We start from the raw sequence: 56812 nt of genomic DNA, 5'->3' as shown, positions 1-56812 counted from the left end.
GCCCATGGCGTCGATGGCCGAGGCGGGCGGGCCGAGGAAGATCAGGCCTGCCGCCTCGATGGCACGGGCGAAGCCGGCGTTTTCTGAAAGGAAGCCGTAGCCGGGGTGAATCGCCTGGGCGCCGCTGGCGTGGGCGGCGGCAATCAGCTTGTCGATTTGCAGGTAACTGTCGGTGGCTTTGCTGCCGCCCAGGTCGACGCGGATATCGGCTTCACGGCTATGGCGGGCATCGCGGTCGATGGCGCTGTGCACAGCCACGGTGGTCAACCCCATGGCCTTGGCGGTGCGCATGACCCGGCAGGCGATCTCGCCACGGTTGGCCACCAGAACGGTGGTGAGTGTGCTCATGAGCGTGGCTCCTGATTTTGCCAACTTGGCGCACGCTTTTGCAGAAACGCGCGCAAACCTTCCTGGCCCTCGGCGCTCACCCGAATACGCGCTATGGCATTTTCGCAATAGCGTCGCAATGCGGGGGTGAGGGCACCGTTGCCCACTTCGCGCAGCAAATCCTTACTGGCACGCATGGCCGCCGGGCTGTTTTGCAGCAGGTTGGTGACCCACAGGTCCACCTGTTGATCCAGGCTCTCGGCCGGATAACTGTCCGCCAGCAAGCCGATCTCCCGTGCGCGCTGGCCGCCGAACCGCTCGGCTGTCAGTGCATAACGACGGGCAGCGCGTTCGCCGATGGCCTGCACCACGAACGGGCTGATCACCGCCGGCGCCAGGCCGATACGCACTTCCGACAGGCAGAACTGCGCATCATCGGCACCGATGGCCATGTCACAGCAGCTGATCAGGCCCAGCGCGCCCCCGTAGGCCGCACCTTGCACCACCGCCAGCGTGGGGATTTTCAGCTTGGACAGGTTGTACATCAGCTCTGCCAGTTCCCGGGCGTCGTCCAGGTTGGTGTGGTAGTCCAACTCGGCCGATTGCTGCATCCAGGCCAGGTCGGCACCGGCGCTGAAGTGCTTGCCACGCCCGCGCAGTACCAGGAAGCGCAGGGACGGGTCGCCTTGTACGCGGTCAAGGGCCAGGATCAGCTCGCGGATCATCTGCGCGTTGAACGCGTTGTTCTTGGCTTCGCGGCTGAGCCACAGCGTGGCAAAGCCACGGCGGTCAGTGATCAGTTCGAGGGTGTTGAAGTCGCTCATGCAAGGAGCTCCGAAATAATGAGAGGCCTGCTGTAGGAGCGAGCTTGCTCGCGAAGATCGTCAACGATAACGCGGGGCTTCAGAATGACCGCGTTGCCCTGAGGTTCTTCGCGAGCAAGCTCGCTCCTACAGGCTACATGCGGAACACGCCGAAGCGGCTCGGCTCGATGGGGGCGTTCAGTGCGGCGGACAAGGCCAGGGCCAGCACGTCACGGGTCTGCAGCGGGTCGATCACGCCGTCATCCCACAAGCGCGCGCTGGAGTAGTAGGGGTGGCCCTGGGTTTCATACTGGTCGAGGATCGGCTGCTTGATCGCGTCTTCCTCCTCGGCACTGAAACCGTTGCCGGCGCGCTCAGCCTGTTCGCGCTTGACCTGCACCAACACCCCGGCGGCCTGTTCGGCCCCCATCACGCCAATGCGTGCGTTGGGCCACATCCACAAAAAGCGCGGGTCATAGGCGCGGCCACACATCCCATAGTTACCCGCACCAAAGCTGCCGCCGATGATCACGGTGAATTTCGGCACCTTGGCGCACGCCACGGCGGTGACCAGCTTGGCGCCGTGCTTGGCAATGCCGCCGGCTTCGTACTTCTGGCCGACCATAAAGCCGGTGATGTTTTGCAGGAACAGCAGCGGAATCCCGCGCTGGCAGGCCAGTTCGATAAAGTGCGCGCCTTTTTGCGCGGCTTCGGCGAAGAGGATGCCGTTGTTGGCCAGGATCGCTATCGGGTAGCCATGCAAGTGCGCAAAGCCGCACACCAGGGTCGTGCCGAACAGGGCCTTGAACTCATCGAACACCGAGCCGTCCACCAGTCGTGCGATGACTTCGCGCACATCAAAGGGATGCTTGGCATCCGCCGGGATCACGCCGTACAACTCTTCGCTGCTGTACAGCGGCGCCACCGGCGGGCGTTGCAGCAGCTCACCCTGCTTGCGCCAATTGAGGTTGGCCACGCTGCGCCGTGCCAGTGCCAGGGCGTGTTCATCGCTGTCGGCATAGTGGTCGGCTACGCCCGAGACCTTGCAGTGCACATCGGCACCGCCCAGGTCTTCGGCGCTCACCACTTCACCGGTGGCGGCCTTCACCAGCGGCGGGCCGGCGAGGAAGATGGTGGCTTGCTGGCGCACCATGATCGCTTCGTCGGCCATGGCCGGCACGTAGGCGCCGCCGGCGGTGCACGAGCCCATCACCACGGCAATCTGGGGAATGCCCTGGGCGCTCATATTGGCCTGGTTGAAGAAGATCCGCCCGAAGTGCTCGCGGTCGGGGAACACCTCGTCCTGGCGCGGCAGGTTGGCGCCGCCGGAGTCCACCAGGTAGATGCACGGCAGGCGGTTCTGCTCGGCGATGGTCTGGGCGCGCAGGTGCTTTTTGACGGTCAGCGGGTAATAGGAGCCGCCTTTGACCGTGGCATCGTTGGCCACGATCATGCATTCGACACCTTCCACCCGGCCGATGCCGGCAATCACCCCGGCAGCCGGGACGTCTTCGCCATACACCTGGTGGGCGGCCAGTTGGCTCAGCTCGAGAAACGGTGAGCCCGGGTCGAGCAGACGGTTGATACGCTCGCGGGGTAACAGTTTGCCGCGTGAGGTGTGGCGTTCCTGGGCCTTGGCGCCGCCACCTTGATGGACATGGGCGAGCAGGCTGTGCAGGGCGTCGACCTGTTCAAGCATCGCCGCGCGGTTGGCGGAAAATTCCGCAGAACGCGGGTTGAGCTGGGTGTGCAGGGTGGCCATGGGCGTGCTCCTTCAGCGGGTTTCGTTGAACAGTTCGCGACCGATCAACATCCGCCGAATCTCACTGGTGCCCGCACCAATTTCGTAGAGCTTGGCGTCACGCAACAGGCGCCCGGCGGGGAATTCGTTGATATAGCCATTGCCGCCCAGAATCTGGATCGCATCCAGGGCCATTTGCGTGGCGCGCTCGGCGCTGTAGAGGATCACGCCCGCGGCGTCCTTGCGCGTGGTCTCGCCACGCTCGCACGCCTGGGCCACCGCGTAGAGGTAGGCGCGGCTGGCGTTGAGTTGGGTGTACATGTCGGCGACCTTGCCCTGGATCAACTGGAATTCGCCGATGCTCTGGCCGAACTGCTTGCGGTCGTGGATGTAGGGCACGATCAAGTCCATGCATGCCTGCATGATCCCGGTAGGCCCTCCGGAGAGCACCACGCGCTCGTAGTCCAGGCCGCTCATCAACACTTTCACGCCGCCATTGAGCACGCCGAGGATGTTTTCTTCGGGTACCTCGACGTCGTCGAAAAACAGCTCGCAGGTGTTGGAGCCGCGCATGCCCAGCTTGTCGAATTTATTGCTGCGGCTGAAGCCTTTCCAGTCGCGCTCGACGATGAAGGCGGTGATGCCGTGGGGGCCTTTTTCCAGGTCGGTCTTGGCGTAGATCACATAGGTATGGGCGTCCGGGCCGTTGGTGATCCAGGTCTTGCTGCCATTGAGTACGTAATGGTCGCCGCGCTTGTCGGCGCGCAGTTTCATCGACACCACGTCGGAACCGGCATTCGGCTCGCTCATGGCCAGGGCGCCGATGTGCTCGCCGCTGATCAGCTTGGGCAGGTACTTGAGTTTTTGTGCGTGGTTGCCGTTGCGGTTGATCTGGTTGACGCACAGGTTGGAGTGCGCCCCGTAGGACAACGCCACCGAGGCCGAGCCACGGCTGATTTCTTCCATGCTCACCACATGGGCCAGGTAACCCAGGCCGGCACCGCCGTATTCCTCGGGCACGGTGATGCCCAGCAGGCCCATGTCGCCGAACTTGCGCCACAGGTCGGCGGGGAACAGGTTGTCGATGTCGATCTGGGCCGCGCGCGTTGCGATCTCCTTGGCCACGAAGGACTGCACCTGGTCGCGCAGCATGTCGATGGTCTCGCCGAGGGCGAAGTTCAGGGACGGGTAACTCATGGACAGGCACCTTAATGTGAGCTTTGTTGTTGTGTGGGCGGGGCGCGGGAGGAGGGCGCTCACCTTTACGTTAACGTAAGCTTGCGTTACGGCGCTGTCAATCGTAGTTTACGTATACGTCAACCTACAAAAAAGATAACAGGGGTCGTTATGGATCAACTGCACCCGAGCTACAGCCGTGGCTCCCAGGACAAGACCTTGCTGGCCATGACCATTGGCCAGGCATTCGATCACACCGTTGCGCAGTATCCAGATGGCGAAGCCTTGGTGGTGCGCCACCAGCAGCGGCGCTACACCTGGCGGCAGCTGGCCGAGACGGTTGAGCTGCACGCCCGCGCGTTCCTCGCCCTGGGTATGCAAACCGGTGACCGCCTGGGTATCTGGGCGCCTAACTGTGCCGAGTGGCTGATCTGCCAAGTGGCAAGCGCCAAGCTCGGGGTGATCCTGGTCAATATCAACCCGGCCTATCGCAGCAGCGAATTGGACTACGTGCTCAAACAATCCGGCTGCCAATGGCTGGTATGCGCCGGCTCGTTCAAAAGCTCCGATTACCACGCCATGCTCCAGGCGCTGAAGCCCGAGCTTCGCGGCCTTCTCAGCCTGGACCCCAGCCCGCCGCCTGAATTCATGCCCTGGTCGCAGTTGGCGGCCCTTGGCGCAGGCGTGCCGCCCGAGCAACTGCAAAGCCGTCAGGCCAGCCTGCATTTCGATCAACCTGTGAATATCCAGTACACCTCCGGCACCACCGGCTTCCCCAAGGGCGCCACCCTCAGTCACCACAACATCCTCAATAACGGTTACATGGTCGGTGAAAGCCTGGGCCTGACGGCAGGGGACCGCCTGGTGATCCCAGTGCCGCTGTACCACTGCTTCGGCATGGTCATGGGCAACCTCGGTTGTATCACCCACGGCACCACCATGATCTACCCCAATGACGGCTTCGACCCGTTGCTGACGCTGAGCGCCGTCGCCGAAGAACAAGCCACCGGCTTATATGGCGTGCCGACTATGTTTATCGCGCTGCTCGATCACCCACGCCGGGCCGAGTTCGAGGTGTCCAGCCTGCGCACCGGGATCATGGCCGGGGCGACATGCCCGATCGAGGTGATGCGTCGGGTCATCCATGAGCTGCACATGGCAGAGGTGCAGATTGCCTATGGCATGACTGAAACCAGCCCGGTGTCGCTGCAGACCGGCGCAGATGACGATATCGAACGGCGTGTCACCACGGTGGGCCGCACCCAACCGCAACTGGAAACCAAGATTGTCGACGAGGCCGGTAACACCGTGGCCCGTGGCGTGATCGGTGAACTGTGCACCCGGGGCTACAGCGTGATGCTGGGTTACTGGAACAACCCTGAAGGCACCCGTGAGGCCATCGACGATGCCGGCTGGATGCATACCGGTGACCTGGCGACCATGGATGAGGAGGGTTACGTGTGCATTGCCGGGCGTAACAAGGACATGATCATTCGTGGGGGGGAGAACGTTTACCCGCGGGAGCTGGAAGAGTTTTTCTTTACTCACCCGGCGGTGGCGGACGTGCAGATCGTTGGCATCCAGGATGAGCGTTATGGCGAAGAGATTGTTGCCTGGATCAAGTTCCATCCCGGTCAGGTGGCCAATGAGTTGGAGTTGTTGAGCTGGTGCAAGGACCGCATCGCCCATTTCAAGACGCCCAGGTATTTCAAGATCGTGGATGAGTTTCCGATGACGGTGACGGGCAAGATTCAGAAATTTCGGATGCGCGAGATTTCCATCCAGGAGCTGCAAGCGCGCTGACAACGTCAAACCCTGGGAGCTGGCTTGCCTGCGATGGCGGCCTGACTGCCGGCCCACATTTACCTGATAGCCCGCGAACCTGCTGTGCCACCCAAATAGTGAAACCCAGAAAGCACAAAGGGGACCCGAAGGTCCCCTTTAATTTGTCGTTGCGTGCTCTTTTCTTATTATTGAGGGGCGGCCTGTTGTTGTTTTTGGTAGCCGTGGCCCGTACCGCTTTTTTTGGCGACCCCCATCCGGGGTCAAGAGCAAACGTATTTTTTTGAACGCTGACCTGCTTCTTCGTAAACGATCCAACCAGTGGGTAGCTACCTGAGGTAGTTTTATTTTTCTCTATCCGGTTGCGGGTTGCGGCATGCCGTACCCTGGGAAGCACATCTTCTCCAAAAAAATCTGTTAGCTGCGTCTCTGCCGTGTTGTTTTTGTTATGTCAGAGTCGTTTCGTCTTATTTTTATTAGGTTTGGCGCTTTTTATTCTTGTTATGCCATAGAGATAGCAGAAGGCGTGCCAACTTTTTAAAAGCCTTTAAAATCAACGAGTTGGTTTTTTGTCAGTATTTTCTTTCAGTTTGCACGGCGGATTTTGTTCCCGCGTTACCCGTTATGCCGGGAAGCGGTAACACATTCTCACAGCTGTGCTACTCACCTGCGTTACGCACCTTCGCCACGCGGGAACCCGTAGGCCGTCCCAGCACCTGGCTGATCTGCTGGCCGGCGCCAATCAAGCGTTCCAGGTCGATGCCCGTGTCGATGCCCAGGCCGTTGAGCAGGTACAGCACGTCCTCGGTGGCGACGTTACCGCTGGCGCCTTTGGCGTAAGGGCAGCCGCCCAGGCCTGCGATTGAGCTGTCGAACACCGTGATGCCTTCCAGCAGGCTGGCGTAGATGTTAGCGATGGCCTGCCCGTAGGTGTCATGGAAATGCCCGGCCAGCTTGTCCCGTGGCACTTGGGCGCCGACCACTTCGAACAGGCGCCGGGTAGCGCCCGCCGTGCCGGTACCGATGGTGTCGCCCAGGGACACTTCATAGCAGCCCATGGCATACAGCTCGCGGGCGACGGCCGCCACTTGCTCTGGGGCGATCTCGCCTTCATAGGGGCAACCCAGCACACAGGACACATAACCGCGCACGCTGACGCCGTGCTGCTTGGCGGCGGCCATGATCGGTGCGAAGCGCTCCAGGCTTTCGCTGATGGAACAATTGATATTGCGCTGGGAGAACGCCTCGGACGCCGCCGCAAACACCGCGACTTCCTTGACCCCGGCCGCCAGCGCATCCTCGAACCCGCGCAGGTTCGGTGCCAGTGCGCCATAGGTCACGCCGGGCTTGCGCTGGATCTGCGCAAATACCTCGGCTGAACCTGCCATTTGCGGCACCCATTTGGGCGAGACAAAACTACCGACTTCGATATAGCTCAAGCCAGCGGCGCTCAACGCGTCTACCAATCGGACTTTATCCGCCACGCTGATGGGCTGGGCTTCGTTCTGCAAACCGTCGCGCGGGCCGACTTCAACCAGGCGTACGTGGGAGGGGAGGGACATGGCAGTTACCTTCTGGTCAATGGCCGGCTTGGCTGATGGTCTGCGCCAGGGCCTGGGTGCAACGCTCTTCAGCGGTGTCCAGTTCCAGCTTCATCTGTTCGATATCCAGCAGTTGTTGTTCCAGCTGTTCACGGCGTTCGGCGATCTTGGCCAGCATGCTGTTGAGTTGGATCTGGTTGCCGCCGGTGGGGTCGTAGAGTTCGATCAGTTCGCGGCATTCGGCCAGGGAGAAGCCGATGCGCTTGCCACGCAGGATCAGCTTGAGGCTGACCTTGTCCCGCGCCGAGTAAATGCGCTCCTGGCCCCGACGTTCGGGGGCCAGCAGGCCTTGTTCTTCATAGAAACGAATGGCGCGGGTGGTGATGTCGAGCTCGCGGGCGAGGTCGGAGATGCTGTAGGTGGTGCTCATGGCGGTGCTCAAGGAAGTCTTGGCGCTAAGCTAATTGCAGGTTGACGTAAACGTCAAGGCTGCTGGGCTTTCTTTTCCTGGGCCGTCACCTGCTGGCACAACTCGATCATCTGTTCACGCATCCAGCGGTTCGCCGGGTCCTGGTCGGTGCTTTCGTGCCAGTACAAATGGGTTTCCACCGGCGGCACGTTGTTGACCGGCAGATGGAACCAGTGCAGTTCATGACGGCGAGCGAAACGCTCGGGCACGGTCATCACCATGTCCGTCTGTTGCAGCACCTGGGAGGCCATCAGGTAATGCTGGGAACGCAGGGCAATCTTGCGCTGAATGCCCATCTTGCCCAAGGCCAGGTCCACATAGCCCAAACCGTTGCGGCGGCTGGAAATATGGATATGGGTCAGCGACAGGTAATCATCCAGCGTGAATTTATCCTTGCCCGCCATCGGGTGGCCCTTGCGCATGGCACACACGTAGCGGTCTTCCATCAGCTTGACGTGACGCACCTGCGGGTCGGTATTGAGCGGCGCATCCACGGCAAAATCCAGGCGCCCGGCGGCCAGTTCCTTGGTGGTTTCGCGGCGTTTGGACAGGAAACTCTCGATCACCACGGTCGGCGCCAGGCGACGCAGGCGCTGGAACAGCAGCGGCAGGATCACGGCCTCGGTCAGGTCGGTCATGCTGATGCGGTAGGTCTTGGCCGCCTGCTGCGGGTTGAAGATGCGGCTTTCCTGCACGGACACGCGCAACAACGACAACGCATTGCGCACCGGGCCGATGATGTTCTGCGCCATGGGCGTGGGCACCATGCCTTGGGCGGTGCGCACGAACAGCGGGTCGTTGAAGGTCTCGCGCAACCGTGCCAGGGCGTTGGACACCGCCGGCTGGGTGATACCGACGATCTGCCCGGCGCGGGTCAGGTTGGCTTCGGTGTAGATCGCATCAAAGACGATGAAGAGGTTGAGATCGACCTTGCTCAGATTCATTTCGTTGCGCTCTTATTGTGAGGTGCTCATACGCCGATCATATATCGGTGATGAATGTTAATACACGGCGAGAATAGGCTAGGTAAATTATGAGCGCTGTTCTAGCATCGAATGCATGACCTAAACAACCTCTCAGAGAAGGGAGCTGCTCATGGATTTCGCCTATTCGCCCAAGGTTCAGGAACTGCGTGAACGCGTCACTGCGTTCATGGACGCTTATGTCTACCCAGCCGAACCGGTGTTCGAACGCCAAGTCAGCGAAGGTGATCGCTGGCAGCCCACGGCAATCATGGAAGAGCTCAAGGCCAAGGCGAAGGCCGAGGGCTTGTGGAACCTGTTCCTGCCGGAATCCGAACTGGGCGCCGGCCTGAGCAACCTGGAATACGCACCCTTGGCGGAAATCATGGGCCGCTCGTTGCTGGGCCCGGAGCCATTCAACTGCTCCGCTCCCGACACCGGCAATATGGAAGTGCTGGTGCGCTACGCCAACGAAGAACAGAAGCAGCGTTGGCTCGAACCCTTGCTGCGCGGCGAGATTCGCTCGGCTTTTGCCATGACCGAACCGGATGTGGCGTCCTCGGACGCCACCAACATGGCCGCCCGCGCCGAACGCCAGGGCGACGAGTGGGTGATCAACGGCAAGAAGTGGTGGACCTCCGGCGCCTGCGACCCGCGCTGCAAGATCCTGATCTTCATGGGCCTGAGCAACCCCGATGCACCGCGTCACCAGCAGCACTCGATGATCCTGGTGCCGGTCGATACCCCAGGTGTGAAAATCCTGCGGCCGCTGCCGGTATTCGGTTACGACGATGCGCCCCACGGCCATGCCGAAGTGCTGTTCGACAATGTGCGCGTGCCTTATGAAAACGTGTTGCTGGGCGAAGGCCGTGGCTTCGAGATCGCCCAGGGCCGCCTTGGCCCTGGCCGTATCCACCACTGCATGCGTTCGGTCGGCATGGCCGAACGCGCATTGGAGTTGATGTGCAAACGCTCGGTCAGCCGCACTGCCTTCGGCAAGCCTTTGGCGCGATTGGGCGGCAATATCGACAAGATCGCCGACTCACGCATGGAAATTGACATGGCGCGCCTGTTGACCTTGAAAGCGGCGTACATGATGGACACCGTGGGTAACAAAGTGGCGAAAAGCGAAATCGCCCAGATCAAGGTGGTGGCGCCGAATGTGGCCTTGAAGGTCATCGACCGCGCGATCCAGATGCACGGCGGCGCCGGGGTGTCCAATGATTTTCCGCTGGCCTATATGTACGCCATGCAACGCACCCTGCGCCTGGCCGACGGCCCGGACGAAGTGCACCGTGCGGCGATTGGCAAGTTCGAGATTGGCAAATATGTGCCGCGGGAATTGATGCGCGGCGGGCAGTAACACCGCGTCGCCGATGAGCGTTCCCACGCTCTGCGTGGGAACGCCTCCCGTGACGCTCTGCGTCACCCTTTCAAGAGCGGACGCGGAGCGTCCAGAGCGGCATTTCCACGCGGAGCGTGGGAACGATCTTCAGTACACCCAAACCTCCACTCGCCGATTCTTGATCCGGCCTTCATCCGCAGTATTGGCCGCCACCGGCATCTGTGCGCCAAACCCGCGAATATCCTTGAGCACCACGCCGCTCTTGACCAGCTCTCGGCGCACTGCCATCGCCCGCAATTTCGATAGCAGCGCCGCACGTTGCGGATCATTCTTGGTATCGCCAAACCCCACCAGCGTCACCTGTTTATTCAGCTTGCCGTGGCTTCTGATATAGGCGACCACCCGCTGCACATCCTGGCGCGCTTTATTGTCGAGGCTGGCGCTGCCCTCGTCGAAGCGAAAATTCACCGTCAGGCGCTGAGCGTCTCGGGCGATGGCCTGGTAATCGTCGGGCATCGGCGGGCGCGGCGCGACACCGATCGCTTGCACCTGCTGGGCGATGAAGCCATTGGCAGCCACAATCGCCTGGCCCTTGCTGCCTTGGGAAAACTCCACCAACGCCTTGGCCCATGGGTTGCGGGAAGAGGGCGGCAAGTAGAAGAACAGCCGACGTGACAGCGGGTAATCCTCGGTGGCGATCAGGCTGGTCAGCGGCAACATCGGTTGCGAGTCGCCGTCGACAATCGCCACCGCCTTGGCCTGGCGCACAGAGGGCAGGCCGATAAAACCGATGCCCTGGGGGTCCTGGCTCACCGCATCGGACAGCTGTTCGCTGGATTCAAAGCGCTTGGCCGAGGGTGCAAGCGGTTGGCCGCGGCGGCTCAGCACCAGTTCGCGGAAGGTGTCGAAGGTGCCGGATTGATCATCCCGGGCATATAAATGAATGGGCCCGCCTGTACCTCCCAGCGCCTCCCAGGTGCTGACCTCGCCGTTGAAGATCTGCGCCAATTGCTCGGTGTTCAGCGTACCGAGCGGGTTGCGCGGGTTAACGATGATTGCCAGGCCATCGATGGCGATCACATGCTCGGCGCCTGGGCTTTTCAAGTCCCCCAGGGGATCGAGGTCCACCAGCTCGCTGTCGTTGATCGGGCGGGACGCGGCGGCGAGGTCGGCGCGGTTGTTTTTCAGCGCCGCAAAGCCGGTGCTGGAACCGTGGGCCGCCACCTCGATGGTGACCGTCTGGCCTTGGCGTGTCTTGCCGACCACGCGCTGCTCATTCACCCCGGCACCCGGTTCAGCACGCACGTCCTGCAAGCCCTGATACTCCATCAAGCCTTTGACCAGCGCCGGGCCGAGTGCCGCGCCGATGGTGTTGGAGCCCTGGATGCGCAGGGCCGGGCCTTGGTCGGGAATGGGCAGAGGGGCCGCCACGGCGGGGAGTGCGATTGCAAAACACAGGAACAGAACGCGCAGCATCATGCCGGCACCTTCTTAGGCCAAAGGGAGTGCCGCAAGATTAAGTCAGTTGGATTGCAGCCATATGACCGACACGGGGCTGGCACCCCTGATCTCCTGTAGGAGCGAGCTTGCTCGCGAAAAACGTCAACGATAACGCGGGCTTCCTGAATAAACGCGGCGCCCTCAAGTTCTTCGCGAGCAAGCTCGCTCCTACAATCAGCTCAGTTCCAACCAGATCGGCGCATGGTCCGACGGTTTCTCCAGCCCACGCAAATCATAATCCACCCCGGCGTCCTTGACCCGTGGCACCAACCCGGTGGACGCCAAGATCACGTCGATGCGCAGCCCGCGCTTGGGCTCGTCCTCAAAGCCACGGCTGCGGTAATCGAACCAACTGAAACGGTCGGTCACGTCCGGGTTGAGGTGGCGGAAGCTGTCGACCAGGCCCCAGTTCTTCAAGCGTGCCATCCACTCGCGTTCTTCCGGCAGGAAGCTGCACTTGCCGGTTTTCAGCCAGCGCTTGGCGTTGTCGGCGCCAATGCCGATGTCGCAGTCCTCTGGGGAAATGTTCACGTCGCCCATCACCACCAGTGCCTGGTCATTGCTGAACTGGGTTTCCAGCAAGTGCTGCAAGTCTGCATAGAAGCGCTGTTTGGCCGGGAACTTGGTTGGGTGGTCGCGGCTTTCGCCCTGGGGGAAGTAGCCGTTCATGATGGTCACTGGGTGGCCGTTTTCATCGGCGAAGGTGCCCCAGATAAACCGGCGTTGGGCATCTTCTTCATCGCTGGCAAAACCTTTGTGCATGCTCAAGGCCGGCTGGCGCGAGAGCAGCGCCACGCCGTAATGGCCTTTCTGCCCGTGGTAGTACACGTGATAACCCAGGGCCTGCACTTCAGCCAACGGGAACTGATCATCGTGGACCTTGGTTTCCTGCAAACCGATCACGTCCGGTTGATGCTTTTCAATCAGCGCCGCCAACTGATGAGGGCGAGCACGCAGCCCGTTGATATTGAAGGAGACGATTTTCATGGTCGGCAGTCCAGTCTGGCAAAAGGGCGATGCTAGCCGACAAGTCGGACGGGGGCCAGCGTGGCGGTAGGGTGAATGCGCTGCTAAGGTGGGAACGACTGGAGCTGTGCAGGTTCGTACCCATAAGAACGCCATGTTTGAGTGGCGCCCAGGGAGATTGATTGTTATGCCAGACACTTCGACGGCCACTGCCGAAATCCGCCTGCTCAATAGCGGCTACTCCCGTGAAGCGCGATCCCTGCTGTACCAGGCGTATCGCCATGAGCCGACCTTCGCCTACATCTTCGAAGCCGAGCGGCCGGGCTATGAGCAGCGAGTACGTGCCACCGTGCGCGAACTGGTCAAGCAGCATTTCTTCCAGAAACTTCCGGCCATTGGCCTGTTCGTCAACGACCGGCTGATCGGCATCGCCCTGATTGCACCGCCGCAACGGCGCCTGGGCATCACCGAAAGCTGGGCCTGGCAGATCCGCATGTGGCTGAGCACAGGCGTGCGGGGTACGCGGCGTTATCTTGAATACCATCATGCCGTCATGGCGTGCCTGCCCCACGAGTCTGTGCATGTGTTGCCGCTGCTGGGCATTCACCCGCAGTTTCAGGGCAAGCACCATGGTGAGCAGTTGCTGGAAGCGGTACACAATTGGTGTGCCGACGACCCGCATTCATCCGGCGTGGTGCTCGACACCGGCAACTCCCGTTACCTGGATTTCTACAAGCGCCAGGGCTATGAGGAAATCGGCGAAGTCGCCGTAGGGCCGGTGCGCGAGCATGTGTTTTACCATCCCAATCCCCAGGCGTTACATCCTGCAACGGCTTAGAACAGAATTATTCAGACTAATCCTGGTTCAAAGTTCCTCCCTCGCTCGTGTAGCATCCGCGCCTATGAAGTTTCCAGGAAGATTTACCAGCGGCTTGATTCTGCTGTTCACAAGCTGCGGCGCATTGGCGCAAAGCGAACTGGACGTGCGGATCAAACCCTCAAACGACGCGCTGAAAGCCAACATCGAAGGCTATATCGGCGGTGTGGGCGATCGTGATGAAGAAGCCTTGATGCGGTTCAGCCGTGGCGCCGAGGAGCAGGCGCGCAAAGCCGCGCAGGCCTTGGGCTACTATCAGCCACAGATTGCCAGCGAGGTGAAGGGCGGCAAGAACCCGCGTCTGACCCTCACCATCGACCCCGGCGAACCGGTGCATTTGCGCGACGTCACCCTAAGGGTCGATGGCCAGGCCGCGAGCCTCAAGGCCTTTCGCGTGCCCGCCAGCGACGACCTCAAATCCGGCGCCGTGCTCAACCACGGCCATTACGAAGACGCCAAGCGCCTGATCCAGAACCAGGCCTCGCGCTACGGTTTTTTCAGCGGGCGCTTCACCAGCCAGAAACTTGCCGTAGACCCTCAAGCGGGCGTGGCCGACATCGAACTCATTTACGACAGCGGCCCGCGCTACAGCATGGGCAAGGTCAGCTTTACGGGCGACACGCCCTTTGATGAAGAGCTGTTGCAGCGCATGGTGCCGTTCAAACCCGGCACGCCCTATGACTCCGAACTGGTCGCCGAACTCAATCAGAACCTGCAAGCCAGCGGCTTCTTTGAAGGCGTGCGCGTCGACGCCAGCCCCACCGCCGCCACCGATGACGTGATCCCGGTGGCGGTGCAACTGGACACCCGCAAGCCGCGCACCATGGGCCTGGGCCTGGGTTACTCCACCGACGTCGGCCCACGGGGCAAAGCCAACTGGACGCGCCATTGGGTCAACCCCCAGGGCCACAGTTATGGCTGGGAAGCCGAACTGTCGGCGCCGCGGCAGAACGTCGGGCTGTGGTACGACATCCCGCTCGACCCGCCGCTCACCGACAAACTGCGCTTTGCCGGCGGCTACCAGAATGAAGAGATCGCCAACACCGACACCTTGAGCAAGTTGCTCACCATCGGCCCCGAATGGCACAGCAAGTTGCCCAGTGGCTGGACGCGTGTGATCTCCCTCAAGTACCAACGCGAGGAATACCGCCTGGGCAATGACTCGGGCCTGAGTAACCTGCTGATGCCTGGCGTGAGCTATTCCTACCTGCGCAGTGACAACCGCATCGACCCGCACCATGGCTACCGCCTGATGTTCGACACCAAGGTCGCCAAAGAGGGGCTGGGGTCTGACACCAACCTGCTTTACGGCACGGCCACCGTCAAAGGCCTGACCACCTTGTGGGACAACCACCGCTTTCTGGGGCGTGCACAATTTGGCGGCAGTGCCACCAACGGCTACAAATCCGTGCCGCCGTCGTTGCGCTTCTTTGCCGGTGGTGACCAGAGCGTGCGCGGTTACGAGTACCAGACCCTGTCGCCAGAGAACGATCGCGGCGATCGCATCGGTGGTCGCTACATGGTGGCCCTGAGTGCCGAGTATCAATACTCCATCACCGACAAATGGCGTATCGCGACTTTTATCGACCAAGGCAACTCGTTCAACAACCTCGACCTGCCGAGCCTGAAAACCGGCGTGGGCGTCGGCGTGCGCTGGGTCTCCCCGGTGGGGCCGATTCGCCTCGACCTGGCCCATGCCCTCGAAGATCCGGGCGGCGTTCGCTTGCACTTTTCCATGGGGCCTGAGCTGTGATGCGTGGTTTGAAAATAGCGGGGCTGGCGTTGGTTGCCATCCTCGTCTTGCTGTTGTTGGCGCTGTGGTCAGTGCTTGGCACCCAGGCGGGCAGTCGCTGGGCCTTGGGCCAGGTGCCAGGTTTGAGCGTGGAAAATTTCCAGGGGCGCCTGGGCGGGCAGTGGCGCGCCGATCATCTGCTATGGCAGCAGGATGGCAGCCGCGTCGAGTTGAATGCGCCAAAGTTTGACTGGTCGCCCGGCTGCCTGCTGCGCATGACCCTTTGCATCGACCAATTGGATGTGGAACAGGTCAGCCTGGAATTTGCGCCCAGTACCGACGAAAGCAGCAGCGGGCCGATCCAATTGCCTGAGCTCAAGCTGCCGGTTGCGATCCAGTTGGGCGATGTGCGCATCGGTCGCCTGCTGTTCAACGGCAGCGAAGAACTCAAGGGCCTGCAATTGGCGGCGCATTGGACTGGCGCCGGTATGCAGATCGACTCGGTACATTTACAGCGCGACGACCTGGTGCTGGACCTCGCCGGCCTGCTGCAACCCACCGGCGACTGGCCGCTGAACGCCACCGGCAACCTCAGCCTGCCCTACGCCCCAGGCGGTGTTCCCTGGAGCGTTGCGCTCAAGATCGATGGCGACCTGCTCAAGACCCTCAAGCTCGACGCCGACAGCAGCGGCTACCTGCCCGCCAAGCTCACTGGCGAGCTGCAACCCCTGGTGGAAAACCTGCCGGCGCAGGTGCACATCACCTCCGAGTCGTTCAAACCCAGCGCAGACCTGCCCGATACCCTGCAACTCAACCAACTGGACCTGAGCGCCAAAGGTGACCTGAGCAATGGTTACCAATTGCTGGGTAAAGCCGTGCTACCGGCCGAAAAAGGCCCGGTGGATTTACTGCTCAAGGGCAAGGTTGGCGCCAAGGGCGCGCAGATCGCCGGTCTGGACCTGACGGCCGGCGACAAGCAAAGCCTCAAGCTCAGTGCCAACCTGGACTGGCAGCAAGGCTTCAGCGCGGACGCCAAGATCGACTGGCTGGATTTTCCCTGGCACCGCCTCTATCCGCTCATCGACGAACCGCAAGTGGCCTTGCGCACCTTCAACGGTGAAATCTCCTATAAAGACGGCAACTACCTGGGCAATCTCAAGGCTGACCTCGACGGCCCGGCGGGCAAGTTCAATGTGGTCACGCCCTTCAGTGGCGACCTCAAGCAGGTCTTCCTGCCTGAGCTGAAACTGAGTGCCGGCCAAGGCAAGGCCGAAGGCCACCTGAACCTGCAATTTGCCGACGGCATTGCCTGGGACACCGCCTTGGATCTGTCGGCGCTGAACCCCGCCTACTGGGTCGCAGAGCTGCCCGGCACCCTGGCCGGACCGCTGCGCAGCAAAGGCGAGTTCAAGAACGAACAGCTCAAGCTCAACGCAGACCTGGACCTCAAGGGGCGCCTGCGCGGGCAAACCGCTGTGTTGGCGGCCAAGGCCGAAGGTGCAGGCGAACAATGGACCCTCGCCAACCTGGACATCCGCCTGGGCGACAACCGCATCAACGGCAGCGGCAGCCTGCAACAGCGTCTGGCCGGGCAGATCGACATCAAGCTGGCGCGCCTGGCCCAGCTGTGGCCGCAACTGCGCGGGCAAGTCAACGGGCGTGTCGAGGTGGCCGGCACCTTGAAAGCCCCTCAAGGCAAGCTCGACCTCAAGGGCCAGCAACTGGCCTTTGCCGACAACCGCCTGCAAACCCTCAACCTGGACGCCAACCTCGATAGCGCCCAACGCGCCAAGCTCGACCTCAAGGCCAGCGGCATTCAAAGCGGCGAGACGCAAGTTGGCAACCTCACCGCCAGCGCCCAGGGCGATATCAAGAGCCAGAAGGTCCAACTGGCCCTGACTGGCCCGCTGGTCAAGCTGGCCCTGGCATTGGATGGCAACCTCGACAAAGACAACTGGCGCGGGCGCCTGGCCAGCGGCGACGTGCAAGCCGGTGGCCAGGACTGGCGGCTGCAAGCCCCGGCGAAGATCGAACGCCTGGCCGATGGCAAGCTGACCTTTGGCGCGCACTGCTGGGTCTCCGGCGGCGCCAGCCTGTGTGGCGAAGACCAGCGCCTGATGCCCGAGCCGAAGTTGCGTTACCACCTCAAGCAATTCCCCCTCGACAGCCTCTCGGGGTTCTTGCCCAAAGACTTCGCCTGGCAGGGCAGGCTCAACGCCGATGTGCAACTGGACCTGCCCCAGAGCGGCCCAAAAGGTGTGGTCGCGGTGGACGCCAGTGGCGGCACCCTGCGCGTGCGCGACAAGGGCCAGTGGCTGGATTTTCCCTACGACACCCTGAAACTGGAAACCACTCTCAACCCCAAGCGCATCGACACCCAGCTGAATTTCCGTGGCGGCAAGCTCGGCGAGCTGTTGTTGCAGGCGCAGATCAACCCGTTGCCGAACAACAAGCCGATCACTGGCACGTTCAGCCTCACCGGCCTGGACCTCGCCGTCGCGCGGCCCTTTGTGCCGATGGTGGAAAAACTCACCGGCAAGCTCAACGGCAATGGCCGCATCTCCGGCGGCTTGCTCGCGCCCCTGGTCAACGGCAACCTGAACCTTGTGGACGGCGAAGTCTCCGGGCCGGAACTGCCCATCAGCCTCGAGGGCCTGAACCTGCAGGCGCAAATCGCCGGCGAAAGCGTGCAGCTCAAGGGCGGCTGGCACAGCGGCAAAGCCGGGCAGGGCAGCCTCAAGGGCCAGATCGACTGGGGCCGCGCCCTGGTGGTCGACCTTAGCCTCAAAGGCTCGCAACTGCCGGTCACCGTGGAGCCCTACGCCAAGCTGGAGGTGGCGCCCGACCTGAAGATCAGCCTAAAGAACGACAAACTGGCGATTGCCGGCAAAGTCCACATCCCCCGTGGCGATATCACCGTGCGCGAACTGCCGCCTTCGACGGTCAAGGTGTCCGACGACACCGTGATCATTGGCAGCCAGACCGAAGAGGGCAAAGCGCCGATGGCCATGGCCATGGATATCGACGTGGAGGTAGGTGAAGACCAGCTCAACTTCGCCGGCTTCGGCCTCACCGCCAAGGTCCAGGGCCATGTGCATATCGGCGACAACATGGACACCCGCGGCGAGCTGTGGCTCAACGACGGCCGCTACCGCGCCTACGGCCAACGCCTCAACGTGCGCCGTGCACGGCTGTTGTTTGCCGGGCCGCTGGACCAACCGTTCCTGGATATCGAAGCTGTGCGCGTGGTGGTCGAATCGTCGCGCACCGTGACCGCTGGGATTCGCCTGAGCGGCAGCGCCGAACAACCCGCCACGCAGATCTTTTCCGAGCCGGCCATGGCCCAGGAAGATGCATTGTCGTACCTGGTGCTGGGCCGTTCGCGCACCAACACCGGCGAAGACAACAACATGCTCGCCGAAGCCGCCTTGGGCCTGGGTTTGATGGGCAGCGCGGGGGTGACCTCGGATATTGCCAACAAGCTGGGGATTCAGGACTTTGATCTGGACACCCAAGGCACTGGCAACAGTACGGCGGTGGTGGCCAGCGGCAAGATCAACGAGAAGCTCAGCCTGCGTTATGGGGTAGGGGTGTTCGAACCGGCCAATACCATTGCCTTGCGCTACCTGCTGAGCAAGAAGGTGTACCTGGAAGTGGCGACGGGTGTGGCAAGCTCTCTGGATATCTTCTACAAGCGCGACTTCTGACCGGTATCCGGTAAAAATGTGGGCGGGGGCTTGCCCCCGATAGCGGTGGGTCAGCTACAAACAAGTTGACTGACATACTGTTATCGGGGGCAAGCACCCTCCCACATTTTGGTTTTCATTTCACTCCAGCCTTCGACCAACTACCAAGCAACCTAATTATTCCAATTGACATTCGCTGCCTAAGCAGTAACATCTCGTCACACATTCACTGCCTAGGCAGTAATAAGGTGACTTTCGATGCCTCACTTCACCCCTGACAACTTCCACAACTGCCACCTCGGCCTGTTGCTGGGCCGCGCCGCGATTCTCAAGGACCGCATCATCGACACCCATATGGAACCCCACGGCATCACCGCCGCGCAGTTCAAGGTGTTGATCATCATGGCCCAGTTCGGCGTCGATACCCCGGCCGAGCTGTGCCGCAACCTGTCCCTCGATAGCGGTTCGATGACGCGCATGCTCGACCGGCTGGAGCAAAAAGACCTGCTCAGCCGCAAGCGCTCCGAGCTGGACCGGCGCCAGGTGCAGTTGGTGCTGACCGCCGAGGGCCAGCGCCTGGCGGACATGCTCCCGAACATTGGCGCCAAGGCGCTCAACCAGTTGGCCGGCGTGCTTGAGCCGGGCGAGCTGGAAACCCTGGAGCGGATCCTGAAGAAAATGCTGATCGCTGCGGGTGACCCCATCACGATCCAGCGGGTAGGTCGATCATGAACACACGCGCATTCAGCCTGGTGCTGGCGGCGATGACGTTGGCCGGTTGCGCCAATTACAGCGGCCTCGACACCCAGGGCCAGCGCCTCGACGCTAATACTCTGCACACCGGCAAATCCCTCAGCGGCGTGACGCTGTCGAGCGCCGCCTGGCCGGCCGCCGACTGGTGGAAAAGCCTGGGCGACCCACAGCTTGACGGCCTGATCCAGGAAGCCCTGCAGAACAGCCCCGACATGCAAGTCGCCGACGCCCGTGCGCATCAGGCCGAAGCCGCCGCCTATGCCGCCAACGCCGCGCGTATGCCGACCGTGGATGCCAGCGCTGGCGTGAGCCGTTCGCGCCTGGCCAAGGATCAGGACCCACGCGGGCAGGGCGATGCCTATTCGACGGTGCGCAACATCGGCGCCAGCTTCAATTACAACTTCGACCTGTGGGGCGGCCAGCGCGCCGCCTGGGAAGCCGCGTTGGGCGAGGCCCGTGCTGCCGAGGTCGATCGGCAGGCCGCGCGCCTGACTCTGGCCGCGAACGTGGCCAAGGCCTACAGCGACCTGGGCCAGGCGCATATCGTGCGTGACCTGGCCGTCGATGACCTCAAGCGTACCCGCCAGATGCTCGACCTGAGCAAGCGTCGCCTGAATTCCGGTATCGACAGCGAGTACCAGTACCAGCAGACCGAGAGCCTGGAAGCCAGCTCTCAGTCGCAACTGATTGACGCGGAAAAACAACTGCAAAGCGCCAAGATCGCCCTCGCGGTATTGCTGGGTAAAGGCCCGGACCGCGGTGACGAGTTGGCGCGCCCAGCGGTGCTCAAACCCAGCGCCGTGGCCGTGCCGGCGGTGTTGCCTGCCGAGCTGCTCGGCCGTCGCCCGGACCTGGTCGCCGCACGCTGGCGCGTAGAGGCCGCGAGCAAGAACATCGATGCCAGCAAAACCCGCTTCTACCCCAACCTCAACCTGAGCGCGAGCGCCGGTGCCGAGTCGTTGCTGGGCGATGCGATGTTCGGTTCAGCCAGCCGCTTCTTCAACATTGCGCCGACGATTTCGCTGCCGATTTTTGACGGCGGCCGCCTGCGCGCCGACCTCGATGCCCGCGACGCCGACTACGACCTGGCCGTGGCCCAGTACAACAAAACCCTGGTGCAAGCCTTGGGTGATATCGGCAACAGCCTGTCCCAACTGCGCGATACCGGTCGGCAGATCCAGGCCCAGCAACACGCGGCCGACATCGCGCAACAGTCCTACGACACCGGGGTGCAACGCTACAGCTCAGGCATCGGTAACTACCTGGATGTGCTCAGCATCGAGCAGCAACTGCTACAGGCCCAGCGTCAGCTGGCCACCCTGAATGCGGCGCAGATCGACCTGTCGATTCAATTGATGCAGGCCCTGGGTGGCGGGTATCACGCCAACAGCGTGGCCGCGACCACCCCAGCTACACGCACGGAATAATTTGAGGTATTTGTCATGGCCACTGCCGACAGCAACAACGCAACCGAACAACCCAAAGACACCAACCCGCGCAAACGCAAAGTGATGCTGATCGGCCTGGCGCTGATCGTTATCCTCAGTGTGGTGGGCGTGTGGGCCTGGTATGAGTTCTACGGGCGCTTCAATGAGAGCACCGACGACGCCTATGTGAACGGCAACGTGGTGGAAATCACCCCGCTGGTCACCGGCACCGTGGTCAGCATCGGCGCCGACGATGGTGACCTGGTGCATGAAGGCCAGGTGCTGATCAATTTCGACCCCAACGACGCCGCAGTCGGCCTGCAAAGTGCTCAGGCCAATCTGGCCCGCACCGTACGCCAAGTGCGCGGTTTGTACAGCAACGTCGATGGCATGAAAGCCCAAGTCAATGCGCAGAAAGCCGATGTGCAAACCGCCCAGGACAACTACAACCGCCGTAAAACCCTGGCCCAGGGTGGCGCGATTTCCCAGGAAGAACTGTCCCACGCTCGCGACAGCCTGACCGCTGCCAAGAACGCCTTGACCAACCTTGAGCAACAACTCAAAACCACCAATGCCCTGGTGGATGACACGGTGATTTCGTCCCATCCCGATGTGCAAGCGGCCGCCGCGCAACTGCGCCAGGCGTACCTGACCAATGCCCGCAGCACCTTGATCGCGCCGGTCACCGGCTATGTGGCCAAGCGCACCGTGCAACTGGGCCAGCGCGTCCAGCCGGGCACGGCGCTGATGGCGGTGATCCCGCTGGACCAGCTGTGGATCGACGCCAACTTCAAGGAAACCCAACTGCGGGATATGCGCATCGGCCAGCCGGTGGATATCGAGTCGGACATCTACGGCAGCGACGTCAAGTACAGCGGCACCGTCGACAGCCTCGGCGCCGGCACCGGCAGCGCGTTCGCCTTGTTGCCTGCACAGAACGCCACCGGCAACTGGATCAAGATCGTGCAGCGGGTACCGGTGCGCATCCACATCAATGCTGAAGAGCTGGCCAAGCATCCGCTGCGCGTGGGCTTGAGCACCGTGGTGAATGTAGACCTGCACGACCAGAGCGGCCCGGTGCTGGCGCAACAGGCGCCGCAAAAAGCCTCGTTCACCACCAACGTGTATGACCGCCAATTGGCCGAAGCCGATGCCATGATCAACCAGTTGATCCATGACAACAGCGTCGCCGCTCCCAAGGCTGCGCAACGCTGATGAGCAATAACGCCTCGTTCACGCCACCCAGCCTGTTGATGGCCACTATTGGCCTGTCGCTGGCGACCTTTATGCAGGTGCTCGACACCACCATCGCCAACGTGGCGTTGCCGACCATCTCCGGCAACCTGGGGGTGAGTTCGGAGCAGGGCACCTGGGTGATCACCTCGTTTGCGGTGAGCAACGCCATCGCCTTGCCGCTCACCGGTTGGTTGAGCCGGCGCTTTGGCGAGGTGAAGCTGTTTTTGTGGGCGACCCTGCTGTTTGTGCTGGCGTCGTTCCTGTGCGGTATCTCCACCTCGATGCCCGAGCTGATCGGCTTTCGGGTGCTGCAAGGCTTGGTCGCCGGGCCGTTGTACCCGATGACCCAGACCTTGTTGATTGCGGTCTACCCGCCGGCCAAGCGCGGCATGGCCCTGGCGTTATTGGCGATGGTCACGGTGGTCGCGCCGATTGCCGGGCCCATCCTCGGCGGCTGGATCACCGACAGCTACAGTTGGCCGTGGATCTTTTTCATCAACGTGCCCATCGGTATCTTCGCGGTGATGGTGGTGCGTGCGCAGCTAAAAAAGCGCCCGGTGGTCACCAGCTACCAGCCGATGGATTACGTCGGGTTGTTGAGTCTGATCGTCGGGGTGGGGGCCTTGCAGATCATCCTCGACAAGGGCAATGACCTGGACTGGTTCGAGTCCAACTTCATTATCATCGGTGCGGCCATTTCGGTGATCGCCCTGGCGGTGTTCGTGATCTGGGAGATGACCGACAAGCACCCGGTGGTCAACCTGCGGCTGTTCGCGCACCGTAACTTCCGGATCGGCACCATTGTGCTGATCCTCGGTTATGCGGGCTTTTTCGGCATCAACCTGATCCTGCCGCAGTGGCTGCAAACCCAGATGGGCTACACCGCCACCTGGGCCGGGCTGGCGGTGGCGCCGATCGGCATTTTGCCGGTGCTGATGTCGCCATTCGTGGGCAAGTACGCGCACAAGTTCGACCTGCGCCTGCTGGCGGGCCTGGCGTTCCTGGCGATTGGCTTGAGCTGCTTCATGCGCGCCGGTTTCACCAACGAAGTGGACTTTACCCACATTGCCATGGTGCAGCTGTTCATGGGCATCGGCGTGGCGCTGTTCTTCATGCCGACCTTGAGCATTCTGATGTCCGACCTGCCGCCGCACCAGATTGCCGATGGTGCTGGGCTGGCGACCTTCCTGCGTACATTAGGCGGCAGTTTCGCGGCGTCGCTGACCACCTGGATCTGGATCCGCCGGGCCGACCAGCACCATGCCTACATGAGCGAGAACATGACCGTCTACGACTCGACCACCCGCGATGCGTTGCAGGCGCTGGGTGGGGCAGGGCAGAAGGCCTATACCCAACTGGACCAGATCCTCACCAGCCAGGCGTACATGATGTCCACCGTGGATTATTTCACGTTGCTAGGGTGGATGTTCATGGGCTTGATGTTGCTGGTGTGGCTGGCCAAGCCGCCGTTTACCGCAAAGGCCGGGCCGGCGGCTTCGGGGCACTGATCATAAGGTCAGCGCGGTTCCTGTGGGAGCTGGCTTGCCTGCGATGCAGACACCTCGGTGTATCAGATGCACCGAGGTGATGCTATCGCAGGCAAGCCAGCTCCCACAGGTTGATCGGTGTTGTGTCAGAGATTCAGGCGCCAGGCAGCGCGAGCTGCGGGTTGACGAAATCAAACGCCGCCAGCTGAAAGCCTTGCTCATCCACCTGCAACGCCCAGCCTTGCTTGTCCCAGTCCCCCAGCACAATGCGCTTGGCCGCCTGGTCGCCGATCTGCAACTTATGGATGGCGGGGCGGTGGGTATGGCCGTGGACCAGGGTGCGCACGCCGAACTGCTGCATCACCCGTGGCACTTCTTCAGGGGTGACATCGACAATGTCGTTGGCCTTCATGCGCACCTGGGCGCTGCTCTCACTGCGCAACTTGCGCGCCAGCTTGTGGCGCGTGCCCAAGGGCAAGTGGCGCAGGATAAACAGCACAATCGGGTTACGCAGGATGCGCCGCAGCTTCATATAGCCGAGGTCGCGGGTGCAGAGGCTGTCGCCGTGCATCAACAGCACAGGCTCGCCATACAACTGCACGACCGTCGGGTCCTTGAGCAAGGTAGCGCCTGCCGCTTTGCAGAACGCCTTGCCGATCAGGAAATCGCGGTTGCCGTGCATGATGAAAATCGGGGTGCCGCTGTCGCTCAGCTCACGCAGAGCCTCACAGATGGAACGTTGGAAGGGGGTCATGCCATCGTCGCCAATCCAGGCTTCGAAGAAGTCCCCCAGAATGTACAGCGCCTGGGCACCACGGGCGCGGCCATGGAGCAGATCCAGAAACGCCCGGGTAATGTCCGGGCGTTCCTCTTCCAGATGCAAGTCTGAAATCAGCAATATCACGCTTCGATGATCTCGGCTTTCTCGACGATCACGTCTTCGGCTGGAACGTCCTGGTGACCGGCCTTGGAGGTGGTGGATACACCTTTGATCTTGTCGACAACGTCAGTGCCTTGGGTGACTTTACCGAACACCGCGTAGCCCCAACCCTGCACGTTCTTGCCGCTGTGGTTCAGGAAGGCATTGTCGGCGACGTTGATGAAGAACTGCGCGGAGGCCGAATGCGGCTCCATGGTACGGGCCATGGCGACGGTGTACTTGTCGTTGGAAAGGCCGTTGTCCGCTTCGTTCTGGATGCTTGGACGCTTGTCTTTCTTCTCTTTCATGCCAGGCTCGAAACCGCCGCCCTGGATCATGAAGTTGCCGATGACACGGTGGAAAACGGTGTTTTCGTAGTGGCCGGCTTTCACGTATTCAATGAAGTTGGCGACGGTGATCGGCGCTTTCTCGGCGTTCAGCTCGATGACGATGTCACCGTGGTTGGTGGTCAGTTTGACTTGAGTCATGTTCACTACTCTTTTCAGGGAATTCGTGGGTGTGGGCGCCTGGGCACCTTACCTGTCTGGCTAAACGACGGCCAAGGCGCGCAGTTTAGCGTGCCCTGCGGGAATTTCGAGGTGGTTTTTTACCGCCCGGGCAATTAATTGGCCGCGCTCTGTATGTGTCTTGACTGCTTCGGCTATTATGAGCCCTTTGTTTTATCTGGCCCCACCTGGCCATGCACCTGTCTGTTCAAGGATCCTATGAGCAAGCCCACTGTCGACCCTACCTCGAATACCAAGGCCGGACCTGCCGTCCCGGTCAATTTCCTGCGCCCGATCATCCAGGCGGACCTGGATTCGGGCAAGCACACGCAGATCGTCACCCGTTTCCCGCCAGAGCCCAACGGCTACCTGCACATCGGCCACGCCAAGTCGATCTGTGTGAACTTCGGCCTGGCCCAGGAGTTCGGTGGCGTCACGCACCTGCGTTTCGACGACACCAACCCGGCCAAGGAAGACCAGGAATACATCGACGCCATCGAAAGCGACATCAAGTGGCTGGGCTTCGAATGGTCCGGTGAAGTGCGCTATGCCTCCAAGTATTTCGACCAGTTGTTCGACTGGGCCGTCGAGCTGATCAAGGCCGGCAAGGCTTATGTGGACGACCTGACCCCGGAGCAGGCCAAGGAATACCGTGGCACGCTGACCGAGCCGGGCAAGAACAGCCCGTTCCGCGACCGTTCGGTAGAAGAGAACCTGGACTGGTTCAACCGTATGCGCGCCGGCGAATTCCCGGACGGCGCCCGCGTGCTGCGCGCCAAGATCGACATGGCCTCGCCGAACATGAACCTGCGTGACCCGATCATGTACCGCATCCGCCATGCCCATCACCACCAGACCGGTGACAAGTGGTGCATCTACCCGAACTACGACTTCACCCACGGTCAGTCGGACGCCATCGAAGGCATCACCCACTCCATCTGCACCCTGGAGTTCGAAAGCCATCGCCCGCTGTACGAATGGTTCCTGGACAGTCTGCCGGTTCCGGCGCACCCGCGTCAGTACGAGTTCAGCCGCCTGAACCTGAACTACACCATCACCAGCAAGCGCAAGCTCAAGCAACTGGTGGATGAAAAACACGTGCATGGCTGGGACGACCCGCGCATGTCCACACTGTCGGGCTTCCGTCGCCGTGGCTACACCCCGGCGTCGATCCGCAACTTCTGCGACATGGTCGGCACCAACCGCTCCGACGGCGTGGTCGATTTCGGCATGCTCGAATTCAGCATCCGTCAGGACCTGGATGCCAATGCACCGCGCGCCATGTGCGTGCTGCGTCCGTTGAAAGTCGTGATCACCAACTACCCGGAAGGCCAGGTCGAGAACCTCGAACTGCCGCGCCACCCGCAGAAAGAAGAGCTGGGCGTGCGCAAATTGCCATTCGCCCGCGAAATCTACATCGACCGTGACGACTTCATGGAAGAGCCGCCCAAGGGCTACAAGCGCCTGGAGCCGAATGGCGAAGTGCGCCTGCGCGGCAGCTACGTGATCCGTGCGGACGAAGCGATCAAGGACGCCGATGGCAACATCGTTGAACTGCGTTGCTCGTACGATCCGGACACCCTGGGCAAGAACCCTGAAGGCCGCAAGGTCAAGGGTGTGGTCCACTGGGTACCGGCCGCTGCCAGCATCGAGTGCGAAGTGCGCCTGTACGATCGTCTGTTCCGCTCGCCGAACCCTGAGAAGGCGGAAGACAGCGCGAGTTTCCTCGACAACATCAACCCTGACTCCCTGCAAGTACTCACTGGTTGTCGTGCCGAGCCATCGCTTGGCGACGCACAGCCGGAAGACCGTTTCCAGTTCGAGCGCGAAGGCTACTTCTGCGCAGATATCAAGGACTCGAAACCAGGCACTCCGGTATTCAACCGTACCGTGACCTTGCGAGATTCGTGGGGCCAGTGATTTAAGGGAAACATCGTGCTAACGATCTACAACACGCTCAGCAAGACCAAAGAAGTCTTCAAGCCGCTGGATGGCAACAAGGTGCGCATGTACGTGTGCGGCATGACCGTGTACGACTACTGCCACATCGGCCACGGCCGCAGCATGGTTGCCTTCGACCTGGTGACCCGCTGGTTGCGTTTCAGTGGCTATGACTTGACGTACGTGCGCAACATCACCGACATCGACGACAAGATCATCAACCGGGCCAACGAAAACGGCGAGTCGTTCGATGCGCTGACCGAGCGCATGATCGCCGCCATGCACGAGGACGAGGCGCGCCTCAACATCCTCAAGCCGGACATGGAACCGCGTGCCACGGACCACATCCCTGGCATGCACGCGATGATCCAGACCTTGATCGACAAGGGCTACGCCTACGCCCCAGGCAACGGCGACGTGTACTACCGCGTCGCCAAGTTCATGGGCTACGGCAAGCTGTCGCGCAAGAAGATCGAAGACCTGCGCATCGGCGCGCGGATCGAAGTCGACGAAGCCAAGCAGGACCCGCTCGACTTCGTACTGTGGAAAGGTACCAAGCCGGGCGAGCCGAGCTGGGAGTCGCCGTGGGGCGCCGGGCGTCCGGGCTGGCACATCGAATGCTCGGTGATGTCCACCTGCTGCCTGGGCGAGACCTTCGACATTCATGGCGGCGGCAGCGACCTTGAGTTCCCGCACCACGAAAACGAAATCGCCCAGAGCGAAGCCGCCACCGGCAAGACCTACGCCAACGCCTGGATGCACTGCGGCATGATCCGCATCAATGGCGAGAAGATGTCCAAGTCCTTGAACAACTTCTTCACCATCCGCGACGTGCTGGAAAAGTACCACCCGGAAGTGGTGCGTTACCTGCTGGTGTCGAGCCACTACCGCAGCGCCATCAACTACTCCGAAGACAACCTCAAGGACGCCAAGGGCGCTTTGGAGCGTTTCTATCACGCGTTGAAAGGCCTGCCCGCGGTGGCACCTGCAGGCGGCGAAGCCTTCGTGGCACGTTTCACCGAAGTGATGAACGACGACTTCGGCACCCCGGAAGCCTGCGCCGTGCTGTTCGAGATGGTGCGCGAGATCAACCGCTTGCGCGAGACCGATATCGACGCAGCAGCGGGCCTGGCGGCGCGCCTGAAAGAGCTGGCCAGCGTACTGGGCGTGTTGCAGATGGAAGCGGATGACTTCCTGCAAGCGGGTGCCGAAGGGCGTGTGGATGCCGCTGAGGTAGATGCACTGATCCAGGCGCGTCTGGCGGCTCGCACCAATAAAGACTGGGCGGAATCCGACCGTATCCGCGACCAACTGACCGCGATGGGTGTGGTGTTGGAAGACGGCAAGGGTGGGACGACGTGGCGGTTGGCTGACTGACCGTTGAAAGCTGCACGCTGAATAAAAAACGCCCCGACTGGTTCGGGGCGTTTTTTTGCACTCTCGTTCCCACGCTCTGCGTGGGAATGCATACCGAGACGCTCCGCGTCGCCCGCTCGCCCGAGTGGGGCGGACGCGGAGCGTCCTGGGCGGCGTTACCACGCAGAGCGTGGGAACGATCTGCGCTCCTACAAAAACATCAGCGGCGGCTGCTGACTTCGGCGGGGACGTCATCACCGGCCATGCGTTTGCGGAACAGCGCCGTTCGCGCCAGCAGCAGTGTGGTGACCGGCACGGTGATCGCGAGCAAAATCGGAATCAACCAGCCGTGCAACACCGGCCCGGATTTGAGCGTTGAAAAATAAATGATCGACGCCAACGCCACGCTCCACGCCCCCAGCGTCGAGGCCAGTGCCGGCGGGTGCATGCGTTGGAAAAATTCTTTCATCCGCAGCAAGCCAATCGCGCCAATCAAGGCAAACAGGCTGCTGAGCAACAGCAACGCCGCCACGATAATTTCAACCCATAACGGCATCATTCAATCACCTCCCCACGCAGCAGGAATTTGGCCAGGGCGAACGAGCCGACGAAGCCGAACAGCGCGATCAATAGCGCTGCTTCAAAGTAAGTGTCGCTGGCATAGCGAATACCCAGGGTCAGCATCATCAGCATCGCCAGGATGTACAGGTAGTCCAGCGCCAGTACCCGGTCCTGGGCCGAGGGGCCTTTGAACAGGCGCACCAGGGTCAGCACCATGGCCAGGGAGAACAGGAACAGGCTGAACAGGATCGCATTGGCGAGCAGGGCGCTCATTCGAAGATCTCCATCAGGGGCCGTTCGTAGGCGTGCTTGAATTGCTGGATAAACGAGGCTTCGTCATCCAGGTCGAAAACGTGCAGCAGCAGGATGCTACGGTCCAGGGCCAGTTCCGACCAGACGGTGCCGGGGGTCACGCTGGTGATCATCGCCAGCACCGCCAGGCCGTTGGCGTCGCGCAGGTCCAGGGGGATCTTGATAAAGCGCGAGCGCGGTGGGCGTGAGCCGCAAGTGAGTACGCCCCAGGCGACGTGCAGGTTGGAGATGATTACGTCAAGGCCGACCCGGAAAAACAGGCGGATGATCACCCCAGGGCGACGGATGCGGATCGGCAGCGGGCGCAGCGGCGCCATCATCAGCGGCGCAAGAAAGCCCAACAGTGCGCCCAGCAGCAGGTTGCCGGGGCTGATCGACAAGTTCAGCACCAGCCACAATACCCACAACGCCAACGACAGCCAGGGAGCCGGGAACAGACGTTTCATGGCTGCACCTCCAGGGCGGCGGCCTTGGCTTCAGGGCTGGGCACTGGGCGGGTCGCGAGCACTGCCATCACGTAGTGTTCCGGGTTGTTCAGGCTTTGGGCGGTGGCCTGGGTGTAGCGCATCAGCGCCTCGGCCTTGAAGGTCAGCGCGATGCTCAACCCCAGCAGCAGGAAGATCGGCACACACTCGTAGCGGCGCAGCAGCGGTGATGGGCGTTCTTCCGGGGTCCAGAAGCGCTGGATGCCGAGGCGGGCGAAAGCGATGAGCGAGGCCAGGCCAGAGAGAATCAGCAGCGCGACCAGGCCCCAGGCCGCCGGGCGGATGGACTCGTCCACGGCGTTGCCCAGGCCCAGTGGATTGATCAGCGCACTCAACAGGCTGAGCTTGCCGATAAACCCGGACAGCGGCGGCATGCCGATAATCAACAGCGCGCAGGCGATAAAGCTCAGGCCCAGGAAGGCCATGGTCCAAGGGATGACCTGGCCGATCACCGCTTTTTGCTCATCGTCCAGGTTCACACCCGGGCGCGGATGCAGCGATTCCATGGCTTTGGGCAGCGCATCAATCTCCTCATCCAGCGGCAGGTCGTTGGCCGAACGCGAACGCTCGATCAACTCCGCCAGCAAAAACAATGCACTCAGTGCCAGGGTTGAGCTGACCAGATAGAACAGCGCCCCCGCGGTCAGGCTCGGCTGGGCAAACCCTACCGCTGACAGCAGGATCCCGGCCGACACCAGGATACTCAGGCTGGCCATGCGCTCCAGGCGCTGCGCCGCCACCATCGCCAGTGCCGCGCAAATGATGGTCGCCATGCCGCCATACACCAGCCAATCCCCGCCAAACAGCGCCGAGGCGCCGGCCTGGCCGGAGAACAGCAGGGTCCACAGGCGCAGCACGGTGTACACGCCGACCTTGGTCATGATCGCGAACATTGCCGCCACCGGCGCGCTGGCCGAGGAATAGGCGGGCGCCAGCCAGAAGTTCAGCGGCCACATGCCGGCCTTGGCCAGGAACGCCGTAGCCAGGATCGCCGCACCGGCATGCAACAGGCCGCGATCCGCCTCCGGCACCAGCGGGATCTTCAACGCCAGGTCGGCAAAGTTCAGCGTGCCGGTGACGCCGTAGATCATCGCCGCGCCAATCAGGAACAGCGACGACGCCAGCAGGTTGATCGCAATGTAATGCAGCCCCGACGATACCCGCGCGCGGCCGGAACCGTGCAGCATCAGGCCGTAGGAGGCGGCCAGCAGCACTTCGAAGAACACGAACAGGTTGAACAGGTCGGCGGTGAGGAAGGCGCCATACAGCCCCATCAGTTGGATCTGGAACAGGGCATGGAAGCTAGTGCCCGCACGGTCCCAGCGGGCCATGGCGAACAGCAGCGCGCTGACGCCGATAACTCCGGTCAGCACCAGCATCATCGCCGAGAGTTGGTCCACCACCAACACGATGCCGAACGGCACCTGCCAGTTGCCCGGCAGGTACACGCCAATGGAGCCGGGGCCGCCTTGTTGCGTCCAGTACAAGAGCAGGACGGCCACGCCCAGGCCGACGATGCTGGAGCACAGATTGATCTGGGCTTTGAGCGGGCGGCGTTTCTCGCCCAGCATCAGCATCAGCCCGGCGGTGAGCAGCGGCAGCAGGATCGGCGCGACGATCAGTTGATTCATCCACGTCATTCCTTGGGCTCCCGGCCGTCTACATGGTCAGTGCCGGTGAGGCCCCGGGAGGCCAGCAGCACCACCAGGAACAACGCGGTCATGGCGAAGCTGATCACAATGGCCGTGAGCACCAGGGCCTGGGGCAGTGGGTCGGTGTAGTTGAGCAGGTCTTGGGGCACGCCGTCCTTGATGATCGGCTCCTTGCCGATAAACAGGCTGCCCATGCTGAAGATGAACAGGTTGACGCCGTAGGACAGCAGGCACAAACCCATGACCACCTGGAACGTCCGTGGCCGCAGGATCAACCAGACGCCGGAGGCCGACAGGACCCCAATGGCTATTGCGATGACTTCTTCCATCAGGCGGCTCCTTCGGTTGCAGCAACCACTTTGGGCTGGTTGCTCGGTTTATGCGCGCGCACCGACTGGTGGCCGAGGGCGGTGAGCATCAACAGGGTCGAGCCCACGACCATGGCGTACACGCCGACGTCAAAGAACAGCGCACTGGCGATATGAATATCGCCCAGTAACGGCAGGCTGAAATGCCAGGTATGCGTAGTGAGGAACGGGTACCCGGCGAACAGCGCACCCAGCCCGGTCAAGGTGGCCGACAGCAGGCCGAAGCCCATCCAGCGCATGGGCCGCAGGCTCATCTGCGCCTCGACCCACTGGGTGCCGGCAACCATGTATTGCAGGATAAACGCCACCGACATCACCAGCCCGGCGACGAAACCACCACCCGGTTGGTTGTGGCCACGCATGAACAGGTAGAACGACACCACCAGCGCAATCGGCAGCAGCAGGCGCACCAGTACCGCCGGCACCATCATAAAGCCCAGGGCGGTGTCGCTGGCCTGGCGCGGGTTGACCAGGTCGGTCGCCACGTCCGGCGCCAGTTGGCGCTGTTGGGGCGGCAACTCCATGCTTTCCTTGGATGGGCGGAAGCGGCGCAGCAAGGCGTACACGGTCAAGGCCACGGCGCCCAATACGGTGATTTCGCCCAGGGTGTCGAAGCCACGGAAGTCCACCAGCATCACGTTCACCACATTGCTGCCGCCGCCTTCGGGCAGGGCACGGCTTAAGTAGAACGAGGAAATATCGTTGGGCGTCTGGCGGGTCAGCATCGCGTAGGACAACAGCGCCATGCCGCCGCCGACTACGGTGGACAGCAGCAAGTCACGCAGGCGGCGGATACGCGCCTTGCGCAGCGAGCTGGGCAGGGGTGAGACCTCTTCGATCCGCCGTGGCAGCCAGCGCAGGCCAAGCAGGATCAACACGGTAGTGACCACTTCCACCACCAATTGGGTGAGGGCCAGGTCCGGCGCCGAGAACCACACGAAGGTGACGCAGGTCATCAGGCCGCACACGCTGACCATGGTCAGGGCCGCCAGCCGGTGGTACTTGGCTTGCCAGGCGGCGCCGAGGGCGCAGGCAATCGCCAGCAACCACAGGGTGACGAAGACGATGGACCCCGGGATTTTCGGGCGGTCGCCCCAGCTGAGGCCACTGTTGAGCATCGGGATCATCGCGCCGATCACTGCCAGTAGCACCAACAGGAACAACTGGGTTTGCAGGCGCTTGGTGCTGATGCGTTTCTCGATCCGGCGCACACCGCGCATCATCACCACCAGGCAGCGCTCGAAACCGCGCTTGCCGTTGAAGTAGCCGATCAGCGGCGGGTATTCGAAGCGGCCACGCTTGAGTTGTTTGCGCAGCATCAGGTACAGCACCACGCCGCCGGTCATCGCCACCAGGCTCATGATCATCGGCGCGTTCCAGCCGTGCCAGATCGCCAGGCTATATTCCGGCAACGTACCGCCCACCACCGGCAGGGCGGCAGCGGCGAGGATCGAGCCGACCATCTGGGCCGGGAAAATCCCCACCAGCAGGCAGGTGAACACCAACAGCTCGACCGGTGCACGCATCCAGCGCGGCGGCTCGTGGGGCGTGTGTGGCAAGTCGGTGGCGGGCGGGCCGAAGAACACATCCACGGTAAAACGCAGGGCATAGGCCACGCTGAATGTACCGGCAATGGTCGCGATCAGCGGCAGGGCGATTTCCACCCATTGGGTCGACGAGATAAACACGGTTTCGGCAAAGAACATCTCTTTGGACAGGAAGCCATTGAGCAACGGCACCCCGGCCATGGACGCACTGGCGACCATCGCCAGGGTCGCGGTAAACGGGATCAGGCGCACCAGCCCGCTGAGCTTGCGGATATCCCGCGTGCCGCTTTCGTGGTCGATGATGCCCGCGGCCATGAACAGCGAAGCCTTGAAGGTGGCGTGGTTGAGAATATGGAATACCGCGGCAACAGCGGCCAGCGGGCTGTTAAGGCCCAGCAGCAGGGTGATCAGCCCGAGATGGCTGATGGTGGAATAGGCCAGCAGGCCCTTGAGATCGTTTTGAAACATGGCGCAGTAAGCGCCGAGGAGGAGCGTGAGGGCGCCGGCACCGCCGACGATCCAGAACCATTCTTCGCTGCCGGACAGCGATGGCCACAGGCGGGCCAGTAGGAACACGCCGGCCTTCACCATCGTCGCCGAGTGCAGGTAGGCCGAAACCGGCGTCGGCGCCGCCATGGCGTGGGGCAGCCAGAAATGGAAGGGGAACTGCGCGCTTTTGCTCAAGGCGCCGATCAGCACCAGGGCGAGCATGACCGGGTACAGCGAATGCGCGCGAATCTGATCGCCCGCCGCCAGCACCTGGTCCAGGTCATAGCTGCCGACGATATGCCCCAGCAGCATCACCCCCGCCAACAGGCACAGCCCGCCGGCGCCGGTGACCATCAGCGCCATATACGCTCCGCGTCGCGCATCGGCACGGTGGTGCCAATAGCCGATCAGCAGGAACGAGAACAGGCTGGTCAGTTCCCAGAAGAATACGATCTGGATCAGGTTGCCGGAGATCACCAAACCCAGCATGGCGCCCATGAACGCCAGGAAAAACGCAAAGAAGCGCGGCACCGGGTCGTCCGGCGACATGTAGTAGCGCGCATACAGCGACACCAGCGTGCCGATGCCCAGTACCAGCATCGAGAACAGCCAGGCAAACCCATCCATGCGCAACACGAAGTTCAGCCCCAGGCTGGGCAACCACATGAATTCTTCGCGGATCACGCCACCGTGGGCGATCTGGGGGTAGAGCAGGGCGACTTGAATAGTACCGACCAGCGCCACAAGGCCGGCCAACAGGGATTCGGTGTTACGTGCGTTATGCGGCAGCAAGGCCGCCAGACAGCTGCCGATAAAAGGCAGAAGCAGTAGAACTATCAGGGACATAGGCTTCTAATCTGCGGGAGTTTGGGATGCATCATACGTGCCGCTTTCATGATCACCAAACGCCAAGATGTGGCAGGATCCTACAAGGTAGGCTGAAACCTCCCATTTGGCACTGTTTCAACCTCCCTCTGAACTGAAATGCCGACCCTCTGGGAGCCGGGCTTGCCCTCGCCTACTGTAGGAGCGAGCTTGCTCGCGAAAAACGTCAACGATAACGTGGGTTTGCTGAGTGAACGCGGCGCCTGTAAGTTTTTCGCGAGCAAGCTCGCTCCTACAAAAAGCCTTAACTGGCTGGTATTCGGGCTTGCCCGCGATGACGATAGACCTGGCACCCCAGCGTTCCCAGGTTAGCCCTGACGCTCCTGTTCCAAGGCATCTGCCAGCTCAACGGCCTTTTGCCCTTTGGTCTTCAACTCACTCACAATCACCGCCAGCACAATCAACACCGCACCCAGCATCGCGATTGGCGGGAACCGTTCCCCGGCGATCCGCCCCACAACGCCTGCCCACACCGGCTCACCGGCATAAATCAACGTCGCCCGCGTTGGCGAAACACTTTGCTGGGCCCAGTTCATTGCCACCTGGATCACCGCACTGGTCAAGCCCAGGCCTACGGCGCTGAACAGCAGCAACCACGAAAAGCCCGGTAACGCCTCGCCCATGGGCACCACCATCATGAACGACAGCACCGAAGCGGTGGCCAGTTGCACCACGGTCACCCGGCGAATATCCACCTGGCCGGCAAATGCGCTGATCAAGATGATCTCGGCCGCTATTGCCACTGCACCGATCAAAGTGGCGATTTCACCCGCACTGAAGTTCAGCGAGGCCCCTGCCGGGCCGGTCAACAGCATCAAGCCGGCAAATGCCAGCATGATGCCGATGCTGGGCATCAACCCGGGGCGACGGCCCAGGACCAGCCACTGCAACAGCGGCACGAACGGTACATAGAGCGCGGTAATGAACGCCGACTGGCTGCTCAGGATCGTCTGCAGGCCGATGGTCTGCAAACCGTAGCCGAACATGATCGCCACCCCGATAAACACTCCGGCCTTCAATTCGAACAGGGTCAGGTCGCGCAGGGTGCGCAAGGAAAAGAACCCCACCACAATCGTCGCGGCTGCGAAGCGCAGGCCGACAAAGAACATCGGCCCGCTGACGGTCATGGCGTGCTGCACCAGTAAAAAGGTGCCGCCCCAGATCATGGTGATCACCACCAGGATGCATTCGGCTTTACTGAAACGGTTGAAACGCGAAGGGGAGTTCGGGGCGGTCATGGCGGCTCGGTCTTGCAAGGGGAAAGCACGGACCGCACAATGCGCCGCACGCTGGGCAGTATACTGCGCACACCCACCTATTGAGCAATATAGTGCACAAAGAAAATCCGCAACGGGCTTCGGTCCTGCAGCACGTCAGCCAGAACGTTCGTCGCCTGCGCCATGCCGCCGACTTGAGCCAGACCGCGCTCTCGGAAAAGTCCGGAGTCAGCCGGCGTATGCTGGTGGCGATTGAGGCGGGGGAGAAGAACGTCAGCCTGTCGACCCTGGACCGTGTCGCCGAAGCGTTGGACGTGGCGTTCAGTGACCTGATCCAGGCGCCGGATGTGCGGGACCACAGCCGTATCAACGAGCTGGCCTGGGCGGGCGAGATTGTCGGCAGTAAGGCAGTGTTGCTGGCCAAGGCCACGGCACGGCGTGAAGTCGAATTGTGGGAGTGGCGGCTTGAGCCTGGTGATCGTTATTGCCCGGACCCTGATTTGGAAGGGTGGAGCGAGCAACTGTTTGTGTTCGAGGGCAGCCTGACGCTGGTGATAGGTGATCAGGAAACTGTCATCGAGGCTGGAGAGTTCTTTATGTTCGCCAGCCACCAGCCCCATGCTTATCGCAATGATGGAAATGCGGCGGTACGGTTTGTTCGAAATGTGGTGATTTGAGCAACAATAAGGGCGAACTGGCATGAGTGAATCCACCCGCGTTGCAGATGTACTGATCATCGGTGGTGGCCTGAGCGGCACGATGCTGGCCGTGCAACTGCTGCGCCTGCCGGGCACGCGGCGCATCCTGATAGTCGAACCCCGTGCGGAACTGGGGCGCGGCGAAGCCTACAGCGCGGTCGAATTGGGCCATACGCTAAACGGCAATGCGGCGCGCATGAGCGTTGACCCGGACAACGCCGACGACCTGACCCAATGGCTCACCGACTACATCAGCGCCGGCGGATGGCCCGAGTCGTACCAACAGCATGTGCCCATCAGCGAACTGTTCCCGCCGCGGGGGCTTTTCGGCCTGTACGCCCAGCAGCGTCTGGCGCAAGCCAAGGCAGTGTCCACCTCGATCGTCGAGCACATCCGCGCCGAAGGGGTAGACCTGCAAGTCGACCCCACCTCGGCGTTGTTGACCCTCGATACTGGCGAGCAACTGCGCGGCGCCTGTGCGGTAGTGGCCACCGGCATGTTTGCGGCGGCGCGCACTCCGCAGACCGAGTCCACAGGATTGAATGCCGCCGCGTTGGACCCTTGGGATGTCCCCGCGATGACTCGTCTCGATCCACAATCGACCGTACTGATCATCGGCTCCGGCCTGACCATGGTCGATGCCGTAGTCTCCCTGGAACAGGCCGGGCATCGCGGGCCTATCGAGGTTTTTTCGCGGCACGGCTTGTTGCCCCATGTACGCCGGCAACCGCCGAGCTGGGACGACTTCCTCGCCGCCGACCACAGCCTGAGCAGCCCCCGACAATTGCTGCGTGAGGTGCGACGCCAATGCCAGCTCGCGCTGAGGCAAGGTATTGACTGGCAGGCACCGCTGGACACGGTGCGCGTGCACATAGCACGCCTGTGGAGCCAGGCCAGTGAGGCTCACAAGCGCCAGTTCGTGCGGCATGTACGGCCTTGGTGGGAAAGCCATCACCACCGTTCGCCGCCCTTGAGCGCGCAGTTGGTGGCGCGGTTGCAGGAGCAAGGGCGATTGCGGATTCAGGCGGCGTCGTTCAAGGGCTTGGTGCCGTCGCAAGAGGGAGTTGCCATTGCGGTGCGCTACCGTGGCGAGGATGTGATCACCCAGGTGTTGGGCGCTGCGCTGATCAATTCCAGCGGCATCGAATACGACTGGCGCCGAGTGGCCCGGCCTTTACCGCAGCAACTGCTCAAGCGTGGGTTGGTCCAGCCTGGGCCGCTGGCGCTGGGGATTGCGGCGGATGCAACGGGGGCGGTGCTGGATGCTCGCGGCCAGGTCAGCCAGCGACTGTTCGCCATGGGGCCGCCGTTGCGGGGCATGTGGTGGGAGAGCACGGCGGTGACCGATGTGGCCCTGCAGGCCAAGGCGCTGGCCGCCAGGCTGTTACAGGTTTGACTGTGGGAGCTGGCTTGCCTGCGAAAGCGCTAGTGCAGTAACAGATGCAGTGACTGACACACCGCTTTCGCGGGCAAGCCCGCTCCCACATTGTGTTCTCCTTTTATCTTGAAACTTTCACAAACCCGGATGTCAGCCCAAACACCTCAACCCCCTGCGGCGTCGATTGCCCAGGGGTCACTTTCACCCGCTGCACCGGTTTATCCATCGCCGCCCGATACTCCACCGTCATGTCCGCCTGGATCGCCTGGCTGGGAATCACGATCGCCTGGTCATTGTTATAAGTGACAATCGTCAACCGCGCACTCATGCCCAGACGCACCCGCTGCAACTGCTGGGGCGTCAGGGTGGGGATCGACAAGGTCACCGGAAACTGCGCGCTGCCCTGGCTGTCGCTGGCGATGGCCAGGCCGCTGACCACACTGACTGAACCCGACAGCCGCTCGCCATCAAAGCCATCGCCCATGACTTCAACGGCCTGACCCTGACGCAACTGGTTGATATCCAGCTCTGAGACTTTGGCGACGATTTTCAAGCGTTCGATATTGGCCAGGCCGAACAGCACCTGGCCCTGGCTGACCTTGCTGCCGGCCTGCACCGGCGCGTTGTTATTGCCGCCAACTTGAGCGGTATTGGTGTTGCCGGGCGCCGGTACTACGATGCCCGAGAAGGGCGCCTTGACCTCCTTGCCTTCGAGCAGTGTTTGCAAAGCTTCGTATTTCACCGTGGCATTGGTCAGCTCCATCTCGGCGATCTGCCGGTATTCGCCCTGGCCTTGGTCCAGGGCTTGTTGCAGCTCACTGCGCGCCGCCACCAAGTCCAATTGCTGTTGCTGGGTTTGCTGTTTGAGGTCATCCAGTTCGTTGCGCGGGATGATGCCGCGCTTGAACAGGTTTTCGCTCTCGGTGAGTTTGCGTTGGGTGTTGCCTGCGGTCATTTCAGCGGTGCGTAAACTGCGACGGGCGCGGCTGACGGTGGGGCTGCTGCCCCAGTCCTGCATTTCCTGCACGGTACGCCGGGCCTTGAGTTGCGCGGAGAGGGCGTCGCGCAGCTGTATTTCAAGCGTCGCCGGGTCCATGCGCAACAGGACCTGGCCGGCCTCGACGCGCTGGCCTTGTTCGACCAGGTTGGCCAGCACATTGCCGTCGAACGGTGCTGTCAGGACGACGGTGGTGTCAGGCTCGATCTTGCCCACCAGGCCGATCTGGTGCACCAATGGGTCGGGCTTTACGGCCAGCCACTGTTCGCCTGTAGCCGCTTGCTCAGCCCCGTTGCGTTGACTGAGCAGGCCGGCGGCCGCGCCGGCCAACAGCAGGATCAAGGCAACGGCCAGCAGGGATTTTCTATTAGTAGTCATTGAGGGCAATTTCCCAACTTTCCAGCGTCATGCCCAGGGTCAGATCGAGCTGGGTCTGGGCGTTCAAATAAGCGATCAGCGCATTGAGCTGGGCATTTTCGGCGTTGCGCAGGTCGGTCTCGAAGCTCAGCACCTGAAAGTTGGTGGAGCGCCCGGCGCTGAGCTTTTCCCGCTCGATCTCGATCTTGCGTCTGGACAACTCCACGGCGCGCTTGGAGATTTCATATTGGCGCCAGCGGGTGCCGAGGTCACGCACCACATTGTTGACGTTGCGCTCCAGTTCCTGACGAGCGTCGGTAATGCGGATTTCCTGATCCTCCACATTCACTCGCGCACGTACCTCGGCCTGGCGCGTGCTGATGTCGCCAATGGGGATCTGCACCTGCACCCCGGCGTAGCTGTCCCAGGTACGGTTATTGTCATGGCTGTTGTCGTTGTCGGTGGCGGCGCGCACCTGGTTGGCGCCGGCGACCAGGTCCACTTGCCAGCGCCCGGAGTCCTTGGCGATCACCAGGTTGAGGTCGGCCTGTTGGCTGCCGAGCAGGGCGGCGAGGTATTCCGGTTGCTGGTTTTGCGCGAGGTTGAAGGCCTGGCGTTTGTCGATCTCCAGGGGGCTGGCTTCCAGGGCCTCGGTGGCACGCACCGGTGTCGACAGGTCCAGGGCCAGCAGGCGCAGCAACGCCAGGCGGCTGGTGTCGAGTTGGTTGCGCGCTTCTTCCACGCCTAATTGCTGGGTGGCGATATCGGCTTCGGTCTGGACGATCTCGAACTCGGCCATGCGCCCGGCGCTGATCAGCGCTTTGTTCACCTCCAGTAAAGTAGTGGAGCGTTTGAGCGCTTCCTGGACGATCACCAACTGTTCCTGGGCGCGCAACAATTCGCGGTAGGTGGCGATGATCTGGCTGATGGTCTGCGCCACGGTGGCTTTGAGGTTCAGGCGGTTGGCCTGCTCGGCCAGGCGCGACAGGCGCAGCGGTGCGGTTGTGGCATCCCAACCGGCCCCGCGCATCAGCGGTTGGATGATCGCCAGGTCCAGGCCGTCGCTGCGGTAGCGGCCGGCGCGGTTGGCATTGTTCAACTGCTGGGTCCAGGCCATGCTCAAGCGCGTGCCGTATTCGCCGAGCAGGCTGCTGGTGGGCGCGACGTTGGCGTTGCGCGCATTGTCTTGGGAGCCGCGGGTGCTGCGGTAATAGCTGTTGAGGGTGAGTTTGGGGTTGAACACGTCTTCGGCCACTCGCAGGTCGAACTTCTGCGCCACCCGTTGCAAGTAGGCGCTGCGGATCGCCGGGTTATTACGCAGGCCCAGGTACACCGCGTCCCCCAGGGTCATGGTGGTGGCCTGGGCATTCAGCGAGACGCTACGCTCGTAGCCGCTGCGGGTAGTGCTGGGGGCCTGAGGGGTGATCACCACATCGGCGGCCATGCCCGGCAGGCTGATCAGCATGAGCAGTGCCAGGTACTTATTCATCGCGCAGGGCCTCAACCGGCTGCAAGCGTGAGGCCGACACCGCCGGATAAATGCCAAAGAACAACCCCACCAGCAACGTGCTGCCCACGCCCAGGGGCAGCGCGGCCACGGCCAGGGAAAACGCCCAGCCCGACAGCCACGCATACACCCAGGCGGCAGTCATGCCCAGGACTGCGCCGCACAGGGCCCCCACGGCGGTGAGGGTGACCGCTTCGAGCAAAAACAGATTACGGATGTCCCGCTGGCGTGCGCCCAAGGCCATGCGGATGCCGATCTCACGGCGGCGTTCCGAGACGTTCATCAGCATCACGTTCATCACTCCGACACCGCCGCCTACCAGGGAGATCGCGCCGAGGGCCAGCAGCAGGTAGGCGAAGGTGCGGCTTTGGCGGGTCATGCCATCGATCATTTGCTGGGGCACTGTGATGTCGACGCTATGGTCGGTGAGTTGGGGTTGCAGCGCGGCGGCGGCATCCTTGGCGATACGTTCCATGTCCTGTCCCGGCGCTGCGCGAATGATCAGGTTGTTGATCTGCGGGTTGGCGTAGATGCGGCGCATGCCCTCGGCGGGAATAAACAACGATTCGTTGGCCTGCACCGGCATCAGCATGGCCCTGGGCTGGTTGCGCAGGATGCCCACCACCACAAACAGGTAATCATTGATACGCACACGGTCGCCCAGTTGCAGCGGGTCACCTGGCGCGCCAAGGGCCTGGGCGAGTTGGTCACCGATCACTCCGTAGGTTTCGTTGGCATCGAAGGGTGACAGGAAGCGCCCCTCACGCAGCGCCAGGCGCATGGCGTCCTGGATGCCCGCAGTACTGCCGACAAAGTTGGCATTGGCGGTCCGCCCATGAAACACAATGGGCCCGCTGAACAGGCTGAGCGCGCCGATATGGGCAATGCCTGGCACTGCCTGGCGCACCGCGTCGAGGTCGAGCTGGGTGCGCATCGGCACGTTGCTGCTGCCCTTGGGTGGGAACTGGGCGATGAGGGTGTCGGTACCCATGTCCTTGAAAATCATCGCCGCATCCACCGCCGCGTTGTGGCCGATATTGATCAGCGCCACCACCGAGGAACTGCCGATGACGATCCCCAGGAGCGCCAGGATCGAGCGCTTGCCCAAGGTACGCAGGCTGATAAACGCTTCATGCAGCAGTTGGCTGAGGCTCTGCTCGACCCGCAGGCTCATGGGCGCCCGGCCTCACGCACCACGCCATTGCGCACCAGGATCTTGCGCTCCAGGCGGTCGGCAATGTGGGGGTCGTGGGTGACGATGATCAGCGTCACCTGTTGGTCACGATTGAGGTTCAACAGCAGGTCCATGATCTCTTGGGCGGTGGTGCTGTCGAGGTTGCCGGTGGGTTCGTCGGCCAAAATCACCGAGGGGTTGCCTACCAGGGCGCGAGCAATGGCCACGCGCTGGCGCTGGCCGCCGGAGAGGTCGGCGGGGCGGTGGTGGGCGCGTTCGGCGAGGCCGACTTGTGCGAGCATGCGCTGGGCGTGTTCCACCGATTCATGCCGCGACACGCCGCGATAACTCAAGGGCAGTGCGACATTGTCCAGGGCACTGAGGCGGGGCAGCAGGTTGAAGCTCTGGAACACGAAGCCGATCTGCTGGTTGCGGATCGCCGCCAGCTCATCGGGGGTGGCGTTGAAAATATCGTGGCCGGCAAAGTGGTATTGGCCGCAGTTGGGCAGGTCCAGCAGGCCGAGGATGTTGAGCAGGGTGCTTTTGCCGGAGCCGGAGGCACCGAGGATACCGCAGCTGTCACCGCTGGCGATGGACAGGCACACGTCATTGAGAATGTTCAACTCTTGCCCGGCGAGCTGATAGCGCTTGCCGATGCCTTGCAGGGAAATCAAGCCGGGTTGCGCGGGGGTCTGTGTCATCATGACTACGCCTGCAGTCTCGACGGTGCCGACTTGCTCCCCGAAAACCCTTGTAACAAGTTCGGAAGCTGCCTGTACGCGTCACGGACTGGTTTTATTTCTTGTTTTTAAAATATTGTTTGAATAGTAACTGCCTTCCTGACGCTTCGCCAGCCACGGAGGTAGAGCGGTTTTACCTCTCGAAGCGATTTCGCCGTCACCTGTGTGCGGCTCACAAAAATCCCATGCCTGGTCTCAAAAGCCCGGTTATACAGGCTTTGCAAGATATGGCGGAGTGTCACTACTTGCTTTCGACGGGCCGCCCCGGTATAAAAAATCAAATTATTTTTTAAAACAATATTTCCGCCGTGGAATCCATATGGTCGCGAAGAAACTCAGCGCTCCAAACGTTACCAAGACTCGACTGCTGGATGCGACAGAGGCTCTTTTTATCAAGTACGGCTATGACGCCGTGTTGCTACGGCAGATAACCGAACGCGCCCAGGTCAACCTGGCGGCGGTGAACTACCACTTCGGGGACAAGGACTCCCTGATGAAAACCCTGCTGATGCAGCGCCTGGAGCCGCTCAACGAGCAGCGCCTGGAGTTGCTCGCGCGCTGTGAAGCCGAATCCGATGGCCCACTGGACTGCGACACTCTACTGGGCGTGCTGTTTGCTCCGGCCATGGGCCTGGAGCGCAGCGACCCGGCCAGCGGGGAAGGGCGCTCGTTCATCCGCTTCCTGGGGCGGGTCTACAGCGACACGTCGCCGTTCATTCAGGAATACCTCAAGGTCCATTACCAGCCGGTGTTCCAGCGGTTCTTCGAAGCCTTCGCCCTGGCCTTGCCGGATTTGCCACGTAATGAACTGGGGGTGCGCCTGCAATTTGCACTCAAGGCCATCTCCGGGGTCATGGCCGGCACCGAACTGCGCTTGCTGATGAACTCCATGAGCCTGGGCCGCCCGGCCACGGATGCCGAGGTGATGGCCAAGCTGATTACCTTGGTGTCGGCAGCGATCCGAGTGCCGCAGCAGAGTGCAGAGGCTGAAACGGCGTTGGCGAAGGTGCTGGATACCCAGCGCGCCATTCGCGAACAAGCCACACGCTGAAGCCAATCCCCAAACCCCTGTAGGAACGAGCTTGCTCGCGAAGAACGTCAACGATAACGCGGGCATTCTGGTTAACCGCGCCGTCATTACGTTCTTCGCGAGCAAGCTCGCTCCTACAAAAGCGGGGCGTTTTCCAGCACCAAAAGGCAGGCAAAAAAAAGCCCGCTGGGGCGGCGGGCTTGATATGCAACGTTTGTAACGGATGAGGCTTCACACTACGTCTCGGCTTGTGAATAAAACGTGAAAAATATGTAAGAGAAAGTGTGAATGTGTCGATGTGCGTAAAGCTGCTCTCCAGCTGTCGCTAAATCTTCCAGCGTGCGGCACTTTTGCCAAGCCGTTGACGCATCTGGTCCACGTTCGCCGCCAGTTGCAGGGTCAACAGGCGATACCCATCCAGCGCGCTGTACACCGGTGCATCAAGCGCAGGCTCACTGGCATGGGCGTGACCGGTACGCTCCAACCGCTCCGTCACCCCCGACTTCAATGCCCGCGCCATCCCCACCAACTGCACCCGAATCTGCCGATGCTCGGCTTTCAACATGACTTGCATCCGCGCCGTGGACTGCTCATCACGCGGGGCCGGCCGGGTATTGCCCAGAATCTCCAGGGTGCTGATGCACAGGCGCAGGTGCCGCTGGATCGCATCCAGTTCAGTCATGGAAATCCGCACTTCCTTGGACACCGACGGCATCAACGAGCGCAGTTGCACCATCGCCCCGTTCAAGCGGTTGAGCAGCTTGAGGTGTTCATCGTCAGTTACCGATTGGCCATTGATGATCCGGCTATAAATCTGCGCGCAGTCACGCAGGGCGCTGGCCAGGTTGTAGCGCCACGAATACACGGCGTACAACGGCAAGGCAAAGGAAAACGCCAGGGCCAGCACAATGCCGATCAGGATATCGACGGTGCGCCACAATCCATCGGAGATAGGGTTATCGCCGTGGCCGGCGACGATAAACACCGTGATCGCCGACAGCAGTGCGATATAGCCGCCTTTGCCGATGGCGTGATAGGAAAAGAACCCGCACACCACCGACATCAACAGGTAGGTGAGCAACGGCAGGCCGAAGTAAGCCTGCTGCACCACCAGCAGCAAGCCGACGCTGGCGCCGATCAAGGTGCCGTAGGCGCGCTCGACGGCTTTCTTGCCGATATTGCCGTGGTGCTGCAACCCGCCGATCACGATCAGCATGGTCACCGACGCCCATTCACCGTGGGGCAGGTTGAGGCCGGTGGTCAGCAGGATGGTTGCCAGCAACCCCACCGACACGCGCGCGGCGTGGATCAGCTTGGCATGGCGAAAGCGGCGGTAGGGGTCGAGCAAGGGGCGCAGCAGGCGCCGGGCAAAGAAGGGCAGGTTCATCAGCAGTAAAGTGGCCTCGATTATCTGAGTGCGCGCGATCAAATGTGGGAGCTGGCTTGCCTGCGATAGCATCACCGCGACCTGACTGAAAGACCGAGGTGCCGGCATCGCAGGCAAGCCAGCTCCCACACTGACCTGTCTGCACATTGGAACGGGGTTGATTTTAGAAGATGTAATCGGTAGTCAGGAAACTCGAATCGCGGTTGCGCAAAATATCGCTGACCAACGCCTTGTTACTTTCCTGAAACTTGGTTGCCACCAAGGTGCGGATCGAGAACACTCGCAAGGCATCATGCACCGACAACGTGCCCTCGGCCGAGTTCTTGCGCCCGTTGAAGGGGAAGGTGTCCGGCCCGCGCTGGCATTGGGCATTGATATTGATACGGCCCACCTGGTTGGCGAAGGTGTCCACCAGGCGTCCGACTGCCACGGGGTCGGTGCCGAAGAGGCTCAACTGCTGGCCGAAATCCGAGTCCAGCACGTAGTCGATCACGGTCTCCAGGTCACGATAGGGCACGATCGGCACCACCGGGCCAAATTGCTCTTCGTGGTAGACGCGCATCTGCGGGTTTACCGGGTACAGCACCGCCGGGTAGAAGAACGAACCACGGCTGCTGCCGCCCTCGGGGTTCATGACCTTGGCGCCATGGCGCGCCGCATCGGCCACCAGTTCGCTGAGATAGTCGACCTTGCCCACTTCCGGCAGTGGCGTCAGCGCCACGCCATCCTCCCACGGCATGCCGGGCTTGAGCGTCGCCAGCTTGGCGTTGAATTTCTCGATAAAGCGCTCGACCACGTCTTCATGCACGAACAGGATTTTCAGCGCGGTGCAACGCTGGCCGTTGAACGACAGCGAGCCGGTGACCGCTTCGTTCACCGCATTGTCCAGGTCCACTTCGGGCAGCACGATCCCCGGGTTTTTGGCATCCAGGCCCAGCGCAGCACGCAAACGGTGTGGCTTGGGGTGCAGTTTTTTCAAATCACTGGCGGCCTTGTTGGTGCCGATAAATGCAAAGATATCGATCTTGCCGCTGGCCATCAGCGCGCTCACGGTCTCGCGGCCGCTGCCGTAGATCACGTTGATCACCCCGGCCGGGAAGCTGTCGCGGAACGCCTCCAGTAACGGGCGGATCAACAGCACACCGAGCTTGGCCGGCTTGAACACCACGGTATTGCCCATGATCAAGGCCGGGATCAGCGTGGTGAAGGTCTCGTTCAAGGGGTAGTTGTAAGGCCCCATGCACAGCGCCACGCCCAGGGGCACGCGGCGGATTTGTCCGAGGGTGTCCTGCTCCAGTTCGAAGCGGCTACTGCGGCGGTCAAGCTCCTTGAGGGCATTGATGGTGTCGGTGATGTAGTCGCAGGTGCGGTCGAATTCTTTCTGCGAGTCCTTGAGGTTCTTGCCGATTTCCCACATGAGCAGTTTCACCACCGCGTCGCGCTGTTCGCGCATACGCCGCAAAAACGCCTCGACGTGCTGGATGCGCTCAACAACGCGCATCGTCGGCCACTCACCCTGGCCACGGTCATAAGCACGCACCGCCGCATCCAGCGCGGTTAGGGCGGTCTCCGCGTCCAGCAGCGGCGTGCTGCCGATATGCACGCGTTCATCGCCCAACTGCACCGGGCTTTGCACGCGCGCAAGCGGGCCGTTCCACACCCGCAGCTGGCCATCGACCAGGTAGTCGCGCTGTTCAATGGGCGCCGCCAGGCGAAATTGCTCGGGAATCTGGGAGACGGAAGTGGGAAACAGCTGGGCGAGCAGGTTGCTGGTGGTCATGTCGCTACCCCTGGAATAGTTGCAAAACATGACTAGAGAGTCACCCAACTGACGGCTCTAAGGCAAGGCTTACGCGCATTGTTGTTCGCAGCGCGGTGCTCGCCGGGTAAACTGCGCGGCTTTTCAGAAGGAGTTCACATGAGTCAGTACCAGCCGGGCATTCTTGCCGCACCGGTGCCTTTGCAGGCCCGCCATCTGTTTTTCGCCCTCGATTCCCTGCAAGCCGTGCCCGCAGCATTGGACGCGCTGGTGCAACTGACGGATGCGCAGGCGGTGGTCGGTTTCGGTGAGCCGCTGGTAAAGGCACTGGGCGCCGAGATTGAAGGGCTGCGCGCATTTCCCTCAGTAAGCGCCCCTGGCGCGCACAACCCGTCCACCCAGCAGGCGTTGTGGGTATGGCTGCATGGGGTGGATCGCGGTGAGTTGCTGCTGCGCAGCCGGGCCGTCGAAAAAGCCCTGGCCCCGGCGTTTGCCCTGGTGCAATCGATTGAAGGCTTCCGCTACAAGACCGGTTTTGACCTGACCGACTACGAAGACGGCACAGAGAACCCTCACGACGATGCCGCCGTGGAAGCGGCGTTGACCGACAGCGGCGCCAGCTTTGCCGCGATCCAGCAATGGCAGCACGATCTCGACGGTTTCGCCGCATTGCCTGCCCAGGAGCGGGATCACATTATCGGCCGTCGCCATGGCGACAACGAAGAACTCGACGACGCCCCGGAATCGGCCCATACCAAACGCACGGCCCAGGAGAGCTTTACCCCGGAAGCCTTCGTGGTACGTCGTTCGATGCCCTGGGCCGAGAATGGCCAAGCGGGGTTGATGTTTCTCGCCTTCGGGCATTCCTTCGATGCGTTTGAGGCCCAGCTTCGGCGTATGAGCGGGTTGGAGGACGGGATCGTCGATGGCCTGTATCGCATCAGCAAACCGCTGACCGGTGGCTATTACTGGTGCCCGCCGGTGAGGGAAGGGCGCCTGGACCTGAGTCTGGTTTTTTAACTGCTTTTTGCCTGCGTCCTGAGGTACGCCTCAAGCGCTTTTGAGCGTTTCCAGCCACGCGGGATCGAGCCGGGTTTGTTCGGTATCGATCCCCATCGCGTGCATCTTCGCCTTGTGTGCGTCAATCTCGCCGACCAGTTGCGCCTGGGCGCTGGAGTTGGCGTCCAGCTCATGCATCTGCGTCAGCCCCAAGTGATAGAAACGCAACAGCTTGATGGCGGTGGGGTCGTTAGCTTGTACCCGCTCGGTGACCTTGTGCATCACGTTGGTCACGCTCATCAGGCTGCGCTTGAGCTGCCAGCCATACACCGCTGGCGCCAACCAGGCCTGGCTCCAGAACGGACCACGCACCAGCGCCAAGACGATCAACACAGCGGCAAATACACCGCCGACATTGAAGCGAAAGTTGTCACCGCCAGGTTCGCCGAACAGCATCACCGCCAGGCTCGACAGCAGCATGGCCAGGGCCAGGAATAGCACGGCCACGATCAGCGTGCTGCGGCGGGTTTGTTGACGGTAGGTGACGGGGTCGCAGGGTTTGAGCTCGAACATCCGGTTCAGGTCTCCAGAAAGGGCGCTTATCTTCTCATGCTTGCAACAATGAAGTTGAACGATGGCTGCGCACGGTTTCTCTAAACCTGTGAAGCCCCCATGAGGTATGCCGTCATGTCTGAACACAAGCAGCCACCGCCGGGTACACCGGATCCTAACCGCACGCCGGGTGAAGAGGAGCGCGACAACGATGCACTGCGTCCCAACGATCCCAAAGAGCGTGGCCCCGACAACGATGTGGAGCGCGTCGAAGAAGACCTGGAAAACCTCCACGACAAAGCGCGCCCGCTTTAGCAGGAGCATGTGATGAACAAACGTACCGATGGTCCCCACTCCAACGAGCACGCCAGTGGTAAGGATGAGCTGGGTTTTGACCCGGACTCGCCCGATGTGGCCGACCCGCAGGTTGATCCGGTAGGCCCGGCTATTGCACCGCTGGATGAGAAAAAGTCATCTGAGAAAAAGCCGCCCTACGATCCGTTGGGCGACTTGAAGAAGTGAACCGAGCCCCGCCGTTGTGCGGGGCTTTGTTTATTTGGGCGGGTTCCAGCTGACGTCGCTGATACCGTATTTTTCCGCCCAGGGCCGGGTAGTTTTTTTCACTTGCTCGTGACCAACGCGACCGATGCGGCTGACATGCGCAATGTCGGCATCAACGGCCGCCCAGTGCCAAGCTTCAGCGTTGTTCATCACCTCGGCGCGCACCACGAAAGACTTGGGTTTACCGTGTAGCTGATAGTGGATGGTGTAGATTTTTGCGGTACTCATGTTGCCTCCCTGTCTTGTTATAGATGGATAGGCCGTCGTTCTAAAAGGTTCATTCAAAATGACAACGTACGCAGAGGCGCGGCATAGTGACGCTCTTGCCCTGCGCCCGAGGATCGCGCCATGCTCACACCCACGGATAGCCGCCTGTACCTGCAACGCCTGGGCTATGCCTCGCCACCGGCGCCGACCTTGCAGACCCTGCGGGACTTGCAACTGCGCCATGTGTGCACCTTCGCCTTTGAAAGCCTGTCGACCCTGATGCAGGTGCCGGTGCCGATTGACCTGCCAAGCGTCGCGCAGAAGGTGTTGCACCAGGGACGCGGCGGCTATTGCTATGAGTTGAACCAGCTGTTCCTGGCGCTGTTGCAGGCGCTCGGTTTTGACGCCCGTGGCATCACCGGTCGTGTGGTGATTGGCGGGCCACCGGACGCCCACACCGGGCGTACTCACCGTCTGAGCCTGGTGACCGTTGATGGCGTGCGCTATATCACCGATGTGGGCTTCGGTGGCATGGTCCCCAGCAGCCCGTTGCAACTGGACAACGAAGCGCCCCAGGCCACGGCCCATGAGCCTTTTCGCCTGACACACCATCAGGGCAGCTACACGTTGTGGGCCCAGGTCGGTGAGGAGTGGCGCGGCTTGTATGTGTTCGACCTGCAAGTGCAGGCCGATATCGACTATGAAATCGGCAACTGGTATGTCTCAACGCACCCGGGGTCACCGTTCGTGGGGCAGTTGAAAGCGGCGCTACTGGCTCCCGGCCAACGTCATACTTTGGCCAACGCCCGCTATGCGCTTCATTACCTGGATCGACCCAGTGAAAAGCGCACGCTTGAGAGTGCCGATGAACTGCTGGGGCTCTTGCGCGACACCTTCGGCATTCGGCTGCCGGATCAGCCTCAACTGCGCGAAGCCGTCGAACGCCTTATTCGCATGAATCCTGAAGAATATTGAGATAGAGCCTTCGCTGAACCGTTTTTTCTCCATTTTGGTGCAAATCAGTTCGAACTTTTCGCAAACGCGAGGGTTCGAACCGATTCCTGAATACTTTGCCCACCTTAAAATGGAGATGTAAAACGATGTCCAAACTATTCGGAAAATTCATCAAGAGCACCTCGCTGCTGGCCCTGGTAGCTGCGCCAGGCGTGGTGTTTGCTGCACCCTCCACCGACCCGATTTCCACGTTCGGAATCATGGGCAGCTACAACGACTTCAAACTTGAAGGCGGTAGCGAAAGCGACAAGGAGCACATGCCCGAAGCCGGCCTGTTCTACAACTTCGGCAACAAGCTCACCGCCGAGTCGGGCTTTATCTACCAGGCCGGTATCGAAGCCAAGTACGGCGAGAAGAGCGATAACAAGCTCAAGGAAGGCCAGGCTGACCTCGACCTCGGCTGGCGTGCCGCGCTGGATGCGCGCAACTTCGTCGACGTGATCGTGGGTGGTGGTTACACCTGGACCCGCTACGAGCCGGACACCAATGGCTACGACATGAAGCTCACCAACAAGTCGCCGTTTGCCAAGGCCGCTCTGGGCTACAACCACCAGTTCGATGACATGACCCTGCGCGTTGAAGCCGGCGCCCGTCACACCATCGACGGCCGCGCCAAGCTCAAGGTGGACGGCGTTGGCAGCGACAGCGTGGACCTCAAGGACCGCACCAACCCTTATGCCGAAGTCAGCCTGCTGATGAACCAGAAGGGCGACCTGCCAGTGATGGCGGGCTTGTACTACACGCGTACCGAGTACAAGCTCGACGACGACTCCTATGTGGCCGATAACACCAAGCTCAAGCGTGATGAGTATGGTTTCAAGGTGGGTATCGCGTTCTGACGCTGTTGCACTGAAAAAACGCCCCGAACTGCCGGGGCGTTTTTTTTCGGCTTGCAGGTCAGCCCAGTGCGGCCAGTTGCGCCACGGTTTCCGGAAAGCGCGCCACCAGGCGGATCAGGGTGACGGCCTGGGCGTTGGGTTTGGCCCGGCCTTGTTCCCAGTTCTCCAGGGTGCGGGTGTTGGTACGCAGATACATGGCGAATACCGACCGGGAGAGGTTGAGTTGCTGGCGCACAGCGATCACCTCGTCTGCGGTAAGCGGCGCCAGCTTGTTGAGGTGCACTTTGTGGTTGCGCAGGGTGATTTTACCCTGGCGTTCATCGGCCAAGGCGTCGAAGCCTTCGACCAGTTCGGAAAAGATGTCACGTTTCATCGTGCATTCTCGCTTTGATTTCCCTGTCCAGCATGTGTTTAAGGGCTTTCTTGTGTTGCGGTGCCAGGTCGTTTTGTTCGTGTTTGCCGTACAAGGTGAATAACCAGAATTGCGTACCGCCTGACCACCAGTAATAAATGACCCGCAGGCCACCGCGCTTGCCTTTGTTTCGTCGTTCATCGATGAAGCGAACCTTCCTCAACCCGCCCGTCCCTTCGATCACGTCTCCTGCTTCGGGGTTTTTCATTAACTCCTGTTGAAAACCCTGGAAAAGCTCGTCACTCAGATAGTCTTTGCGATACCGCTCGAATGCCGGCAGTTCGATAAATAGAGCATCCATGTTCTGTACGTTGCCTGCGTAGAGTTTGGTGGCCCACCCGCGTTGGGTCAAGTGACCTTGCTGTGGGAACTTTCTTAAAACGCAGACACCATACGGCCGGCTTCAGCGGGTAGATGCCAGATGAAGAGGTAGATCGAGGAGGAAAATTCAGCGAGTCGAGGAGGGAAAAGCAAGTTCTGGGAAATGCAAAACGGCGCCCAAAGGCGCCGTTCTGTTTACTGCATCAATCTAAGCGATCAAACGCCCAGCACCGCGTGCTGCACCAGGGTGAGCAACGGTTGTGGGTACACGCCCAGGAAGAACGCGAGCAGGGCGATAGCCAGCAGCATGACGCCACCCGCCTTCTGTTCCCAATGCAGCTCGGCATCTACACGGCGCAGGTTTGGCTCGATCAGGTACAGGGTGACCATCACGCGCAGGTAGTAGAACACGCCGATGGCGCTGCCCAGTACCAGCGAGGCAACCAGCCACCATTCGTGGGCTTCGACACCGGTCGCGACGATGTAGAACTTGCCGATAAAGCCCGCCGTCAGCGGAATACCGGCCAACGACAGCATCATCACGGTGAGCACGGCGGTCAGGTACGGACGGCGCCAGAACAGGCCGCGGTATTCGTACAGGGCGTCGGCGTCACGGCCTTTGTACGGCGACGACATCAAGGTGATGACGCCGAACGCACCCAGGCTGGTGATCACGTAGGTGACCAGGTACACGCCAATGGCTTCCACGGCCAGGCCTTTGCTCGCCACCAAGGCGATCAGCAGGTAGCCGAAGTGGGCGATGGACGAATAACCCAGCAGACGCTTGAGGTTGTTCTGGGTCAGCGCCAGCAGGTTACCGAACAGGATCGACGCAATGGCGATCACCGTCAGCACGTTGCTCAGCACGCCGGTGTTGGCGGCAGGGGAGATCTGGAACAGACGCACCATCACTGCAAACACGGCCACTTTCGACGCGGTCGCCAGGAACGCGGCCACCGGCGCCGGGGCGCCTTCGTACACGTCTGGGGTCCACAGGTGGAATGGCACCAGCGACAGCTTGAACGCCAGGCCGATCAGCATCATCGCCAGGCCCAGCTGGGCAATCGGCGCCGGGCTGTTGGTAGCGGCCAGGGCGTGGCCGATACCGGTGAAGCTCAGGCTGCCGGCTTCGGCGTAGAGCAGGGCCATACCGAACAACAGGAACGCGGAACCGGCTGCCGACAGCACCATGTACTTGATGCCGGCTTCCAGGGAGCGTTTGTTGAAGAAGGCGTAGGCCACCAGGCCGTAGGTCGGGATCGACAGCAGTTCCAGGCCGATGAACAGGCCCGCCAGGTGCTGCGCGCTGACCAGCACGATACCGCCGGCCGCAGCCAGCAGGATCAGCAGGTACAGCTCTTCGCGGTTGCCCGGGTAGCCGGTGCCGCCTTCGCCGAGGTAGGCGTGGGCGAGGGTGACGCAGGCCAGGGTCGCCACCAGGATCAGGGCGATGTACAGCAGCGCGAAGTCATCGACCATCATCAATGGCGTGACTGCCAGTGGCGCGACCTTGAGGGCCGGGATGATCGACAGCAGGGCCAGGTTCAACCCGGCGCAGGACAGCAGGAACGTTTGCGAGTGATTGCGGCGCCAGGCGATTGCCAGCATCACCACCACGATGGTGAGGCTGGTAATCAGCAGCGGCGCAAGCGCGATAAAGTGTTGGATCGTGAATTCCATAGCGCTCTTACCGGGCCGAAGCGAGTTGGGAGAAGGCGGTGCCGAACCACTGCTGCACGCCATGCATCGTTGCGGCAGAAGTGTCCAGGAACGGTTGCGGGTACACGCCGATGAAGATCAGCAGTACCGCAAGGCCGAGCACCATGATCAGTTCGCGCGCGTCCATGCCTTGCAGGACGGTGTCGGACTTGGCCGGGCCGAAGTAGGCGCGGTGGATCATGATCAGCGAGTAGACCGAACCGAACACCAGGCCGGAGGTAGCAATGGCACTGATCCACGGCGTTTGCACAAAGGCACCCATCAGGATCAGGAACTCGCCGATGAAGTTACCGGTACCCGGCAAGCCCAGGGATGCGGCGGCGAAGAACAGGCTGATCGCCGGCAGGTATGCGATGCGCGACCACACGCCACCCATCTCACGCATGTCACGGGTGTGCAGGCGTTCGTACAGCTGGCCACTGAGGATAAAGAGGGCAGCGGCCGAAACACCGTGGGCCAACATCTGGATCACTGCGCCTTGCAACGCCAGCTGGCTGCCGGAGTAGATGCCGATCAGTACGAAACCCATGTGGGAAACGGACGAGAAGGCAATCAGACGCTTGATGTCGGTTTGGGCGAAGGCCAGGAACGCACCGTAGAAGATCCCGATCAGACCCAGGGTCATGGCAATCGGCGCGAACTCGGCCGAGGCATTCGGGAACAGCGGCAGGGCGAAACGCAGCAGGCCGTAGGCAGCGGTCTTCAACAGGATACCGGCCAGGTCCACGGAACCGGCAGTCGGCGCCTGGGCGTGGGCGTCAGGCAACCAGGAGTGGAACGGCACCACCGGCAGCTTCACCGCGAAGGCGATGAAGAAGCCCAGCATCAGCACGTACTCGGTGGTCAGCGACATCTTGGTTTTCAACAGGTCGGCGTAGTTGAAGGTAATCACGCCGGTGTTGTTGAAGTTGACCAGGACCAGACCCAGGATCGCCACCAACATGATCAGGCCGGAAGCCTGGGTGAAGATGAAGAACTTGGTCGCTGCGTAGATCCGGGTTTTCTTGCCGTCCGAAGAACTGTGACCCCAGAGCGCGATGAGGAAGTACATCGGCACCAGCATCATTTCCCAGAAGAAGAAGAACATGAACAGGTCCAGCGCCAGGAACACGCCGACAACGCCGCCCAGGATCCACATCAGGTTCAGGTGGAAGAAGCCCACGTGACGCTGGATCTCTTTCCAGGAGCAGAGTACCGAGAGGATACCCAGCAGGCCGGTCAGCAGGATCATCAACAGCGACAGGCCGTCGAGGGCCAGGTGCACATTGATGCCGAAGCGCTGGATCCACACGTGCTTGAATTCAAGCGCGAAGGTGGGATCGACACCCGGTGCCGGAGCGAATGAATAGTCACCGTGGGCCCACAGCCAGAGGCCGAGCGCGAGTTCCAGGGACATGGTCAGCAACGCAATCCAGCGGGGGAGGGTGGCGCCGAAGCGTTCACCCATCCAGCAGAGCAGGCCGCCGATAAAGGGGATCAGGATTAGCCAGGGCAGAATCATGACGGGCTCGTTTCCTTTCGCAAGTTTGCAAAGTACGCAGTGCACTTAAACATAGTCAGACCGCTACCACGACGATGGCGCCGATCACCAGCACGGCACCGGCCGCCATGGACGCTGCATACCAACGCAATTGGCCGGTCTCGCTGCGGCTCAGGGCGGTGTGACCGGCCTTGGCGGCACGCGGGATCAAACCGATGGTCTGGTCGAGCGGGTCTTTGCGCAGCACGTGGCTGATCGCAAGGTAAGGTTTGACGAACAGTTTGTCGTAGATCCAGTCGAAGCCCCAGGCAGCGAACCACCAGGCCGACAGGAAGCGACCAATGCCACTGTTGGCCACGGCAGTCACGAAGCGACGCTTGCCGAGGAACAGCAGGGCCGCCAGCAGGATACCGGCGATGGCGATGGCGCCCGAGGCGATTTCCAGGCTGTGCTGGGCTTCGCCGCCGGCATGGCCCACGCTTTGTGGCAATACACCGTGCAGTGGCGGGGTGATCATCGCACCGACGAAGGTCGACAGGATGATCAGCACCGACAGTGGCAACCAATGGGAGATGCCGTGGCCTGCGTGCGCTTCGGTCTTGGCTTCACCGTGGAAGGTGATGAAGATCAGGCGGAAGGTGTACAGCGAGGTCATGAACGCACCCACCAGGCCTGCGTACAGCAGGTTCTGGTTACCGCTGGCAAAGGCTTCCCAGAGGATCTCGTCCTTGGAGTAGAAACCGGCGGTCACCAACGGCAGGGCGGCCAGGGCGGCACCACCGACGATGAAGCTGGCGTAGGCCAGTGGCAGTTTCTTCCACAGGCCGCCCATCTTGAAGATGTTCTGCTCGTGGTGGCAGGCGACGATCACCGCACCGGAGGCGAGGAACAGCAACGCCTTGAAGAACGCGTGGGTCATCAGGTGGAAGATCGCCGCGTCCCAGGCGCCAACGCCCAGGGCCAGGAACATGTAGCCGATCTGGCTCATGGTCGAGTAAGCGAGGATACGTTTGATGTCGGTCTGCACCAGCGCGGCGAAGCCGGCCAGTACCAGGGTCACGCCGCCGACGATGCCCACCAGGTGCAGGATGTCCGGCGCCAGGGTGAACAGGCCGTGGGTACGGGCGATCAGGTAGACACCGGCGGTCACCATGGTGGCGGCGTGGATCAGTGCCGACACCGGGGTAGGGCCGGCCATCGCATCCGCCAGCCAGGTTTGCAGTGGCAGTTGCGCAGATTTACCCACGGCGCCGCCCAGCAGCATCAGGGTGGCCAGGGTGATCCAGAAGTCGCCGACCTGGAATTTCTGCGGTGCCAGCACCAGCAGTTCCTGGATGTTCAGCGTGCCCACCTGTTGGAACAGGATGAACAGGCCGATGGCCATGAACACGTCGCCGATGCGGGTGACGATAAACGCCTTGAGTGCTGCGTTACCGTTGTTGCGGTTGCTGTAGTAGAAACCGATCAACAGGTACGAGCACAGGCCCACGCCTTCCCAGCCGAAATACAGGAACAACAGGTTATCGCCCAGCACCAGGAACAGCATGCTGGCGATAAACAGGTTGGTGTACGAGAAGAAGCGCGAGTAACCCGCTTCACCGCGCATGTACCAGGATGCGAACAGGTGGATCAG

General features: G+C 61.6%; 51 protein-coding genes (2 of these 51 cut by a window edge). 20 read left to right on the top strand and 31 right to left on the bottom strand.

Going from position 1 to position 56812, the window contains the following annotated elements; genetic code table 11:
- From BMH52_RS16850 to BMH52_RS16835, 4 genes are all read right to left on the bottom strand, one after another.
- On the bottom strand, positions 1–348 hold the start of the coding sequence (locus tag BMH52_RS16850; protein WP_073844397.1) for an acetyl/propionyl/methylcrotonyl-CoA carboxylase subunit alpha. 1578 nt of this gene lie to the left of the window's left edge; the window shows 348 of its 1926 coding nt (coding positions 1–348); the start codon lies at positions 346–348; its stop codon lies beyond the left edge, outside the window.
- Entirely contained in the window at positions 345–1151 is an 807-nt protein-coding gene (locus BMH52_RS16845; protein WP_014718957.1) for a gamma-carboxygeranoyl-CoA hydratase, read from the bottom strand. The genes BMH52_RS16850 and BMH52_RS16845 overlap by 4 nt, the downstream gene beginning before the upstream one ends.
- A gap of 133 nt (positions 1152–1284) precedes the next feature.
- Positions 1285–2892: a carboxyl transferase domain-containing protein gene (locus BMH52_RS16840; protein WP_073844395.1), complete on the bottom strand. Its 1608-nt coding sequence runs from the start codon at positions 2890–2892 to the stop codon at positions 1285–1287.
- 12 nt (positions 2893–2904) lie between these two features.
- The gene (locus BMH52_RS16835; protein WP_073844393.1) at positions 2905–4068 is read right to left on the bottom strand and encodes an isovaleryl-CoA dehydrogenase; all 1164 of its coding nucleotides are present in this window, start codon (positions 4066–4068) and stop codon (positions 2905–2907) included.
- 150 nt (positions 4069–4218) lie between these two features.
- Between BMH52_RS16835 and BMH52_RS16830 the strand changes: the two genes are divergently transcribed.
- Complete coding sequence (locus BMH52_RS16830; RefSeq protein ID WP_073844391.1) at positions 4219–5850, top strand: AMP-binding protein; 1632 nt, start codon at positions 4219–4221, stop codon at positions 5848–5850.
- Between the two features lie 638 nt (positions 5851–6488).
- On the opposite strand, the gene BMH52_RS16825 is transcribed toward BMH52_RS16830, so the two are convergent.
- Genes BMH52_RS16825 through BMH52_RS16815 form a run of 3 tightly spaced genes read right to left on the bottom strand, consistent with a single transcriptional unit; the run spans position 6489 to position 8783 of the window.
- Positions 6489–7391, bottom strand: a complete 903-nt coding sequence (locus BMH52_RS16825; RefSeq protein ID WP_014718953.1) for a hydroxymethylglutaryl-CoA lyase — start codon at positions 7389–7391, stop codon at positions 6489–6491.
- Positions 7392–7407: 16 nt separating this feature from the next.
- A complete protein-coding gene (locus tag BMH52_RS16820; protein ID WP_003192195.1) occupies positions 7408–7800 on the bottom strand; it encodes a MerR family DNA-binding transcriptional regulator in 393 nt (130 codons plus the stop codon).
- Between the two features lie 53 nt (positions 7801–7853).
- Complete coding sequence (locus BMH52_RS16815) at positions 7854–8783, bottom strand: LysR family transcriptional regulator (protein WP_014718952.1); 930 nt, start codon at positions 8781–8783, stop codon at positions 7854–7856.
- A gap of 151 nt (positions 8784–8934) precedes the next feature.
- Here BMH52_RS16815 and BMH52_RS16810 point away from each other — a divergent pair, with 151 nt between their 5' ends.
- Entirely contained in the window at positions 8935–10164 is a 1230-nt protein-coding gene (locus BMH52_RS16810; protein ID WP_014718951.1) for an acyl-CoA dehydrogenase, read from the top strand.
- 129 nt (positions 10165–10293) lie between these two features.
- Here the strand turns inward: BMH52_RS16810 and BMH52_RS16805 are convergent, their stop codons facing one another.
- Positions 10294–11625 carry a substrate-binding domain-containing protein gene (locus BMH52_RS16805; protein WP_073844389.1) on the bottom strand — a complete coding sequence of 444 codons (1332 nt, stop codon included), beginning with the start codon at positions 11623–11625 and terminating at the stop codon, positions 10294–10296.
- A gap of 195 nt (positions 11626–11820) precedes the next feature.
- Entirely contained in the window at positions 11821–12633 is an 813-nt protein-coding gene (gene xthA, locus BMH52_RS16800; protein WP_038450559.1) for an exodeoxyribonuclease III, read from the bottom strand.
- 166 nt (positions 12634–12799) lie between these two features.
- On the opposite strand from xthA, the gene BMH52_RS16795 reads away from it, so the two are divergent.
- The 7 genes from BMH52_RS16795 to BMH52_RS16765 all read left to right on the top strand — a co-directional run bounded on the left by BMH52_RS16795 (position 12800) and on the right by BMH52_RS16765 (position 23831).
- Positions 12800–13450 carry an N-acetyltransferase gene (locus BMH52_RS16795; RefSeq protein WP_020302341.1) on the top strand — a complete coding sequence of 217 codons (651 nt, stop codon included), beginning with the start codon at positions 12800–12802 and terminating at the stop codon, positions 13448–13450.
- A gap of 64 nt (positions 13451–13514) precedes the next feature.
- Complete coding sequence (locus BMH52_RS16790) at positions 13515–15242, top strand: autotransporter assembly complex family protein (protein ID WP_032904934.1); 1728 nt, start codon at positions 13515–13517, stop codon at positions 15240–15242.
- Positions 15242–18928, top strand: coding sequence for a translocation/assembly module TamB domain-containing protein (locus tag BMH52_RS16785; RefSeq protein ID WP_083610647.1), 3687 nt, complete (start codon positions 15242–15244; stop codon positions 18926–18928). Before BMH52_RS16790 ends, BMH52_RS16785 begins: the two co-directional genes overlap by 1 nt.
- Positions 18929–19165: 237 nt before the next feature.
- On the top strand, positions 19166–19639 hold the full coding sequence (locus BMH52_RS16780) for a MarR family winged helix-turn-helix transcriptional regulator (protein ID WP_032896609.1): 474 nt from the start codon (positions 19166–19168) through the stop codon (positions 19637–19639).
- Positions 19636–21087, top strand: coding sequence for an efflux transporter outer membrane subunit (locus BMH52_RS16775; RefSeq protein WP_073844385.1), 1452 nt, complete (start codon positions 19636–19638; stop codon positions 21085–21087). Before BMH52_RS16780 ends, BMH52_RS16775 begins: the two co-directional genes overlap by 4 nt.
- A gap of 15 nt (positions 21088–21102) precedes the next feature.
- On the top strand, positions 21103–22302 hold the full coding sequence (locus BMH52_RS16770; protein WP_034127907.1) for an efflux RND transporter periplasmic adaptor subunit: 1200 nt from the start codon (positions 21103–21105) through the stop codon (positions 22300–22302).
- Entirely contained in the window at positions 22302–23831 is a 1530-nt protein-coding gene (locus tag BMH52_RS16765; protein WP_003192178.1) for a DHA2 family efflux MFS transporter permease subunit, read from the top strand. Before BMH52_RS16770 ends, BMH52_RS16765 begins: the two co-directional genes overlap by 1 nt.
- A 133-nt stretch (positions 23832–23964) precedes the next feature.
- On the opposite strand, the gene lpxH is transcribed toward BMH52_RS16765, so the two are convergent.
- Both lpxH and BMH52_RS16755 read right to left on the bottom strand, forming a co-directional pair.
- Complete coding sequence (gene lpxH / locus BMH52_RS16760) at positions 23965–24714, bottom strand: UDP-2,3-diacylglucosamine diphosphatase (RefSeq protein WP_003192177.1); 750 nt, start codon at positions 24712–24714, stop codon at positions 23965–23967.
- Positions 24711–25217, bottom strand: coding sequence for a peptidylprolyl isomerase (locus tag BMH52_RS16755; protein WP_014718940.1), 507 nt, complete (start codon positions 25215–25217; stop codon positions 24711–24713). Before BMH52_RS16755 ends, lpxH begins: the two co-directional genes overlap by 4 nt.
- A 237-nt stretch (positions 25218–25454) precedes the next feature.
- Here BMH52_RS16755 and BMH52_RS16750 point away from each other — a divergent pair, with 237 nt between their 5' ends.
- On the top strand, positions 25455–27155 hold the full coding sequence (locus BMH52_RS16750) for a glutamine--tRNA ligase/YqeY domain fusion protein (RefSeq protein WP_014718939.1): 1701 nt from the start codon (positions 25455–25457) through the stop codon (positions 27153–27155).
- A 15-nt stretch (positions 27156–27170) separates the two neighbouring features.
- Positions 27171–28553, top strand: coding sequence for a cysteine--tRNA ligase (cysS, locus tag BMH52_RS16745; RefSeq protein WP_032902823.1), 1383 nt, complete (start codon positions 27171–27173; stop codon positions 28551–28553).
- 199 nt (positions 28554–28752) lie between these two features.
- Here cysS and BMH52_RS16740 read toward each other — a convergent pair whose 3' ends face one another.
- The 7 genes from BMH52_RS16740 to BMH52_RS16710 all read right to left on the bottom strand — a co-directional run bounded on the left by BMH52_RS16740 (position 28753) and on the right by BMH52_RS16710 (position 36069).
- A complete protein-coding gene (locus tag BMH52_RS16740; RefSeq protein WP_014718935.1) occupies positions 28753–29091 on the bottom strand; it encodes a Na+/H+ antiporter subunit G in 339 nt (112 codons plus the stop codon).
- Positions 29088–29366: a K+/H+ antiporter subunit F gene (locus tag BMH52_RS16735; RefSeq protein ID WP_003192168.1), complete on the bottom strand. Its 279-nt coding sequence runs from the start codon at positions 29364–29366 to the stop codon at positions 29088–29090. The genes BMH52_RS16740 and BMH52_RS16735 overlap by 4 nt, the downstream gene beginning before the upstream one ends.
- Positions 29363–29851 (bottom strand): Na+/H+ antiporter subunit E, encoded by a 489-nt coding sequence (locus BMH52_RS16730; protein ID WP_014718934.1) that lies wholly within the window; start codon positions 29849–29851, stop codon positions 29363–29365. The genes BMH52_RS16735 and BMH52_RS16730 overlap by 4 nt, the downstream gene beginning before the upstream one ends.
- Positions 29848–31530 carry a monovalent cation/H+ antiporter subunit D gene (locus BMH52_RS16725; RefSeq protein ID WP_072433909.1) on the bottom strand — a complete coding sequence of 561 codons (1683 nt, stop codon included), beginning with the start codon at positions 31528–31530 and terminating at the stop codon, positions 29848–29850. The genes BMH52_RS16730 and BMH52_RS16725 overlap by 4 nt, the downstream gene beginning before the upstream one ends.
- A complete protein-coding gene (locus tag BMH52_RS16720; RefSeq protein WP_073844383.1) occupies positions 31527–31871 on the bottom strand; it encodes a Na+/H+ antiporter subunit C in 345 nt (114 codons plus the stop codon). The genes BMH52_RS16725 and BMH52_RS16720 overlap by 4 nt, the downstream gene beginning before the upstream one ends.
- The gene (locus BMH52_RS16715) at positions 31871–34792 is read right to left on the bottom strand and encodes a monovalent cation/H+ antiporter subunit A (protein ID WP_072433911.1); all 2922 of its coding nucleotides are present in this window, start codon (positions 34790–34792) and stop codon (positions 31871–31873) included. Before BMH52_RS16715 ends, BMH52_RS16720 begins: the two co-directional genes overlap by 1 nt.
- 347 nt (positions 34793–35139) lie before the next feature.
- Positions 35140–36069: a DMT family transporter gene (locus BMH52_RS16710; RefSeq protein ID WP_019819413.1), complete on the bottom strand. Its 930-nt coding sequence runs from the start codon at positions 36067–36069 to the stop codon at positions 35140–35142.
- A 92-nt stretch (positions 36070–36161) separates the two neighbouring features.
- Here BMH52_RS16710 and BMH52_RS16705 point away from each other — a divergent pair, with 92 nt between their 5' ends.
- Both BMH52_RS16705 and BMH52_RS16700 read left to right on the top strand, forming a co-directional pair.
- Complete coding sequence (locus tag BMH52_RS16705; RefSeq protein WP_034127901.1) at positions 36162–36725, top strand: helix-turn-helix domain-containing protein; 564 nt, start codon at positions 36162–36164, stop codon at positions 36723–36725.
- A 22-nt stretch (positions 36726–36747) separates the two neighbouring features.
- Positions 36748–38142 carry an FAD/NAD(P)-binding protein gene (locus BMH52_RS16700; protein WP_073844380.1) on the top strand — a complete coding sequence of 465 codons (1395 nt, stop codon included), beginning with the start codon at positions 36748–36750 and terminating at the stop codon, positions 38140–38142.
- A gap of 103 nt (positions 38143–38245) precedes the next feature.
- Here BMH52_RS16700 and BMH52_RS16695 read toward each other — a convergent pair whose 3' ends face one another.
- Genes BMH52_RS16695 through BMH52_RS16680 form a run of 4 tightly spaced genes read right to left on the bottom strand, consistent with a single transcriptional unit; the run spans position 38246 to position 42863 of the window.
- Positions 38246–39499 (bottom strand): efflux RND transporter periplasmic adaptor subunit, encoded by a 1254-nt coding sequence (locus BMH52_RS16695; protein WP_073844377.1) that lies wholly within the window; start codon positions 39497–39499, stop codon positions 38246–38248.
- Entirely contained in the window at positions 39489–40967 is a 1479-nt protein-coding gene (locus tag BMH52_RS16690) for a TolC family protein (RefSeq protein WP_073844375.1), read from the bottom strand. Before BMH52_RS16690 ends, BMH52_RS16695 begins: the two co-directional genes overlap by 11 nt.
- Complete coding sequence (locus BMH52_RS16685; RefSeq protein ID WP_073844373.1) at positions 40960–42159, bottom strand: ABC transporter permease; 1200 nt, start codon at positions 42157–42159, stop codon at positions 40960–40962. The genes BMH52_RS16690 and BMH52_RS16685 overlap by 8 nt, the downstream gene beginning before the upstream one ends.
- The gene (locus BMH52_RS16680; RefSeq protein ID WP_020302320.1) at positions 42156–42863 is read right to left on the bottom strand and encodes an ABC transporter ATP-binding protein; all 708 of its coding nucleotides are present in this window, start codon (positions 42861–42863) and stop codon (positions 42156–42158) included. Before BMH52_RS16680 ends, BMH52_RS16685 begins: the two co-directional genes overlap by 4 nt.
- Before the next feature lie 355 nt (positions 42864–43218).
- Between BMH52_RS16680 and BMH52_RS16675 the strand changes: the two genes are divergently transcribed.
- Both BMH52_RS16675 and BMH52_RS29195 read left to right on the top strand, forming a co-directional pair.
- Entirely contained in the window at positions 43219–43950 is a 732-nt protein-coding gene (locus BMH52_RS16675; RefSeq protein ID WP_014718925.1) for a TetR/AcrR family transcriptional regulator, read from the top strand.
- A gap of 31 nt (positions 43951–43981) precedes the next feature.
- The gene (locus tag BMH52_RS29195; protein ID WP_158068758.1) at positions 43982–44149 is read left to right on the top strand and encodes a hypothetical protein; all 168 of its coding nucleotides are present in this window, start codon (positions 43982–43984) and stop codon (positions 44147–44149) included.
- Positions 44150–44254: 105 nt separating this feature from the next.
- Here BMH52_RS29195 and BMH52_RS16670 read toward each other — a convergent pair whose 3' ends face one another.
- Both BMH52_RS16670 and BMH52_RS16665 read right to left on the bottom strand, forming a co-directional pair.
- Positions 44255–45316, bottom strand: a complete 1062-nt coding sequence (locus tag BMH52_RS16670; RefSeq protein WP_073844368.1) for an FUSC family protein — start codon at positions 45314–45316, stop codon at positions 44255–44257.
- Positions 45317–45479: 163 nt separating this feature from the next.
- Positions 45480–47096 carry an NADP-dependent glyceraldehyde-3-phosphate dehydrogenase gene (locus BMH52_RS16665; protein WP_020302317.1) on the bottom strand — a complete coding sequence of 539 codons (1617 nt, stop codon included), beginning with the start codon at positions 47094–47096 and terminating at the stop codon, positions 45480–45482.
- A gap of 138 nt (positions 47097–47234) precedes the next feature.
- Here BMH52_RS16665 and BMH52_RS16660 point away from each other — a divergent pair, with 138 nt between their 5' ends.
- Positions 47235–48095, top strand: coding sequence for a Dyp-type peroxidase (locus tag BMH52_RS16660; RefSeq protein WP_020302316.1), 861 nt, complete (start codon positions 47235–47237; stop codon positions 48093–48095).
- Positions 48096–48125: 30 nt separating this feature from the next.
- Here the strand turns inward: BMH52_RS16660 and BMH52_RS16655 are convergent, their stop codons facing one another.
- On the bottom strand, positions 48126–48647 hold the full coding sequence (locus tag BMH52_RS16655; RefSeq protein WP_014718920.1) for a DUF3087 family protein: 522 nt from the start codon (positions 48645–48647) through the stop codon (positions 48126–48128).
- A gap of 114 nt (positions 48648–48761) precedes the next feature.
- Here BMH52_RS16655 and BMH52_RS16650 point away from each other — a divergent pair, with 114 nt between their 5' ends.
- Both BMH52_RS16650 and BMH52_RS16645 read left to right on the top strand, forming a co-directional pair.
- Positions 48762–48941: a hypothetical protein gene (locus tag BMH52_RS16650; RefSeq protein WP_014718919.1), complete on the top strand. Its 180-nt coding sequence runs from the start codon at positions 48762–48764 to the stop codon at positions 48939–48941.
- 12 nt (positions 48942–48953) lie between these two features.
- Positions 48954–49148, top strand: coding sequence for a DUF6021 family protein (locus tag BMH52_RS16645; RefSeq protein ID WP_005789138.1), 195 nt, complete (start codon positions 48954–48956; stop codon positions 49146–49148).
- A gap of 30 nt (positions 49149–49178) precedes the next feature.
- On the opposite strand, the gene BMH52_RS16640 is transcribed toward BMH52_RS16645, so the two are convergent.
- Complete coding sequence (locus BMH52_RS16640; protein WP_014718918.1) at positions 49179–49415, bottom strand: DUF6555 family protein; 237 nt, start codon at positions 49413–49415, stop codon at positions 49179–49181.
- Positions 49416–49535: 120 nt separating this feature from the next.
- On the opposite strand from BMH52_RS16640, the gene BMH52_RS16635 reads away from it, so the two are divergent.
- Positions 49536–50369, top strand: coding sequence for an arylamine N-acetyltransferase (locus tag BMH52_RS16635; protein ID WP_072433921.1), 834 nt, complete (start codon positions 49536–49538; stop codon positions 50367–50369).
- Between the two features lie 125 nt (positions 50370–50494).
- Positions 50495–51247 carry an outer membrane beta-barrel protein gene (locus BMH52_RS16630; protein ID WP_038450526.1) on the top strand — a complete coding sequence of 251 codons (753 nt, stop codon included), beginning with the start codon at positions 50495–50497 and terminating at the stop codon, positions 51245–51247.
- A 58-nt stretch (positions 51248–51305) separates the two neighbouring features.
- Here the strand turns inward: BMH52_RS16630 and BMH52_RS16625 are convergent, their stop codons facing one another.
- The 5 genes from BMH52_RS16625 to nuoL form a co-directional block, all read right to left on the bottom strand.
- Positions 51306–51620 (bottom strand): DNA-binding transcriptional regulator, encoded by a 315-nt coding sequence (locus tag BMH52_RS16625; RefSeq protein WP_014718915.1) that lies wholly within the window; start codon positions 51618–51620, stop codon positions 51306–51308.
- Positions 51610–51960 (bottom strand): toxin, encoded by a 351-nt coding sequence (locus BMH52_RS16620; protein WP_072433924.1) that lies wholly within the window; start codon positions 51958–51960, stop codon positions 51610–51612. Before BMH52_RS16620 ends, BMH52_RS16625 begins: the two co-directional genes overlap by 11 nt.
- 236 nt (positions 51961–52196) lie before the next feature.
- Entirely contained in the window at positions 52197–53660 is a 1464-nt protein-coding gene (gene nuoN / locus BMH52_RS16615; protein ID WP_003174731.1) for an NADH-quinone oxidoreductase subunit NuoN, read from the bottom strand.
- Positions 53661–53667: 7 nt separating this feature from the next.
- Positions 53668–55200, bottom strand: coding sequence for an NADH-quinone oxidoreductase subunit M (gene nuoM / locus BMH52_RS16610; RefSeq protein ID WP_014718913.1), 1533 nt, complete (start codon positions 55198–55200; stop codon positions 53668–53670).
- Positions 55201–55255: 55 nt separating this feature from the next.
- Positions 55256–56812, bottom strand: the 3' portion of a protein-coding gene (nuoL, locus tag BMH52_RS16605) for an NADH-quinone oxidoreductase subunit L (RefSeq protein WP_014718912.1). Its footprint extends 297 nt past the window's final position; 1557 of the gene's 1854 nt are visible here — the last part of the coding sequence; its start codon lies beyond the right edge, outside the window; it ends in the stop codon at positions 55256–55258.

Source organism: Pseudomonas sp. BTN1, from assembly GCF_001907715.1.
GTDB lineage: Bacteria > Pseudomonadota > Gammaproteobacteria > Pseudomonadales > Pseudomonadaceae > Aquipseudomonas > Aquipseudomonas paracarnis.
The sequence above is the reverse complement of the archived record's forward strand: the minus strand, read 5'-3'. Positions and strand labels throughout refer to the sequence as shown.

What these genes read in the sequence shown, in the direction of transcription:
- BMH52_RS16845 (WP_014718957.1), bottom strand. Translation starts at nt 1,151, where the DNA reads ATGAGCGACTTCAACACCCTCGAACTGATCACTGACCGCCGTGGCTTT.
- BMH52_RS16840 (WP_073844395.1), bottom strand. Translation starts at nt 2,892, where the DNA reads ATGGCCACCCTGCACACCCAGCTCAACCCGCGTTCTGCGGAATTTTCC.
- BMH52_RS16835 (WP_073844393.1), bottom strand. Translation starts at nt 4,068, where the DNA reads ATGAGTTACCCGTCCCTGAACTTCGCCCTCGGCGAGACCATCGACATG.
- BMH52_RS16830 (WP_073844391.1), top strand. Translation starts at nt 4,219, where the DNA reads ATGGATCAACTGCACCCGAGCTACAGCCGTGGCTCCCAGGACAAGACC.
- BMH52_RS16825 (WP_014718953.1), bottom strand. Translation starts at nt 7,391, where the DNA reads ATGTCCCTCCCCTCCCACGTACGCCTGGTTGAAGTCGGCCCGCGCGAC.
- BMH52_RS16820 (WP_003192195.1), bottom strand. Translation starts at nt 7,800, where the DNA reads ATGAGCACCACCTACAGCATCTCCGACCTCGCCCGCGAGCTCGACATC.
- BMH52_RS16815 (WP_014718952.1), bottom strand. Translation starts at nt 8,783, where the DNA reads ATGAATCTGAGCAAGGTCGATCTCAACCTCTTCATCGTCTTTGATGCG.
- BMH52_RS16810 (WP_014718951.1), top strand. Translation starts at nt 8,935, where the DNA reads ATGGATTTCGCCTATTCGCCCAAGGTTCAGGAACTGCGTGAACGCGTC.
- BMH52_RS16805 (WP_073844389.1), bottom strand. Translation starts at nt 11,625, where the DNA reads ATGATGCTGCGCGTTCTGTTCCTGTGTTTTGCAATCGCACTCCCCGCC.
- xthA (WP_038450559.1), bottom strand. Translation starts at nt 12,633, where the DNA reads ATGAAAATCGTCTCCTTCAATATCAACGGGCTGCGTGCTCGCCCTCAT.
- BMH52_RS16795 (WP_020302341.1), top strand. Translation starts at nt 12,800, where the DNA reads ATGCCAGACACTTCGACGGCCACTGCCGAAATCCGCCTGCTCAATAGC.
- BMH52_RS16790 (WP_032904934.1), top strand. Translation starts at nt 13,515, where the DNA reads ATGAAGTTTCCAGGAAGATTTACCAGCGGCTTGATTCTGCTGTTCACA.
- BMH52_RS16785 (WP_083610647.1), top strand. Translation starts at nt 15,242, where the DNA reads ATGCGTGGTTTGAAAATAGCGGGGCTGGCGTTGGTTGCCATCCTCGTC.
- BMH52_RS16780 (WP_032896609.1), top strand. Translation starts at nt 19,166, where the DNA reads ATGCCTCACTTCACCCCTGACAACTTCCACAACTGCCACCTCGGCCTG.
- BMH52_RS16775 (WP_073844385.1), top strand. Translation starts at nt 19,636, where the DNA reads ATGAACACACGCGCATTCAGCCTGGTGCTGGCGGCGATGACGTTGGCC.
- BMH52_RS16770 (WP_034127907.1), top strand. Translation starts at nt 21,103, where the DNA reads ATGGCCACTGCCGACAGCAACAACGCAACCGAACAACCCAAAGACACC.
- BMH52_RS16765 (WP_003192178.1), top strand. Translation starts at nt 22,302, where the DNA reads ATGAGCAATAACGCCTCGTTCACGCCACCCAGCCTGTTGATGGCCACT.
- BMH52_RS16755 (WP_014718940.1), bottom strand. Translation starts at nt 25,217, where the DNA reads ATGACTCAAGTCAAACTGACCACCAACCACGGTGACATCGTCATCGAG.
- BMH52_RS16750 (WP_014718939.1), top strand. Translation starts at nt 25,455, where the DNA reads ATGAGCAAGCCCACTGTCGACCCTACCTCGAATACCAAGGCCGGACCT.
- BMH52_RS16740 (WP_014718935.1), bottom strand. Translation starts at nt 29,091, where the DNA reads ATGATGCCGTTATGGGTTGAAATTATCGTGGCGGCGTTGCTGTTGCTC.
- BMH52_RS16735 (WP_003192168.1), bottom strand. Translation starts at nt 29,366, where the DNA reads ATGAGCGCCCTGCTCGCCAATGCGATCCTGTTCAGCCTGTTCCTGTTC.
- BMH52_RS16730 (WP_014718934.1), bottom strand. Translation starts at nt 29,851, where the DNA reads ATGAAACGTCTGTTCCCGGCTCCCTGGCTGTCGTTGGCGTTGTGGGTA.
- BMH52_RS16725 (WP_072433909.1), bottom strand. Translation starts at nt 31,530, where the DNA reads ATGACGTGGATGAATCAACTGATCGTCGCGCCGATCCTGCTGCCGCTG.
- BMH52_RS16720 (WP_073844383.1), bottom strand. Translation starts at nt 31,871, where the DNA reads ATGGAAGAAGTCATCGCAATAGCCATTGGGGTCCTGTCGGCCTCCGGC.
- BMH52_RS16715 (WP_072433911.1), bottom strand. Translation starts at nt 34,792, where the DNA reads ATGTCCCTGATAGTTCTACTGCTTCTGCCTTTTATCGGCAGCTGTCTG.
- BMH52_RS16710 (WP_019819413.1), bottom strand. Translation starts at nt 36,069, where the DNA reads ATGACCGCCCCGAACTCCCCTTCGCGTTTCAACCGTTTCAGTAAAGCC.
- BMH52_RS16700 (WP_073844380.1), top strand. Translation starts at nt 36,748, where the DNA reads ATGAGTGAATCCACCCGCGTTGCAGATGTACTGATCATCGGTGGTGGC.
- BMH52_RS16695 (WP_073844377.1), bottom strand. Translation starts at nt 39,499, where the DNA reads ATGACTACTAATAGAAAATCCCTGCTGGCCGTTGCCTTGATCCTGCTG.
- BMH52_RS16690 (WP_073844375.1), bottom strand. Translation starts at nt 40,967, where the DNA reads ATGAATAAGTACCTGGCACTGCTCATGCTGATCAGCCTGCCGGGCATG.
- BMH52_RS16685 (WP_073844373.1), bottom strand. Translation starts at nt 42,159, where the DNA reads ATGAGCCTGCGGGTCGAGCAGAGCCTCAGCCAACTGCTGCATGAAGCG.
- BMH52_RS16680 (WP_020302320.1), bottom strand. Translation starts at nt 42,863, where the DNA reads ATGATGACACAGACCCCCGCGCAACCCGGCTTGATTTCCCTGCAAGGC.
- BMH52_RS16675 (WP_014718925.1), top strand. Translation starts at nt 43,219, where the DNA reads ATGGTCGCGAAGAAACTCAGCGCTCCAAACGTTACCAAGACTCGACTG.
- BMH52_RS16670 (WP_073844368.1), bottom strand. Translation starts at nt 45,316, where the DNA reads ATGAACCTGCCCTTCTTTGCCCGGCGCCTGCTGCGCCCCTTGCTCGAC.
- BMH52_RS16665 (WP_020302317.1), bottom strand. Translation starts at nt 47,096, where the DNA reads ATGACCACCAGCAACCTGCTCGCCCAGCTGTTTCCCACTTCCGTCTCC.
- BMH52_RS16660 (WP_020302316.1), top strand. Translation starts at nt 47,235, where the DNA reads ATGAGTCAGTACCAGCCGGGCATTCTTGCCGCACCGGTGCCTTTGCAG.
- BMH52_RS16655 (WP_014718920.1), bottom strand. Translation starts at nt 48,647, where the DNA reads ATGTTCGAGCTCAAACCCTGCGACCCCGTCACCTACCGTCAACAAACC.
- BMH52_RS16650 (WP_014718919.1), top strand. Translation starts at nt 48,762, where the DNA reads ATGTCTGAACACAAGCAGCCACCGCCGGGTACACCGGATCCTAACCGC.
- BMH52_RS16645 (WP_005789138.1), top strand. Translation starts at nt 48,954, where the DNA reads ATGAACAAACGTACCGATGGTCCCCACTCCAACGAGCACGCCAGTGGT.
- BMH52_RS16640 (WP_014718918.1), bottom strand. Translation starts at nt 49,415, where the DNA reads ATGAGTACCGCAAAAATCTACACCATCCACTATCAGCTACACGGTAAA.
- BMH52_RS16635 (WP_072433921.1), top strand. Translation starts at nt 49,536, where the DNA reads ATGCTCACACCCACGGATAGCCGCCTGTACCTGCAACGCCTGGGCTAT.
- BMH52_RS16630 (WP_038450526.1), top strand. Translation starts at nt 50,495, where the DNA reads ATGTCCAAACTATTCGGAAAATTCATCAAGAGCACCTCGCTGCTGGCC.
- BMH52_RS16625 (WP_014718915.1), bottom strand. Translation starts at nt 51,620, where the DNA reads ATGAAACGTGACATCTTTTCCGAACTGGTCGAAGGCTTCGACGCCTTG.
- BMH52_RS16620 (WP_072433924.1), bottom strand. Translation starts at nt 51,960, where the DNA reads ATGGATGCTCTATTTATCGAACTGCCGGCATTCGAGCGGTATCGCAAA.
- nuoN (WP_003174731.1), bottom strand. Translation starts at nt 53,660, where the DNA reads ATGGAATTCACGATCCAACACTTTATCGCGCTTGCGCCGCTGCTGATT.
- nuoM (WP_014718913.1), bottom strand. Translation starts at nt 55,200, where the DNA reads ATGATTCTGCCCTGGCTAATCCTGATCCCCTTTATCGGCGGCCTGCTC.